Raw genomic sequence first — 56,706 nt, 5'->3', positions numbered from 1 at the left:
TCGTGTTTGGCGGCGGATAATCTTGTGGATCGAAATATTTAATTGGTTTTCTGCTGTGGCGCCGTCGACGACACTTGGTAAGCTGTTGTCTAGTGGCGAAGGCGTAACATCGATTCCGGCATACTTTTGTATATCTTCGACCGCTCTGTGTGGCCCTCGTTCAATGCGGTGCACGAGTGGTTGATCGGACTGAAGAAATTTCCTGCATTTAATTCGCGCGATGCGAATGTGTCTAGGGTAGCTCAGGAAATTACCTTGGGTGAGCCGTCGTGTCGTCGCAAAAAAGCCTCCACCCGCCGGGAAGACGCACCCCAACGGCGCTGCGCCAGCAGAGTCGCACTTGGGGTCGCGTCGCTTGGGGAAACAATTGGGCGCGTGCCAGGGGCAAACCAGATTGAAATTAACAGGAGAAAACTAGATGGCATCCATTCCTCTGACATGGAATGATCCGATGTTTAGCGACCAGACCAATTCGGGGACGGTCTGGCTTGGAAATGGAGAGACGATTTCGGGTGTGAGCATTTCCGACCAGAGCGACACTGTCGCCGTCGGAGGGAGCGGCTCGTTCACCATCGACGACGTCCGTATTTCTTCAAGGGAAGGCGTGCGCATTGGGGGCAGCGGTGATGTCACCATCAACAATACGTACATCGAGACAACGGGACTGTCGGGCGATCACGCCGACGGAATTCAGGCCTATGCTCCCGGCGCCACCGGGAATCTGACCATTACAAACTCGACGATTGTATCGCACGACCAGAATGCCACTGCTGGGCTGTTCATCGCAGATGGTTATAGCGGAACGTTCACTTTCAATAACGTGGTGTTCGACGGTGGCCCATTTGGTCTGCGCATTGCCGCGGACGCAGGAGCCGGTCACGATGACTACCTCGCCCTCAAGGACGTGTATTTTGTGGGGCCATTTGCGTATGGCGCGCTTTGGTTGGAGGAGGTCAATGCGAACATACACATCACGCAATGGGAGAATGTTCGCTACGCAACGATCGTGGACGGTCAACTCATCCCGGGCGACCTTATCCCGCCTCCGCTTCCGGTTGAAGGACCGACCGCACCCAGCACGCCGACCGTGCCGGATGCTCCGACTATCGCGTCGTTCTCGACCGACAGCGGCACCGCTGGCGACAAGATTACCAACGACAATACCATCGAGCTCAAGGGCACCGCGGCTGCCGGCAGCACGGTCAAGATCTACGACGGTACGACCCAAATTGGTTCGACGACTACGGACTCGAGCGGCAGTTGGGACTACATCACCAAGATCCTGACCGACGCCAAACATACGCTGACCGCAACGGCGACCAGCTCGTCGGGTCAGACCAGCGCGGCGTCGTCTGCGTTGGCAATCACTATCGATACCAAGGCTCCGACTGCGCCGACCATTGCCAGCCATACCGTGAACACCGCCAATCAGGTGGTGATGTCGGGCAGTGCCGAAGCGAGCAGCGTCGTGAAGGTGTTCGACGGCACGACCCAGATCGGGACCGCGACTGCCAACAGCACCGGCGGGTGGAGCTATACAACCAGCGCCCTTGCGGCCGGTTCGCACAGCCTTACCGCGACGGCAACGGATGCAGCAGGCAATACCGGCCCGGCGTCCACTGCGTTCACCGCCAGCATCACCGGCACCTCGGCGCCAGCCACACCGACCTCGCCGACGTCACCGACGTCGCCGACTGCCGGCACGGTGGTCGAGTCAGCTGGCGCGACAACTCTCGTTGAGAGCGGCGGCAAATATTACCTCAATGGCAGCACCGGATCGGGCCCCACGCTGAAGGACAACGGTGTGCAGTTTGTGAAGGGGTCGGATGGCACCTGGACTCCCATCGGTGCGGAGAAGACGGCGACGGGCTATGTGGTTGCGTGGAAGGAGACGAGCACGGGTCAGTACACGGCGTGGAACACCGACAACAACGGCAACTACGTGTCCCATGTCAGCTCCCTGACCGGCTCCACAGACGGTGGCTCGGTGTCGGGTACTGACTCTGGCCTTAAGTCGCTCGAGACGAGCTTCCATCAGGATCTGAACGGTGACGGGCAGGTAGGTACTTCCACTGCGACCATCCCGACGTCGCCAACCCCGACGACTGGCAAGGTCGTCGAATCGGCTGGTGTGACAAGTCTCGTTGAGAGTGGCGGCAAATACTACCTCAACGGCAGCACCGGCACTGGCCCGACGCTAAAGGATGACGGCGTGGATTTCGTGGGCGGGTCCGATGGCACCTGGACTCCCATTGGAGCGGAGAAGACGGCGACGGGCTATCAAGTTGCCTGGAAGGAGACGAGCACCGGTCAGTACACGGCGTGGAATACCGACAATAACGGCAACTACGTGTCTCATGTCAGCTCCCTGACCGGCTCCACGGACGGTGGCTCGGTGTCGGGTACGGACTCTGGCCTCAAGACGCTGGAGACCAGCTTCCATCAGGACCTGAACAGTGACGGGCAGATCGGTACGTCCAGCGTAGCTACGTCATCCACTGCAACCGGTAGCAACGCGGCTATTGCGGGCAGTACGTTCATCGCTTCGCCGGGCAACACGACCCTGACCAGCACTTCCGGCGATGACACCTTCGTTGGCAGCAGCCAGGCCGATACTTTCGTGTTTGGCGCGAACTTCGGCAACGACGTCATCAAGGGCTTCGTTGCCCGCGGACCTGCTCACGACACGATCGAGTTCAGCAAGAGTGTGTTCGACAGTTTTGCCAGCGTTCTTTCCCACGCGACCCAGTCCGGCACCGATGTCGTGATCGCGACGGGGAGCGATACGCTCACGCTGAAGAACGCCAAGCTCGGCTCGTTGACCAGCAACGACTTCCACTTCGCGTAGGGGACGGCATCCACAGAAAGCAATCTTCAACAACTGCCTTGGGGGATCTCTTGAGGGATCTTCCAACAAAGGCGCGTTTCAGGGGCAGAAGCCATGATTGACTTTGGACGGCGGGGGGTATTCCCCCCGCCCGCAAATCTCTATCGAATTCCATTTCTTCACATATCAGGACTCTGGTCAGCCGGACGGCAGTGGGCGGAAAACGCTCAACTGCAGACGCCGCAACTGATCGGCTGGGCAAAGGGCCTGATCGAAGTGCTGCGGTCACGGATATTCGCTGGTCGACCCCGGCCAGTGGATCACTATGACGAGTCGCAGTCAGAGTTGTCGGCGTTCCTGCGGTCTTGCCGCCGGATCTTCTGGGCGCTAGCGGCATTCAGCGGCATGAGCAACCTTCTCATGCTCACCGGCTCGTTCTTCATGCTGCAAGTCTATGATCGGGTGCTGCCCGGACGCAGTATACCGACCCTTGTCGCTCTGTTGGCTCTGGCAACGGTGCTCTACCTGTTTCAGGGCGGGCTCGACTTCGTCAGGAGCAGGATCAGCGCCCGGGTGGGCCGGTATTTCGATGAAAGTCTCGGGATTCGCATCTTCGACGCTCTTGTTCGCCTGCCTTTGAAGACCAGAGCGGATGGCGACGGCCTGCAGCCGGTGCGGGACCTCGATCAGGTCCGCAGCTTCCTGTCGAGCGGAGGGCCGACGGCGCTCTTCGATCTGCCCTGGATGCCGATCTATCTCGGCGTCTGCTTCCTCTTTCACTTCTGGATTGGCATCACTGCGCTGGCTGGTGCGTTGGTGCTGGTCGGCATTACGATGCTCACGGAAACGCGTACCCGAGGTCCGGCAAAGGCGAGCTCGCGTCTTGCCATTTCGCGAACTGCCCTCGCGCTCGAGGGACGGCGCAATGCCGAAGTTCTGCAGGCCATGGGTATGCGGCAACAAGCGGCTTTGCGTTGGCAGGATGCCAACGCAAAGTACCTCGCAGCCCATGAACGGGCCAGCGATGTCGCAAACGGACTCGGTGGTGCCTCGAAGATTTTCCGCGCGATCTTGCAATCGCTGGTTCTTGCCGTTGGCGCCGTCCTCGTCATCAACCAGGAATCGACGGCCGGCATCATCATTGCCGGATCGATCCTCACCGCGAGGGCCCTTGCGCCTGTCGAAATGGCAATTGCGAACTGGAAGGGGTTCGTCGCGGCGCGCCAATCGGGACAACGACTCGATTATTTGCTGAAGCTTCTTCCTCAGGAGGAGGAGCGGTTGGCATTGCCTGCGCCTGTGGAAACCCTTAGCGCCGAGAACCTCTATATCAGTGCTCCGAACTCCGAGAGACCCACTCTCAGCGAAGTGTCATTCCAGCTGCGGAGTGGGCAGGCGGTCGGAATCATCGGTCCGAGCGGATCCGGCAAGTCGACGCTGGCGCGTGCGCTGGTTGGCGTGTGGCCGTGCATTCGAGGCAGGATCCGGCTCGACAACGCCGCCCTCGATCACTGGTCTTCGGACGACCTCGGCAAGCACATCGGTTATCTGCCCCAAGACGTAGAATTGTTCGACGGCAGCATTGCGATGAACATTGCACGCTTCGACCCGAACGCAACCGCCGCCGCTGTTCTGGAAGCCGCCCGCGCCGCGGGCGCGCATGACCTCGTCCTCTCACTGCCGGACGGGTACAGCACGAAGATCGGCGAGGGAGGGCTGGCGCTGTCGGCGGGGCAGCGGCAGCGTATCGCGCTTGCGCGCGCTTTTTACGGGAAACCCTTCCTGGTCGTGCTTGACGAACCCTCTTCCAATCTCGATGCGGAGGGCGAGGAGGCTCTGACAGAGGCGATCCTGAACGTGCGACGCCGCGGAGGGATTGTAGCCGTTGTCGCTCATCGGCCGAAGGCGCTGGAAGGTGTGGACCATGTATTGTGCCTCGGCGAAGGCAGAGTTCAGTCCTTCGGCAAGCGAGAGGAGGTACTCAAGAGAGTGCTGCGGACTCCGGTGCCGCTGAAGGTCGTCGCAGAAGCTCAAGGAGGCGGCCGATGAACGATCAGATAGCGCCGGCGTTGCAGTCCATCCAACGTTACATGATCGTCGGAATGATCATGTTCGCTTTGGTGACTTTTGGGGTCGGCGGCTGGGCGACGACTTCCCAGTTGTCGGGCGCGGTGATCGCGCAGGGCGTGGTCGTGGTGGATTCGAGCGTCAAGAAGGTCCAGCACGCCACGGGTGGAATCGTCGGAGAGTTGCGCGTGCGCCAGGGCGATCGGGTCAATGCAGGCGACATTCTGATCCGCCTCGACGAGACGCAGACGCTCGCGAATGCGACGATCGTCACCAATAGCATCGACGAATTGCTGGCGCGGCAGGCCCGTCTCGAGGCCGAGCGCGACAGTGCCGAGCAGGTCGTGTTTCCAAAGGTACTGCTCGACCGAGCCAAAGAGAGCAACTCCGAGGCGAGCCGTGCAATCGCCGCGGAGCGGAAGCTGTTCGACCTGCGTCGTCAGGCGAGGAGCGGCCAAAAAGCGCAGTTGCAGGAGAAGAGCGCGCAGTTGGAGAACGAAATCAAGGGCTATATGGGGCAGACGGAGGCCAAGCAGAAGGAGGTGGAGTTCATCCGACAGGAGCTGGAGGGCGTGCGCAGCCTCTGGCAGAAGAACCTGGTGCCGATCACCCGGCTCAATTCCCTGGAGCGCGACTCCGCCCGCATCGAGGGCGAGCGCAGCCAGCTCGCAGGAATGATCGCTCAGTCGAAGGGCAAGATCTCCGAAATCGGACTCCAGATCATTCAGATCGACCAGGACCTCCGTACCGAGGTCGGCAAGGACCTGATCGAAACCCGCTCGAAACTCTCCGAGCTGGGCGAACGCAAGACTGCGGCGGTGGATCAGTTGAATCGGGTCGATATCCGGGCGCCACAATCCGGTCGCGTCCACGAGCTCAGCGTCCACACGGTCGGGGGGGTGATCTCTCCGGGCGAGCAAATCATGCTGATCGTTCCTGACGCGGACTCGCTCGCGGTCGAAGTCAAGATCGCACCGAAGGATATCGATCAGGTCTACGTGGGGCAGACCGCTACAATGCGCTTCGCAGCGTTCAACCAGAAGACCACGCCCGAAATCGACGGCGAGGTCAGCATGGTCTCGGCAGACATCACGCAGGATCAGCGTGCCGGCACGAGTTACTACACAGGCCGCGTCTTGCTGAAGACGGAAGAGCTGGCGAAGCTCGGCTCGGCCAAGTTGCTGCCCGGCATGCCTGTCGAGGTCTTCATCAAGACGGCAGCGCGGACCGCGTTGTCCTACCTGCTCAAGCCGCTACACGATCAGGCGCAGCGCGCATTCAAAGAGCGCTGAGCCCTTTGGATTTGAAATGACACAGCCCCGAGTGGACCCGCACTCGGGGCTGAGAGGAATCTCAAGAGTTTGTCCATTGCTGCGAATAACATTGATGTTCAAGACGAAAAAAGAAGCCCAAATGAAAAGATAACGACGGGCTTGCAGGCGTGCCGTGAGCTGGGTGAACACCGAGGAGAGCTGCTCGCTGCGGATAGCTCGCCGCTCGTCGCATTGCATCCGAAGCCTATCGTTTGGCTTCGACCGCCCGGAGCTCAAGATTGCGCCGCGAGATCGATCGAGTCGATGCGGGGCAGACCGCAACGTTGGCCGCATCAACGAGCACCGAGCTAACGACGAGCCCCTGCAATGAGGCTGGAGGTGGACGGCGTGGCTTGAGGGGGCTCTGGCCGCCAGGAACGAGCCACAAGGGTGGACAGCTTTCGCACCTTCGTCAGGCTTGATTGGGCGTGTCTGAGCAGCCGCCAGAGATTGGCTGGGGTGAGCCTGGCAGTACCGATCCCCGTCGTCAGTGCCGAGAGCAAAGCTCCTGCGCGCGCACGGACCGAGTATGGCGCAGGCTTGCTGTGTTGGCCGGCGGACCAGCTAGCCGCCCGGCGGTGCAGCCCGCTCAGCACATCCATTCGCTTGTTGTGCAGAGTCATCGCTGTGACGAAGACAAGCAGGATGGCTTCAGCCCCCAAAATGACGAGCAGTTCTTCCGGCATGTGCAATCTCGATTGTGAGGCGGAGAGGTCGTTCGGAATACGATCTGCCGGGGGGCACATTAAATCAACGATTAATTCGTCGGAACCGTTAAATTGTCGCCTTATTTGCCGGCGATGCGCCGGGGCCGGGACGCGTCTGCGGGGGCGATCTGCTTGTGGCTGTACTGGGTAATGTGCAAACGGATTATTTCTTCCTGTTGCTTATATTTAATTGACAATTAAATTAAATAAATTAAAGATGAAATATGGTTGCCGCGGGACTGTCGGTGTCAGCCTGCCAGCGGATCCGAACCTCAGTTTTGCGTTTGCGAGGGGATCGGCAGATGTATCGAACCTTCGGCTCCGTCGTGGCGGTCGCTATCATGCTCGGCGGAGTTCAATGGGCGGGGGCGGGGCGCATGTCCTTGCCGGCGACGCCGCGGTCAGGGCAGCACATTGAACTGGGAAACCCGACGCTGCCGCCCCTTGCGTACACGGTGTTCTGCCTGCGCTACGAGGCGGAATGTCTTCCGCCGCGCTCGTTTCGCGGTGGGCCGATCCGGCTGACCGAGGACCGCTGGGCGGCTCTGCAGGAGGTCAATCGCGCGGTCAATCTCGCCATCGTGCCGGCGCGCAACGAGCTCGGCCTTGCCGGCGAGGAATGGGTCCTCAACCCGAAGCACGGCGATTGCAATGACTACGCCGTGAGCAAGCGCCACGAATTGCTTCGGCGCGGCTGGCCTGCGCGAGTCCTGCTACTGAGCGAAGTCGTCGTCAGTTCCGGAGAGCACCACCTCGTGCTTCTCGTGCGCACGCGAAATGGCGATTTCGTTCTCGACAATCTATCACCCGAAATCAAACCATGGTCGCGCGTTCACTATCGCTGGGTTCGGGTACAAATGCCACGCCACATTCTGTGGGCGAGAATCGAAGGGAAGGGAGCATGAACCCGACAACCATTCAATGAAATATCTCTGGCGAAGATCGCCTGCGGTGTGAACGCGCAATCCGCATGGTCGCAATCATTTGAAGGGGAAATCTGTGAAGAAATTATCGCGTTGGCGAGGCTTTGGCTGGGCGCAAATAGCCGCCGGCTTGTGTTACGCGGGTTCCGCACTGGCGGATCAAACACTTTCCTCCAGCCAAGCGCCAGGTCCTGCCTCCTCGCGTTTGCCTTCTCCTGCGTCGGCTCCTCCACTCTCATTTGATGACCCCCGCTTTGCTGGAAATTCCTCCGAGCCATACACCCGTTACGGGAAGTTCTTCAGCAACGGTGAAGTCGTCGAGCATCGTTCCTGGGATCACAACAACGATGGAAGCTCGGTCGTTTGCGGGGATTGCACTCTGAAAAATTCCCGCATTCGATCCAACGAGGGATTCCGGTGTATTGGCTCCGACGGTATTGGCGGCATCAACATTGATGGCGTCTACATCGAAACCAAAGGTTTGCCGGGCGATCACGCAGACGGGCTTCAGTGTTATGATCCTGGCAAAACCAACGCCATCACGGTTCGCAATACAACATTCAAGACCTACAACAACACCAATGCAACGGCCGGATTCTTCTACGCTGATGGATTAGGGGGCTCAGTTAGCTTTGAGAAAGTCCTGTTCTGGGGCGGACCTTACGGGTTGCGAATGCATCCCGATGGCATGAACGTCACTGTTTCCCTTAAGGATGTGTATTTCGTTGGCCCGTTCCTATACGGCGCATTTCTGATCAACAATGCGGGCGGCGGAACAATGACGATCACCAAATGGGAAAACGTCAGGAGTGCAACCATCGTCAATGGCCAGCTCGTCCCGGGGAGTTTGCTTCCTCAGCCTCGGATCCGCTGATCCATTTTCCTGCCCCAGCCCCGCGGCTTGCATTCTCGGATTAAGGTCGCTCGTCCGGAAATAATAACTTGCAAATTAAACCAATTTAATAATATAAATGTTTAATAGTGGGTTCCGGTCGGTTATGCCATACCGAAGACGAGGAAGACTGAGCGCGCACTTAGCATGGCCGACCTGGGTCGCCAGGCACTCACCACATTGATGAGCCAATTCCGGATGGTTTGGCGACCATCAGGAAGGACGGGCCTGACAAATCGCGTTCGAGCGAGATGGTTGTCGAAGATGGGTTCGGTCGAACATTGAAGGGGGGCCTGACGTATCGCATGAGGCTGAATCCCATGTCGGATGCAATCTATCGGGCCGCTGAGCCCGACATTTCGATCATCATCGTGAGCTACAACACGCGCACCATGACGCTCGAATGTATTCGATCTGTCTTTGCACAAACAACGACAGTACTCTACGAAGTCATCGTTTTCGATAACGCTTCAACAGACGGATCTCCGGAAGCCATTCGCGCAAACTTCCCTCAACTCGAGCTCATCGCGTCGCAAGAAAATCTTGGGTTTGCCGGCGCCAACAACATCGCCGCGATGCGGGCGCGGGGGCGCCGGTTTCTGCTGCTCAACCCGGACACCCTGATCTTGAATCATGCAATCGATCATCTGCACGAGTTCGCAGATGCGAATCCGCGCTTTGGGATCTGGGGCGGGCGCACCGTGCTGTCTGACGGCCGCTTGAATCCTGGCTCCTGTTGGGGAGATGCCACCTTATGGAGCATCTTCTGTTTTGCTACTGGTCTGACCAGCTTGAAGCGCAGCAGCTCGGTTTTCAATCCCGAAGGATACGGTGGTTGGAAGCGTGACAGCATTCGTGCAGTCGACATTGTCACGGGCTGCTTTCTTCTCATAGACCGCGAACTTTGGAAGCAACTTGACGGCTTTGATCCCGAGTTTTTCATGTACGGTGAAGAAGCGGACTTGTGCCGCCGGGCGCGCAAGCTTGGTGCATCCCCAACCATCACGCCTGCAGCTACCATCATTCATTACGGCCAGTCTTCCGAGCCCGATCAAGCAGAGCAACGCATCAAGGTCCTTGCCGGCCGGATCACGCTGCTGCGGCGCCACAATTCTGTTGCGACGATTCTCGTAGGCAAGACACTTTACATGCTTCTCCCCCTCCTTCGCTTGCTTGCGTACGGAACGGCCGGCCTGATCTCCGGCAGAAGTGATTTGCGTGAAAAGGCGCGAAACTGGCGCTATGTCTGGCAGCATCGTCAACGTTGGGTGAATGGCTGGAGCAATGTCGGCGTGAGGAGAGCGCGCGGCAATCCGCGCAACAACCTGCCAGAGGAGGTAGCTGCTGTGGAACGTCCGTTAGGGGACGCGTTATCCCGCTCGCGCCAGGGATAGCCACTGATGCGGCGCGACGTTACCATTGTGGTCTATCATCATATCGCGGACCATGAAGACCCGTTAACCGGCAAGCTTGGAGTTGTTACAAGGCCAGAGGTTTTTGAGAAGCACGTCAAGTATTTCGCGCGTCATTTTGACGTGGTGAGCGGATCGGACCTTGTAAGTGGCACTCTGCCGCGTAAACCTTTGCTGATCACCTTCGATGACGCATATCGCTCAGTTCTCGATACCGCGAGTACTGTCCTTAAAACGGCAAATGCACCTTCGCTGTTCTTCGTCAATCCGACAACGTTGCTCGGAAGCAGATTGCCAGTGGATAATATCCTGTCGTTGGCAGCGGTGGTGCTCGGTAAACAGCAACTGATAGCTCTCCTGAACATCAGCGAAACCGGACCAACATCAGTCCCTAGGCTCATCGCCAACGTGATTTCAAAATGGACTCAGGCGCAAATTGCGGAGGCGAAGCAGCAGCTGTGTACCGCAATGGGCACCAATGAATTGGAGCTCCGGCGTTCATCGAAGCTTTTTCTTAATATCACCGATATCAAGCGGTTTGCGAGCTTAGGGATTGAAGTAGGAAACCACTCGATGAGCCACACGTTCTTTCGTTCGCTTTCATCGAGCGAGTTGGAGACCGAGATCGTGCAAAGCCGAGAGCTTCTGGAGAAGTTATCGGGACAAACGGTTCAATGCCTGAGTATTCCTTATGGGAATGCATTGGACGCGACCGAAGGTGCGCTGCGCGCCGCACGGCGTAATCACAAGGCGATCTTTCTAGTGCATGCGAAAAGCAACCGCTTTAAACCAGCGGCTGACATTTTCTATCGGATTAGCCTGGGGAACGCCGCGCCAGAAGAGATTCCGTTCAAGCTCCGGATTATGCCTGTACTACGGTGTGCGAGAGATTGGCTATGGTAGCTGGGCAGCCCGAACAAAAGAGAATAGTGATTCTGACGCGGGATGGCCCAGAACATCGTTATGTCGCAAACATGCTTTGCGCTGGACTCTCCATTGACCGCATCATTGTGGACCGGTCAGCACGGAGAACAAGACTGCGGCGCGCCGTACGGAAGGGGTTGGTGCGTTTCTTAGGAAAGGCAACCCGTGCTGTCTTTCTCAAGATGATTCGAGACGATGAGGCCCGGACTCGGTCACTTGAAAGTCTGTTGGGGCAAAAGGCTCAAACATTCTATGCATCTGATCGAATCGACTATGTCGAGGGCATAAACGGCACCGCAAGCTTGGAAGTCCTGCGGCAGAGACGCCCCGATGCGATTCTTATTTACGGCACGTCGGTCGTGAAGAATGCGGTCCTCGACTCTGCAACCGATATCTGCATCAATCTGCATACAGGTATTAGCCCGCAGTATCGCGGAACCGCGTGCAGCTTTTGGCCCGTAGTCAACGACGAGTTGGACATGCTCGGTGCGACCATTCACGAATGCACGTCCGGCGTCGACAGCGGGCCGATCTTTGAGACAGTGCATTCGAGATACGAACCAGGGGACGATTTGCATAGGATTTTTGGCCGAGCCGTGATGGTCGGTGCCGAAGCGTATGTACGAGTGGTTCAACGCTATGTGGCGGGCACCTTGAGCGGAGTTTCGCAAGATCTCAGCCTTGGGCGCGAGTACCGTGGAGCCGATTTGACCATTGGTCCGGAATTGGTGGCGCGACGCCGGCTCGCCCGTCTGAGGTCCATCGCCGAAATCTCGATCATTGGTCAAAACGACAGGGTAGTTCGCTGACGCGCAATCGTGCAAAAGCTCGCCTTATCGGCCGAAATCGTAAGCCGCCCCAGCAGATCGTCATCGATGGGGAAAGCCGTGACCGGCGCCTGCTAGGACGACGCTGCGAGCCCCAGCGCCGTAACCGCTGAGGGGTCGACCCAACGTCGGATAGTGCCGTCAATCAAATTGGCCCCATACATCCAGCCATCAGGGCCCTTCTGCATGTCGACGATGCCTTGTACGTTGTCCACCAACTGGACGCTGGTGACCTGCCGGCTTGCGTTCAGGGTCGCAGCGAAGATCGTTCCGTTTTGGACATCGTCGAAAAAAATGGTGTTCTGATTGTAGAAATCTCCCGCGGTAATCACGTGGGCATTGTCGGGGGCCCCGTGGCTTAGAGACAGGATCGGAAATACGGCGGGCGGGTCTGACGTATTGTTCCGATTGCCATTGTTATAGAAGGTGATTGCCTGCGCGAGATTTTGGTAGCTGCCGGTCCTGTCGGGGCCTTCGAGATAGGGCCATCCAAAGTTCGAGCCGGCTGGCCCCGTATTCAGCTCTTCCCAGCTGTTCCAGCCCACATCTCCGAGCACAGGAAGATTAGTAACTGGATCGAAGCTGAAGCGGTACGCGTTGCGAACACCGTAGTAGAACACCTTCGACGCATTACTGTTTGGATCGCTTGCCTGATAGAACGGATTGCCGGGCACTCCCTCACCTGTAACGGGATCGATCCGCAACAACTTGCCCGATAGATTGTGGATGTCTTGGACGCGCACTCCCCGGGGGTCGACGAAGTTGTACGACACGCCATCGCCGACGGTGAGGTAGAGATAGCCGTCCGGGCCGAAATGAACAGCGCCTACGCCGTGCGAATCGCTATCAGTCGCCAGATAGTCACGAATGTTTTGGTTCTGGATGCCGGTCCGGTCCGGATCGTTGTCCTGCGATCCACTCTCGATCTGGCTCGCCGGAGCTGTGATCGTGGTGCCGTTGACGATGCCGGAAGGAGCGATGCTCGGATCGCCTGTGCTGTTTACGTCGGGACGGCTCGTATAGGCCCAGATGCTGTTCTTTCCGACCAGCACTACCTCGCTCGCCGGATCGGCAATCATTGTGGTTGGGTCAACGGTGACCCTCACCAGGCGAGCAGGTCGGTTGCCGGCCTGATCGGGGCCGGCAAGGCCGGGCTGGCCCGCCGTTTCGGGTGGATCGTAGGTATAGAGCAGGTAGACATAATGGTCCGTTGCGAAATTCGGGTTCACCGCGATACCCAGCAATCCGCGATCGTTGACGTCATTTACCTCGCTCGAAATGTCGATCAGCGGAGTTGATCGAAGTTCTCCGTTATCCACCACACGCACCACGCCGTCCTTTTGGGCAACCAGCATGTAGCGGCCGTCTGGAGTCCAATCGATCGCCGTTGGCCCGCCGGCATACCCCTGGCCCAGTCCCGTCACGTACGTCTCGCCCGCCAGATTGCCGAGATTGGGGTTGTCATTATCCAGGATTTTCACAGTCGTCGTTGTCTCAGCGCCGAGAGTGGCACCGGTCGGGTTGCTCAACGTGACCGTGAAGGTCTCATCATTCTCCGGTGTCGCATCGTTGAGGATCGGTACCGTGATCGTCTGGGTCACCTGGCCAGCAGCGAAAGTCACCGTGCCTGACGAGGCGGTGTAGTCGGAACCCGCGAGGGCGCTGCCGTTGCTTGTCGTGAAGCCGACAGTAGCTGTTTGACTGGTGTTGCCGCTGCGCAGCAGCGTAATCGTTGCCGTCTGTGTATTCTCGGTAACGCTTATCGCCGCGTCCGCCATTGAGATCGCGACGGGCGAGTCGTTGTCGATGATGGTCACGAGCACTGTGCGCGGGGTCCCGAGGGAGCCGGAACCGGGATTCTGAAGCCCGACCGCGAACGTCTCGTTACCCTCGGTGAGCTGATCGTTCACAATTGAGATGGTGAAGCTCTTGGTGCTCTCTCCCGGGTTGAAGACGACCTGACCGGTGTTCGACCGGCCATTAAACGTGGGCTGGATGAAGTCCTGGCCTGCCGTAGCTGTGCCGCCGGTGCCGATTTCGTTCGTCGTGTACTCCACGGTTGCTTGAGATTGGAGGTCGCCGGAGCGTACGACGGTGATGGTAGCCATCCCTCCCGTCTCACTGACATAGACTGTGGAACTGCTAAGTAGTGAGATGACGTTGCCCGCAGCGAACACGACGTCGCGGAAATAGTTTGCATTCTGATAGACATTGGTGGGGAAGGCGCCCTTGGACAGGTCGAAGACGCCGGCACCCACTGGAGCGTTCAGGCCACCATTGCTGATGGCTGAGGCGAAGCCCTGCGTGGTGGAGACGTAGTTGCTGTTGATGTTGACGGAGACGATGTAGGTCGTGCCGGCCTGGATGGTCAGCGGCGTGGCGAGCGCCTGCTGCTGCCAGCCCGATGCGCCTTCGTTGGTAAACGTGACCGTCGCCAGCTCCTGGCCGGTAGCCGACCAGATGTGGCCGATATGCGTGCCCGTCTCGCCCGGAGCCTTGTAGTACCGGATTGCCTGGATCGAGCCGGAGGTGTCGCTGGTGAAGCGCATCCCCAACTCATAACCTACTCCGTCGCTGGCATTGGTGATGACAGGCGTCTGGGTGGTGAACAGCGTAGTGGTGGCACTCGCAGCGGCAACCGTCGCCGTGGCCGCGCTGGTCACATTCTCGCTGGCGCCGAACAGGTCGGTGTAGGTGGCATTCACGCGGATCCGCTTGCCGACCAGGCTGCTATCGAGGGTGAGGCTCGAGGTCGTGGCGGTCAGGTTCGTCCAAGTGGTGCCGTCGGGGCTGCTCTGCCAGAGATAGGTGATGCTGGCGGGCGCGCCGTCGGGGTCCGCGACGCTGGCCGTCAGGGTCTGGTTCTGGGTCGCGGTGCCGTTGATCGTGACAGCGCCGGGGTCGTTGACGTTGGCCACTGTCGTGGCGGTCGCGGTGCTCACCGGGGCTTCGGTGCTGCCCGAGAGGTCCGTGTAGCTGGCGGTGGCCCGTATGAAGCTGCCGACCTGAGCCTGGCCGAGGACCAGCGTGCTCGCGGTCGCGCCACTGATGTTGCTCCACGAGTTGCCGTTCGCACTCTGCTGCCACTGATAGGAGACGGTGCCCGGCACTCCGTCCGCATCGCTCACGGTCGCGGTCAAGGTCTGGTTCTGCGTCGGCGTCCCGCTGACGCTTACCACACCGGGGCGGTTATTGGGCTGTGACGAGCCCGCAGCGAACACGACGTCGCGGAAATAGTTTGCATTCTGATAGACATTGGTGGGGAAGGCGCCCTTGGACAGGTCGAAGACGCCGGCACCCACCGGGGCGTTCAGGCCACCATTGCTGATGGCTGAGGCGAAGCCCTGCGTGGTGGAGACGTAGTTGCTGTTGATGTTGACAGAGACGATGTAGGTCGTGCCGGCCTGGATGGTCAGGGGCGTGGCGAGCGCCTGCTGCTGCCAGCCCGATGCGCCTTCGTTGGTAAACGTGACCGTCGCCAGCTCCTGGCCGGTGGCCGACCAGATGTGGCCGATATGCGTGCCCGTCTCGCCCGGAGCCTTGTAGTACCGGATTGCCTGGATCGAGCCGGAGGTGTCGCTGGTGAAGCGCATCCCCAACTCATAACCTACTCCGTCGCTGGCATTGGTGATGACAGGCGTCTGGGTGGTGAACAGCGTAGTGGTGGCACTCGCAGCGGCAACCGTCGCCGTGGCCGCGCTGGTCACATTCTCGCTGGCGCCGAACAGGTCGGTGTAGGTGGCATTCACGCGGATCCGCTTGCCGACCAGGCTGCTATCGAGGGTGAGGCTCGAGGTCGTGGCGGTCAGGTTCGTCCAAGTGGTGCCGTCGGGGCTGCTCTGCCAGAGATAGGTGATGCTGGCGGGCGCGCCGTCGGGGTCCGCGACGCTAGCCGTCAGGGTCTGGTTCTGGGTCGCGGTGCCGTTGATCGTGACAGCGCCGGGGTCGTTGACGTTGGCCACTGTCGTGGCGGTCGCGGTGCTCACCGGGGCCTCGGTGCTGCCCGAGAGGTCCGTGTAGCTGGCGGTGACCCGTATGAAGCTGCCGACCTGAGCCTGCCCGAGGACCAGCGTGCTCGCGGTCGCGCCACTGATGTTGCTCCACGAGTTGCCGTTCGCACTCTGCTGCCACTGATAGGAGACGGTGCCCGGCACTCCGTCCGCATCGCTCACGGTCGCGGTCAAGGTCTGGTTCTGCGTCGGCGTCCCGCTGACGCTTACCATACCGGGGCGGTTATTGGACTTCACCGGCACGTCAGTTGTACTCCCCCAGCTAGTCAGCGTGACTACATGCTATCTAAAATAGCAACACCAGCTGTACGGGTTGTAGTTTCGGTCGCGGCAGTCACGTTGGTTCGTATTTAACAATATAAATAACATTAAAAATATTAAATCGGAAGCGGTTTTTGACTTTGGAGTAGCGCCGTCCGTCAACTTCCTCTTGAGCTTGAAGAAGCGGGCGTGCGTCACGGATCTCGTGCACTCAGCGGGATGTGCCGTTTGCCCAGCTTCGAACGCACTCGCGATGTGCAACTCTTATGGTTCCATCCGCTTCGCGATTAGGTCGGCGAACTCACCCAGATTCCGCGCCGCCTCGACCTCGCCAACGCGAAATCGAACGCGAAACTTCTGCTCGACGGCGATCACGAGCGAGATCTGCATGAGCGAATCCCACTCATCGACGTCCGCCGCCGAGAGCTCGGGGGTGGCCGCGATCTTCTCGAGGAAGATTCCGTCGAATACTTCCTGCAACTTCGCTAATACTTCAGCCTGCTTCATAAGCTCTCCGGGCAACATCTATCTTTGTCGAACGCACCTGATACTTCCTCACCTCCAGCTCGAACTCTTTTCGGGTTGCGGAGTCTTCCGTACGCGCGAAACCAAACTCCTCGTAGAATTCGGCGACGATCCCGTTTTTGGCCGTGGGGAGATAGATGCCGCGCACTTTCGTGCAGCCGGCAGCCGCTGCGAGCCGGAAAATCTCATTCATGATCTCGTCCTCGACCTGGCGCTTCAGCACGCGGCAACTCATGAGCCAGGTATCGAGAACGAAGACGCCACCATCGATCTTTGCAATGACTACGGAGATGAGCCCGGAATCACCGAATCTATCCTCGAGCCGCATCGTGAAGCACCGGTACTCCGGCCTTCCTAGGAGCGCCTTAATCTCAGTCTCGGACCGACGGGCCGTCGTCAGGTTGAACTGGTTGCTGCGCGCGATCAGCTGGGCGATGCGAGGAACATCGAGCGAGTCGAATTCTTTGATCGTGCCTCGCATCTCAAGTGAGGCGAGGTAGGCAGGCATGTCGGTGACGCTCGCTGCGAGCTCCGTACGTCGCCGTTCTTGCCTGTACTGCGCCGTCCGCTCGAGATCCTCCTCGGTGATGGTCCGTGGCTCGAAATGACGTCCGGCCTGGATGCGAACGATGAATTCGGCGGGGTCCGGCCCGAGGAGTACACCTGTAACCAACGGCTGAAACTGGCGCACGATCTCGATTTCCGCCGGGTTGTCGTCGGCAAACACGAAGCTGTCCAGGCCAAGGCGGAGTTCCTCCGCGATCCTCTGCAGGTTGTCCGACTTCGGGTCCCAATTGGCTTTGAAGGCCGCGAAGTGCTCCAGCCGGACAACCATCTCAGGATGTTTCTCGAATACCTCGATTGCGCGTGCATGGTCGTTCTTGCTGCATACCGCAAGCAGGACGCCGCGTTGGGAAAGTCCAAGCAGGTACCTCTGGAAATCCTTGAACGCTTCACCACGGGGGGACGAGTCGCCAAGTTCGATTCCCTCGATACCGTCCTCCGCGATCACGCCGCCCCATAGCGTTTGATCGAGGTCGATCGCCAGGACCTTCTTGGGGCTCTGCTTCCGGAAGGCGATCAGATGGCTTAGCTCTTGCGCGATGTCGACGAGAAAGTCAGGTGAGCCGAGCTGCTTCGATTCATACCACGCTCGCGCATCCGCCGCGGCTGAGATCCCTCGCTGCGCCGAGAGGAACTCGACGTCGCAGATTTGCACCTCAGCTGGGGCCCGAAGCCCGAGCTCGAGATTGACCGCCTTTCGGAAACTCCAGTCGGTGCCAAGCGTACGTGAACGAAACGAGCCGAGATCGAGGCCGTCGGGCAGCGCAAGATTGGCGAGGATCGCCGCCGCACCGGAGCGCACGGTGAAAGTCTGCGCGAGGTTGAGGAGGTGCTCAGCGGCGCGGACTGCGGCTTCGCGCTGATGTTCGACGTCATCGAGGAGCGAGCCTGAAAACCGGCAGTGGCTCGCGTTCGGCAGTATGAAGGCGAGATCCGGCTTGAAGGCGTACAGTGAGCTCGAGCCGTCAAGGATCTCCGAGACGAAATTATCGTACTCGCCGAGGAAACGTTCGCACTCGATCCCACGAATGGCCAGCAGATGTTCAACCAGTTCGTGCAACGGATAAAGGTTGTAGCCGCCTATGAGGGCGAGGCGGAGTCTTGGCTGGACGCTTCCGGGTGCATAAAGCTCCGCCTTTTTTCGAAGCGTCGACAGAAAGAACAGCTCGGAGAAGCTCGTCGCTTGCCGCGAGCGGGCGACAAGATGCCCCCAGGACGTGGCATCGCCTGACAACGCCAGGGACTTGAGTTCGGCATCATTGATACGCCGGTCCGGCTGGGGTGCTGCAGCGAGAATGGCGAGCCTCCGTCAGGACAGCGACTTGATGTGATTGTCCCCTACGCTAAATGATGATATGGCTCGGGTCAATTAAATGTATTTAAATAACTGATTAAGGTATAATAAATAGATGATGGTGCATATCAGGCCGGAGCCGGTGAGCCCAAGCGCGCTTTCCACGAAAGCCGAAAATCTCAAACTGCTTCCCGGAGGAAATAACCTGCTTCTCCGAGAGCTCCGGCTGGAGGACTCCGCGCAAGTCATCGCTTGGCGGAATGATCCCGTTCTCGGTAAGTTCCTGACCCGCGAGAAGCTGACCTTGGCTCAGCAGGAAGAGTTTTTCCGGAACTATCAAGCGAGGGTCGACGATTACTATTTCATTGCCGAATTCAAGCGCTCGAAGAAGCCGGCTGGCAGCATCGCGCTGGCGAACCTGGATTTCGCGGCGGGACAGGGCGAAGTTGCGCGGTTGATCGTCGATCCTGCCGCGCGCCTTTTCCTGGCAGAGATGTTCGACCTTTTACTCGAATTCGCATTCGAGCAGCTGGGGCTTTCGGCCGTCGTGGCCAACGTTCAAAGCCGGAACAAAGCCGCGAAGAACTTTCATATTCGCCTCGGCTTCCAAATTGAAAAGGTTGCGCCGAAAGCTTGGTGGAACGGCGACGACGTGATTACGTTTCGGATGTCGCGCGCAGACTATCCACGGCTAAAACAGGCCTGGTCGGCGCTGCTCCTCGATGCACGAGAGGGTTAAACTGTTTGAGCAACCAGCCAGATTCCGCTCGACGCCGCCCGTCTCCTTAGGCTGCCAGGGAAGGGAGGAGCAGCGCATGGATTTGCAGTTTCATCACGTGGGAATGGCGTGTCGAAAGATCGCGGCGGAGCTGTCCGAGCTCGCGGTCGTTGGCTACAGTCCTGAAGGCCCCATGTTCGAGGACCCCATCCAGCAGGTTCGGATTCAGTTTGTATCAGGCGGCGGTCCGCGCCTGGAGCTCATTGAGCCGATCGGCGCACAATCGCCTGTGGCAGGTATCTTGAAGCGCGGCAGCAAGTTCTATCATCTTGCTTACGAAGCAGCTCGCTTCGACGACGCGATCGCTTGCTTTAGGTCGGAGCAATATCTTCCTGTATCGTCACCCGCGCCGGCGGTCGCGTTCGACATGCGCCGCATAGTGTTTCTTGCCTCCGCGACGCTCACGCTCGTTGAGCTCATCGAGGCGAGGGCCTAGCGCGAGTTGACGATTGATCCGGATGCCAGGTAACGATTTGCGCGAGCCCGTCAGACGACACAGCTCCGCTGCGCCGAACCCATTCAGCAGCGCGCAGGCCGCCGGCCTGCAGTCTCACGACCGGCTCGGGGCCAAGCTCGGACAGCAGAATGCCCATGTGCCCTGATCCCGGAGGCGTTGTTGGCCAAACGCCCAACCCATTTTCTGACAATACGGTTCGATCGATGTCGCCCCAAAACTGCACGACAATGGCGCCAGGGGGCGCGCACGCAACGAGGTGAGCTGTTTCCGGCGCGCCGATGCGAGGCTTAGCCGCCGGTCGCAGCGCAACGATGATTGCGTCCCATTGGTCGTGATACAAGCTCTGGACGTCCTCGAAGACGTCCACGCTCGCTCCGGAGCTCACGAGACCGGAGCGAAGCGAGCCAATGAAGTCGTTGTCGCACAGCAGGGCAATGCGATTCTTGTAAGCGGATAAGCCGCTATCGTGCAGTTGCTTCACGCACAGTGGACCGAGAAACGAGAAGACATCGACTGACGGGTGACGTTCGTTCACGCCGACGATTGGAATTCCGCGCCGCAAGCATGCGTCCATGTCGAGGTCCTCGGAGCGAAATTCCCAGGCCTCGTACATCAAGGCGATGACGGCTTCCTTTGGTAGCTCATCAATAAGCGCAGCGGTCAGAGGCCGAAGATGGCCGCTGTTGGTTACGATATCCGTCTGATGGATGATATCGGGAGTGATCTGCTCCAGGATGTCTATGCGATCGGCCACGCCGACCGAATCTGCGAGCTTGAGGGTCTGGTCCATGGCTTCAGCCGAGGTGCCGTGCCGCGTAGTTTTCGTAAAGGCATAAACGTGCCTGGCTCCGGCCATCGCTGCGAGAACGGCCGTCACGGCATAGGCCCCGGTCGCAGCCTCGGTGAGAACCGTTAGTTCCGAAAGGTCTAAGAGAGTTTCGGTGAGGGCGCGGCTCATCAGGGTGCCCAGACGTGGCAATGAGAAGCCTGGTCGTAAGGTGGTGTCGAAGCGAGACCGCAATTGCCCGAACGCTACACCGGACTCGGTCCCGATCATGAAATCGCCTCTCGGTTTCGTCAGGTGGGAAAGCAGTCGCTTGGGCGCATGTGCGGCGACTGCTCTAGCCCCGTTTCGCGCCGAAGCGGCGCTGAAGAGCGATGTGCCGCCTCATTTAATGCAATTAAAATATAATAGTAACGCGCCCTGTGCATATAAGTCGTTTGGTATAATCTGCCTCTGGACCTCGCTTTGCGCAGGAGTTCACCGATGCGCCGCGACGGGAGCGTCGGCATGCGATAGTACTCAAGGTGTTGTTTGCGCGGAGTAATTTAAAAGGCGAGATTAACATATTTAACTTGCGACGCATCCAAATCCGCTTATTTTATATGGCCATCGCAGGGAGAGCGCCGATGAACCCGACCGACTCCAATAGTGAAGACCGCCGTGAGTTCTTGAGAAGCTGTGGAAAATTTGCCGCCGTCACTCCTCCCGTGATGACACTGCTGCTTTCGACCTCTCTGACCTCATCCGCCATCGCTAGTTCTGGTGGAAACGTTGTGCAGGGCAATAATGGCAAGGGCAACGGTGGTGGGGACGGCAGTCCTAACGGGAAAGAAGATAGCACTCGCTAAAGTGGCGCCTGGCGGCCCAGCCCTGACACCACCGTCCCAGGGACCGGTCGGAGGTTCAGCCGGCCCGGCGGCGCCGTTGTGCGGACGAACGGTCGATCAGGAGATCGTTTAGCTTCTTGCCGGCGCGAAGCTGCGCCTTCAGCCATCGAGGCTGCTTACCACGGCCGGACCAGGTTTCGGACGGGTTCTTAGGGTTCTGATACTTCGGCAGCACGGGAGGGTAGGGGCGGCGTGCACGTCCCTCGGTCTGCCCCCCGGTCTTACCTTCGATCTTGCGAAGCCGCTCTTCGAGCTTGGCTTTTTCCGCGGTCATCCTGCGACTAAGAACAGCAGTGACCTCATCGTAGAGTCGCCACAGCTCAGCTGTGGTCATAGATGCCCAATCATCGTTCTCCATGGAAGCCGTCCCCACTACCTCCGAACCGAAACAGGAGGGGGGCTTATCAGGTCAAACCGGGGTCCGGCAAGCACGATCACCCGTGCCGCTGCGCCAGTGTGCGTGGTGGTCGGAGTTACCGGCTGGGCCCGTGCCTCCGAACCAGCGGTCGCTTCGCCCTCCGCCCCCGGGCTCGTCGCCTCGGCGCAAGCAATCGCTGCTCGGCCTTCGACACGCGGCTACGCAAGTTCTGCAATTCAGTGAATTGAATGATGAGAGCCTGATGAGTTTGACGCAAAACTGCTGAAGAATACATGTGACCACCTACTCATTGCCAACGATGCCCTCCCTGACCGCTCATTGAAGTTGCTGAATTGACGAATATGCAGCTCCAATATGGGTGACCGGATTTCGTCGTTGCTACACTGGCTGCGCGACGCAGCCGTTTTCGTGCTTTACTAACCAGCTTCGCCTTGATGAATAGTATTACTTTTCCTCCCTTCAATAACGTGGCTTTTTGAACGATCTCGTGTTCGTCGAAACTTCGTCGAATGTTAGATTTGAATCGTGAATGACCCAATATATCGTTGGTAATAACGGTGCCAGCGAAGTTAATTAGATGTTGACCATCATGACACAGCAGCCGATCCGTGCGCCTAGACATTCTATGGGAGAATTTTCTGATCGAATCTATCATGCGTTGTCGAAATTTGGCTTTCGTCTACAAGCTTGCGGCCTCGAATGTTGAGCACCGCATTCTTACGGTGCTGCGCATACTTGCCGGTCAAGTTACCGTGGCGCAGTCGTCGAACGTTCGGCTGTCTAGGATTTGAGACTGTGTGACATTGTCGCCGAGCGGACCCGTCATCCTCGCGTTTCGAAGAAATTGTTGGATTAAACGGCTGCACGGGGGGTTCTTAGCGATAGGCAGGGGAAGCATGCACCGCACCAGAATTGTCATCGCGGATCGACATCCGATCGTTTTGCAAGGGATCAGGAGCGTTCTTGCAGCGCAGCGTGATTTTACGATCGTTGCGTCCTGCAGCGATGGCGCAAGCTGCAATGAGGCAATCCGATTTCTTGTGCCGGACGTCGCGCTCGTCGATGCTGCACTGCCTGATGTCAGCCGGCAGCAGATCCTCGCTCCCGCAAGCGCTTCAGGCCCAAGTCCCGCGGTAGTCTTTTTCGCCGGTGTCGCGGCGGATTGTGAGTTGCAAAGGCTGGCCTTGGAGGGCGCCTGCATCGTCCTCTCAAAGGATTCGGATGCCGAGATGCTGGTCTCAACCCTGCGGAAAGCCGCCCAGGGCCAAGCAGCGGCCTCGCCGAGCGCATGGCTAGCCAATGATGAGGCCCGCCCCGATGAGAAGCCCCTGGCACAACTGACGGACCGGGAGCGGCAAATCATGCGGCTTGTGTCGGAGGGTCTATCGAACAAGGAGATTGGACGTCGGTTGAACCTTGCCGACGGTACGATCAAGGTCCACCTTCATCATATCTTCCAAAAGCTGGACATCAGCAATCGCACGATTCTCGCGGCATTGGCGATTTCGCGAAACGAGCTGCATGCCGCGTCACGTAAGATGGATCCCCCTGATCTGTTGCATCAGGATCCGGCGAGCGTGAAATAATGGGAGTGTCTGGCTCTTCCGAACGTGCGCGGGGGTTATCGTGGCGCCAGAAGCCCAGCCATGTCGCTGCAGGCCCCTTCGGCCTCGGCTAACGTTCGAAAGGGCGAACCGCCAATCTTGATTGCGGCCTGGTTTTTGTGGAGCGGACGCCAACTCGCCAAATAGCCGGCGCGGCCATGAAAGCCGGGGCCTCTCGGGCTTCCGAAGCTGATCACGAACGAGAAGCCCTCGCTGGTTGCGCTCCAGATCTCCATGTCGCGGACAGACCGGTGGAATTGCAGTGGCATCGTCATCATCCGTTGCAATCGAGCCCTGCGCTCGACGTCCGTTAAAACGCAAATTAATCGTATTAAATGGCGAGCGCAACTCCGAAGCTGCGCCCGAAGGCCAGGAAGTACAGGAACGAGTACGGAAATTGCCCACGATGAATTGACGGCGCACGTCAAGAAACACCACTCACATAAAGAAAATTATCGGTTGAAAATACATTTAATGTATAATACCGTAATTAATATTTTAAACCGAGGAGAGCGTGTTGTGACCCGGGACGGCAACGAAGATGACGACCGGCGGGCGTTCTTGAAAACCTGCGGAAGATTTGCGGCCGTAACACCCCCAGTGATGACTCTGCTTCTATCCACTTCCCTGACCTCAGGAGCCATTGCAAGCTCGGGGGGCCTGCGTGGAGTGACGCAGAAGGATGGGAGGCAATCGTCGTTCTTCGATAACGACCGGTCGTCCGTATCGGGACCGGGGAGCTCCAGCGGCGGGTCCACAGGGGGCGGGGGAGCCCCTGGCGGGGGCTCTGCTAAATCATCTCGCGCCGGAGGAGGGGCAGCCGGTGGCGGATCCGGCGGTAGCGGCGGGTCTGGCGGTGGCGGAGGCAGTGCGAAAGGGCCTTTCGCAACCGGCGGCAGCTCTGGAATTCCAAACGCAAGTGGTGGGCTCGATTGCGCAGAAGAAGACGAGGAAAAGCGCAAGGCCGAGTGTCCGGGAGCTAACACCAGGATTTCGAGTGCAGCCGAATCCAGCCGATAGCAGTCTTCTCAGCCCATGCGTGAGCCTGCGGCGCCGTACGGTTTGGCAGGGCTGGACCTTTCTTAAACTCCGGCCGAGTCGTCCCTTGTTGCACCGCCGCAGCGCGATTTGCGGTGTAAACACTGCGAAATGTTCATGCGATTGTGGTGAATTACATACTTTTCCTGACCTTATGCGACTTCTTCTCAAGACCTCGATCAGGAGCGTGTCATGAATATCCGCGTTCGAGCGGAGAGTCCTGCGGCGCTGCTTCGAGAACGTCTCGAGGCGCTGGTGGCAGAGCTTGCGGAACTTGAAAAGCTCAGAGAGCGGGTAGGTCGAGAGGAGAATCTTCAGCGCAAGCTGCGCAAGGCAGGCAGCGCCAACAACCCCGCTCGGACCGCGGGTGGGCCTTCCGGCTTCGCACAGGCAAAGCTCATGGCCATACCGCTCATTCGCAAGAAGTCGGGCTGTTGTGACGAGCGTCCCAAGGCGAGTGGATGACAGGAATTTTCGTCCATTGTTCGCTTCGGCCGGGAGCCGGCCGCAAAGTCGAAAAAAATGCCGCGCAGGATCGGACGTTTGCAGCGACCGAGCCTCGCGCGGTTTGCCGAATGGCGCGGGCACATGCGGGGTGGTTCGCGAAAACGAACTGGTTCTAAGAGCCTGTCCCGGCTATTCGGCCGCCAGGCGAGCGGGAGGCGCTCCGCGCTGGAGGCCTATGAACGAGCCCGACCGTGCTCTGCGAGACGATCCGATCGATTCTGCGGCTCATGACCTTGTAGCATTCGCATGCCATGGCTTCGAGCCGCGGCCGATCGATTTCAAGCTGGCCACGTCGATTGGATCTTAGTGCTCTTGATGTCCGCATTGTGCTCACGACATGTGTGACGGTGGTGCGGCGGACGCCCAGCAATTCCGACAACGTTTCTTGGGTCAGCGGGAGGAGATCGCTGCCATTTGCCCGATCGTGAATGTGAAGCAGCCAGCGCGCCAAGCGGGCTTCGACAGAATGTAATGCGTTGCAGGCAGCCACGTGCTGGAGTTGCGTCAGCAACGATCTCGTGAACACTTGCACCATCGCAGCGACGGCGGGGCTGCAATGTTGCGCTGTCAGGAATTGCGCAGGCGAGATCTGCAGCGCGGTCCCGGCGATGCGAGCAACGGCCGTCACGGGCGAGTGGGATGCGCCAAGCGCTGACGTCAGACCCACAGCCCCTTCATGACCCACTATCGTCGTGGCGACCGTCTGCCCGTTCGGCAGCTCCATGATAGTGGCTATCGCGCCGCTCAGGGGGAAGAGAAGATGTTCGATCCGATCGCCTGATCGGACGAGCACCGTATCGCGCTCGATGACGATCTTCCGCAGATGAGGTGCAAGCAAAGCAAAATCCGCCGGCGGCAACGCTGCTAACAACCGATTACCAACCCTGGTCGCGTGGTCCATCATGGGATCAACCCCCGACGGATGTTCGGCGCGAGAACTCATGCCGGCTCGTCGAGCTGCTGTCCGGCGTGCAGCTCAACAGCAGTCAACTGGCAACCACAGATATGGTTCCTGCGATGAAGGCTAGCATGCGCTGGTCTGCCAATCGCAGGAACGGCTTGCGCCCGCGACTCCAGCTTGCGCTTATACAGACCTGTCGCTGACCTGCAATTGATGTCGTCGACTCGCCGACGGCAGCCTGCGCTGCGGCTGAACAGCATCCCAGCCAACGATCATTCTCCGAACAGCTGATCGGCCTTGAGTTGTGAAGCGCGCCAGGCGCGGATCGCGAGCGCGCTCTGAAAGTCTCGTCTCAGGGGCGGACAATTTCCAAGATGGCGTTCTGGCCGCCGGGACCAATAGCGTTGGAATGACGGCCGTGAGCCGTTTGTGTGCCCCACTCGAAGCCCACCCAACGGCTTGGCGTCGCCGTACTGTTCGGCAAAAGGATAGGACTTACGGCAAATGGGCACATTTGCACGTCAAATTCGCGATTTTAGATATGGTTAAACCGGATTAAATCTCTTTCTTTATTCTATTCGTTGTATTTTAATGACCTCACTCGGTCTCGGCTATATGCCGAAGGACATAGACGGCCGGGTCGAGGCAGGGTCCATGTTAGACACGTCTGCGAAAGAGCGGATATTCAAGCCCATCCGGCTTGTGATCGTCGATCGACAGCCGATCGTTCTACGGGGGCTTGAGTCGGTACTCGGGGCACAGCCGGACTTCGACGTCATCGCGTCGTGCAGCGACGGGACAAGCTGCATCCAAGCGATGCGGAGTTTGAGACCCGACGTTGCACTTCTTGCTGACACCCTGCCAGATCTGACGGCATCCGAGATCCTCGCCATTGCGAAAGCTGATCGGCTGCCCACGCGCCTGGTGTTCTTTACAGATTCCGACACGGACCACGATCTAGCCTTGGCCATCGCTGCTGGCGCGTGTGATGCAATCGCGAAGTATGTCGCACCGGACGCTGTGCTGCGATCGCTGCGACTGATGACGAAGCGTAGCTTTTTGGAGCAGTCCGATCTCTCGCCAACCGTCGAGAAAACCGACAGCAGCAAAATCGACAACCTGCTGGAGCTATTGACGCCGCGCGAACGTCAAATTGTACGACTGGTGTCACAAGGAATGTCGAACAAGGAGATCGCGCACCAGCTAAACGTTTCCGATGGAACCGTTAAAGTACACCTGCACAACATATTTCAGAAGCTTGAAATAACCAACAGGACGGTGCTCGCCACCCTCGCATTGCTACAACGCCCGTCCGGGTTCGGAATGCTCTCGCTGGCTCTCCTGGCGGTCGCCATTGCGGACGAACTCAAGGCGTCGGAGGCAAACGACATGCTTCCGCATGACGACAGCACCGGCCCCGCGGTGGAGTATGCCGAATATGAGCTCTGGAACCGAGCTATCCTCCGTCACGCCATCGTCGCGGACTCCGACGAAAAGCCGTCGCTCACTCAGAGAGGCGTCGGGGCGAGCCAAATCTCGACCGCGGCTTCGGCAATGGAAGCGCCTCGCACCGCTGAGCAATCCGCAGGCTCGAAATCGTGGAAGGACTACAGTTCTGTTGGTTCAAGCACGCCCGGCTTGGCCACACCTTTCCTGCGAGGAATGAACGACGCGAAGATTGGAGGTGACTCCACCGCGGAACATCTATTCTCGCGGCTGACATCCAATCCGACGTTGATTCACGGAGGGTATGGTACTTTCGCCACCCTCACCGGTGCGTTGATCTACACACTCAGCGATCCCCATTTGGCATTGCCGTCGCATGACCCGGCCAAAGCGCCGCTCGACAGCTTCGTGGACGTTACCGGATACAATGCTGCCACCAAACTTGCTGCGAGCACCAATGCCGACGATCATCATGTAGACGATTCAGTCCCGGGTTTCCTTGCGCAGGCTTCTCGCCTGCCTTCCGCGTTTGTGGTCGTTGAAAATGAAAGCGCCGCCGGAGAAGGCACTCGGGGCCACTCGAGTGATGGTACCGTAGGGGAGACTCTCCAAAAACTTGCCGGCCTCGTGCACTTCAGTCACGATGCCGGCAGTAGCGGATATAGCCACGATCAGCTGATGGGCGGCAACGTCGCTGAAAACGTTGTTCATCGCGACCCGACCGATTCCAGTTCTACCTCTTCCGACTCTGTCTTCAACTTCGCGTCTGGGCCGAGCAGGATCAATCTTGCGGCTTTCGGAGCCCTTGCCAGGCTTCATATGACAGCAGCAAGCAAGTCCATACCGCCACACACCGTCGCTTGGATCTTCAACTCCACAACCAATGAAACGATCGTCTATGTGAATGCGACCGATCATGTTCTGGAGATCGGAGACCGCGACCTGTTGGAAATCCATCTGCCGGGAATGGTATCCATCGCAGAATCGGATTTTGTCGGCCAGCCGACAGCCGCGGCGGCCGCTCTCACGTTGGAGCAGCTCGAAGAAGCGCTGACATCCGTGATTGCAATCGAAGCTATTCTGAGTACCGACAGTGCCCATGCAAGTATCGGGACGAGAGAGAGCACATTCGGGACCGCTGGAGTTTGGGACAGTCTGGCTGATGCCGGCTTGAGGACTGAATTCGCGCCGGCCCGCACAACGGAAGAGAGCGTCGATGGGACCGAGGGGTCGGCTCGCATATCACCGATCGTGCTTGCTCATGCTGCAGTGGTAACGGAAGTTGAAAGTCTTACATTGAAGAGTCAGCGGAACGATGCAGGCACCGGCCCCAGCATCGCAGCGGCCGGTAGCGCGGGCGGCAGTAACTCACAGCATGTTCTGGAGCCATGGCCTGCAAAGGAAACAGGTGCGGAGCAGACGGACGGTGGCTTCAAACCTGGGAGTGATGTCGGTGATGAGAACGAGCATCAATCCCCGGCTTCGGATCCTTCGGGAAGGTCAGGGAAGACGGCAGAAACAGGCAGCGCGGAACATGGCAAGCCGGTGCATTCAACCTCTAAAAACGCATCGGAAGCAGCCGATTTTGGTGAATCGAGCCTCGCGACAGCGCACAGGGACGACCGCGAAGGGCCGCAGCACGCTCCCGAGCAAATGTCTGCAATGGCCGGCGCCAGAGATACGGCCGACGTGAAGTCCATACCGGGCAATCGCGCTGGCAAGGACAACGCGCATGATTCATTGGCTTCGGACGATTGGTCAGGGCCAGCAAAAGCGGCCGAACCAGGCGGCCGGGACCACAGCAACTCGCACGCGTCGGAGCGAGGGTCGGCAAAGGCAGCCACGGAGACGGCCGAAGCGAAGTCCATGCCGGACAATCGCGCCGGGAAGGACAACGCGCATGATCCACCGGCTTCGGACCGTTCGTCAGGGTCAGCGAGAACGGCCGAACCAGGCGGCCTGGACCACAGCAACTCGCACGCGTCGGAGCAAGGGTCGGCAAAGGCACCCACGGAGACGGCCGAAGCGAAGTCCATGCCGGACAATCGCGCCGGCAAGGACAACGCGCATGATTCACTCGCTTCGGACGATTCGTCCGGGCCAGCGAAAACGGTCGAACCAGGCGGCCTGGGCGCCAGCAACTCGCACGCGTCGGAGCGAGGGTCGGCAAAGGCGGCCACGGAGACGGCCGACGCGAAGTCCGTATCGGGCAATCGCGCCGGCAAGGACAACGCTCATGATTCACTGGCATCGGACGATTGGTCAGGGCCAGCAGCAGCGGCCGAACCAGGCGGTCTGGACGACAGCAACTCGCACGCGTCGGAGCGAGGGTCGGCAAAGGCGGCCACCGAGACGGCCGAAGCAAAGGCGACACCCGGCAATGGCCTCGGCAATGACAATGAGCATCATTCCTGGACTCCAGCCTATACGCGCGAGTCAGCGAAGATGGCACAGCCCAGCGGCGTGGAGCAGAGTAACAAATGGGGGCACTCGACCTCTGCTCACGGCCCAAAGGCTGACGAAAGTGTTGCAACGGCCGCTAGCGCGGATCGCGGTAGCACGCAAAACGTCGCGGAGCCGGAGCCTGTAAAGGCGACAACCACGGAGTTGGCTGAAACTGTCTTCATGTCCGAGATGAGTGTCGGCGATGGCGACAATCATCGTGCATCGAACGCAAGCGCGTCGGCAGCAGTGGCCACGGCAAAATTGGCTGACCTGCAGCACAGTAATTCAGGATACAATTCACACTCGTCACACTCGACCTCCGCAAAGGCATCAGCAGCAGCTGAAATTGCCGAATCGAGCGCCACAAAAGGCGATAGTGCAGGGAACGGAAACTCGCAGCACGCTACGCAACCTGCCGCAATCGCGTCGGTGGCCGCACAGCCGGCTAAAGCTGCGTTCGAAACCGGCGGCGCCGATCAAGATCGGGTGTTCCGCTTCGACAGCGACGCAACTCCTTTCACTCCCATCGTCAGGATTGAACCTAGAGAGGTCCACATTCCGCTCGATCCACGCGCCAAGCCCGATCAGGCGGCCACCCTCGATATCCTCGTCAAAATCCTACCCAACGCACTGGACGATCCCGCGGCCAACCATGGCAATAACGGACCCCATCACGCCCCTGTAGCTGCGCATCATGACCTGCTGATTTGAAATGTTGCATTGTCTCGCGAGCAGGAGGCAGGGCCGATGTTGAACAGCCTGCTCCGTATACTGGTCGGTTGATATGCGCCCCTTATGCATTGATAGTCCTCGATAACTCATTGAAATCGCAGTAAATGCGACCGTCCTCCGAGCGCACCACCTCGCGCTGCACGCCGCGATTCGGAACCAAAGCCCTCGCCCCGCATTCGCAACTGGTCGCCGAATGCGCTTGAAGGTGGAGGACGATGAGGGACGCTATGTCCGATGTTGCCGAGATCCGCGGCGCCGTTCACCTGTGCATCGACATGCAGAACATTTTCGCCCCCGATGGCCTTTGGGCGACGCCTTGGATGGAACGGGTGCTGCCGACGGTCGTCTCGGTCGTTGCGCGCCACGCGGAGAGAACGATCTTCACGCGCTTCATCACCCCGCAGGATCCGGAGGACCGCCCGGGGCAATGGCAGAGTTATTTCCGCCGCTGGCGCCAGGCGACGCGCAGGCATCTGCCGTCATCGGCTCTGGAGCTCGTGCCGGCCTTGGCACGTTTCGTTCCGCCGGCGGCAATGATCGACAAGCCGGCCTATTCCGCGTTCAGCAATCCCGGTCTTGCGAGCCTGCTGGTCGAGAAGAACGTCGGCACCGTCGTGATATCGGGCGCGGAGACGGACGTCTGCGTGCTCTCGACGGTCCTGAGCGCCGTCGATCTCGGCTTCAGGATCGTCCTTGTCGAGGACGCGCTGTGCAGCTCGTCCGACGTCGGCCACGACGCGCTCATGACGATGTACCGCACCCGCTTCCACGGCCAGGTCGACCTGGTGACAGCGGAAGAGCTGGCCGAGGTCTGGCGGGAGTAGGGTCCGACGTCATTGAGCCGCGCAAGGTCCTCGCGCCCACGAGGCGGATCAAGCGACCGCGACGTCGGCCGCCACCGGTCTCGCATGCGGCGGCCGAGCATCGTCCGCGCCGGACCGCATGCTCAGGTAGGTTGGGTCGAAGCCGGCGAGCCGGACCAGGCCCGGCCAGTCCGTGATGGTCAAGGTCTTGCCCTGCCATTGCAGCAAATGGCAGCGGCGCAGCTCCTGGATGGTGCGGTTGGCATGGACCGGGGAGATGCTGCAGGCTGCGGCGAGGTCGGACTGGGTGAAGGGCGAGGACAACCTGAAATCCCGGGCAAGCCCGACGGTTTGCAGCCGCACCGTGATCTCGCAGAGCAGGTGCGCCACGCGTGTCAACGCGTCCCGGCTGCCGAGGTTCACCGTCCAGTTGCGCTGGATGGCGTGATCGGCAAGCAGCATCAACAGCAAGGCGTGCGACATTGCCGGAGATCGCACCGCGAGCTCGCGAAAGAAGCGGTGCGGCACGAGCGCGACGATTGCGGAACCGAGCGCGGTCAGGTTGCCCTCGATGCGCGGGCGATACAGGCTTTGCAGGTTGGCGACGTCGCCGGGCACGCAGATCGCGGTGATCTGGCCATCTGCGCTTTCGTCATTCTGCCAGGACAGATATCCCTGGAGCACCAGGCAGCATTGCGTTGCCTCATCACCGTGCCGCAGGATGGTCTGATGCGCGCCGAAATGCGCGATGCTGCTCGGCATGTCCGCAAGCAGATCGAGATGTTCCGGGGTCAGTTCGACGAGGCTCGTCAGGCGGTCGGCCAGCCTCGAGAAAGCAAATCCTGCCTGCATTTGATCTCCGACGGCCCCCGTCGGCCCAAGTGTGGCCGATAATGACGGCGGAAAGCATTAACGTTTGATAGGTTCGTCCGGAGTATCGGCGAGGCAGCAGGCCGCTTGCCGATACAAGATCCTCACGTTCAATTGACGTTGTCGCCGAGCATGTTGCGGACGCCTGTGGTCACGGCGGCGAGGCCGCGCGTGCCGTGCATCAGCGCGATCTCGCCCTGCTGCTCGTGGCGGATGGCATGCGCCATGATGCGCAGACGAGGGTCGCCGCGGCTGTGCCACATCTGGTCGGCCATCCTGACCGCACCGCGGTGATGCCGGCTCATCGCCTCGATGAACAGCATGTCGAACTGGTCCGGCGGCGCGGTCTTGACCTGGCGCATCTCGGCCGGCGTCAGGAAGCCCGGCATCGCCGCCCGCTCCTCGGTGCTGCAATCGGGCATCTCCGTGTCGAACCAGCTCAGCCACCAATTCTCGAATATGCGGTTCTCTCCGGTCTGGCTCGCGACCATCAGCATCGCGAGCTTGCGCAGATGCGGATCCTGCGCGCGCTCGGCAGCCGTCCGCGCCAGCTCGATGCCCTGGGCATGATGCGTTGTCATGTGACGGATGTAGGCCTGGTCTTGATCCCTGTCGCGGCCCATCCACGGCAGCTCGTAGCCATGACCGCCGAACAATGCGACCGCCCCGAGCACCGCAATCAAGGCCAGCGCGCCCGTCATCCACATGTTGGTGAACCGCACGTCGCTGTCAGGCGCAGTCCCGCGCCTCCAGCGCAGGCGCGCGAACAGGGGATACATCACGGCGGAGGAGCCATGCACCAGCAGCCCGATCCAGTAGGGTTGTTGCAGCGTGAACAGCGGCTGCCAGAATGGAAACAGCGGCACCAGCACGAACCATTCCATGCCTGAAGAGAACGCGGCCCAGGGCAGCGCCAGCAGCAGGATCGTCATCGGCCGCAAGTCGGCCGTCCAGCGTCCGAGCACGCCGAAGAAAACCAATGCCCAGGAAAAATCGGCCCATTGGTGAAAGGCGATCCCGGCCAGGATCGCGCTCCAGGATGGCTCGGAGCTGATCGCCCAGTCGCGCGCAGGAATCGCGGCAACCGTCATCCAATCGACCGCCGCATCGCGGCCGATTCGGGCAGCGAAGAGCTGGCTGACGATTGTCGAAAACGTGCTGCTGATCAGGCCGAGTGCGGCCGCGGCAATCCAGCGCGAACGCCGCCGCTCGCCGGTGGTGCGCCGCGCCCCACTCGTGAGTGCTGGTCGCGGCTCCGCGTTCACGTCAGCTGCTTGAGCTTCTTCAGCGGATTGAGTTCGCTCGGCTTGTCCTGTTCGTCGCGCCCGCGCTCGGCCTGCGCCTTGCCGTCATCGTGCAGATCCTGGTCGCCGATGATCTCGCCGACGGCCTGCTTGGTCTTGCCGGCGATCCGCTGCTGCAGACCTTTGGTCTTGCCCATGAGCTGCCTCCGATATGTCCTGCCGTGGCTCACGCCGCTACCCCGGCGCCTAAAGGGGGCGTGGGCGCCGGGGCTGCGGTCTTGCAAATCGCCTCCGGCGGCGGGGGGAGACGCCGGAAGCGTTGATCAGACTCTTCGCGACGCGGATGGTTCCTCCTGATATCACCGAGGCTCGAGTGCGATGATCACGCCTTCGTTGCCCCGGAGCAGGATGGACGCATCCGGCACCGGCTCGGGCGGCCGATCCAGATGCGTCGACATCAAGAGACGGCCGCGACCTTGCCAGTGGAATTTCCGCGGTTCGGCCGCGAGATTGAGCGCGACCAGAATTTCGTTGCGGCCTTCCGTCCGTTTGAAGGCCAGGACATCGTTCTGCGAGCGCAGCGGCTCGTAGCCGCCCCGTTGCAGGCCGGCATGCTCGCGCCGCAGCGCCATCAGCGCGCGAAACAGAGCGAGGATCGAGCGCTCGTCGCGCTGCTGTGCGGCGACATTGGCTGCACCATCGGGCGGCTCGAGCGGTAGCCATGGGCGGCCCGTCGTGAAGCCGCCATCGGGGCTGTCATCCCACCGCATCGGTGCGCGTTCGGGATCGCGGCACAGGCCATAGCCGGGCACGAGCTTCTCGAAGGGATCGCGGACGCGGCCCTGCGGAATCGGCACGCGCTTGCGGCCGATCTCGTCGCCCATGAAGAAGAACGGCGTTCCCCGCAGCGTCATCAGCAGCATCGCCAGCACGCGCATCTGCGCCTCGCCGATCTTGCTCGCGATCCGCTGCTTGTCGTGGCCGCCGATGACCCAGACCGGCCAGGCACCGTCAGGGATGGCGTTGAGATAGGCGTCGACCGTGGCCTGCAGCGAGAGGGCGTCCCATTTTGAATCGAGCAGGGCGAAATTGAGCGGCAGATGCAGGCGCGGCCGGTCGTTGCCGTAGAAGTGGCCGATGCGGTCGGTCTTGCCCTGGACCTCGCCGCACAACATCCGTCCGGGATAGGCGTCGATCACCTCGCGGATGAACTCGATGCAATCCATCGTCTCGGGCCGATCGTCGGTGAACACCGTCGTGTGCCGCTGCGGCGGCGGCTTGCCCTCGGCTTGCGGATTCGCCGGATTGTCGCGCAACAGCCGGTCCTTGATCAGGACCGCACTGGCGTCGACGCGAAAGCCGTCGACGCCGCGGTCGAGCCAGAACCGCATGGCATCGGCGATGGCGGCCCTCACGTCCGGGTTGCGCCAGTTGAGGTCGGGCTGCTCCACCAGAAAGGAATGATAGTAATATTGCCGGCGCGCCTCGCACCATTCCCAGCCGCTGCCGCCGAACCGGCTCAGCCAGTTGTTGGGCGGCCCGCCGTTCTCGGCAGGATCGGCCCAGATGTACCAGTCGGCTTTCGCGCTGTTGCGCGAGCTTGCGCTCTCGACGAACCAAGCGTGATCGTTCGCGGTGTGATTGGGAACGAGGTCGAGGACGAGCCGAATGCCCGCACCGTGCAGCGCCTCGAGCAGGCGATCGAATTCCTCGAGGCTGCCGAAGGAGGGATCGATCGAACAATAGTCGGAGATGTCGTAGCCGAGGTCGCGGAAGGGGCTTTTGTAGATCGGCGTCAGCCACACCGCATCGACGCCGAGCCATTTCAAATAGTCGATGCGCGACATCAATCCGGCAAGGTCGCCCTTGCCGTCGCCGTTCGAGTCCTGAAAGGAGATCAGCGCGATCTCGTAGACGACGGCGGATTCCCACCACGCAGCTTCGTCACGGGACTCGTCGCTCATCACCTTGCTTCACCTCGTTTTGCCCAGCGTGCGTTGCGATCTGTCTCGCGGCAGTGCGGACGCTCTCGATGCCCTTGGGAAATCCGCTGCGGTTCGGATAGAGCTTGCGCCGTGCATCGCGCGGCGGGCGGCGTGGCCTGGTGTCCTGCGCGGCGCGGTAGTCGAGCACGGCGATGCCGCCGACCATCAGCAATGCGAGCGCGACATTGCCCTTCTTGGGATTGTCCGCCGTCAGCCCGGACAGCAGCGCGGCGGCATCGAGGCCGTCGCCGCCGACGCGAGCCCACAGGCCGGCGTTTTTCTCGACCGACAGCGTCATGATCCCGGCCATGATTTCGCGCACGCCGAAGGCGCGGACGAGGGTCTCATGGCCTTCCATGCCCAGCGTGTGCGTGACGCGCCTCGGCGCGAACAATTCGACGACGCCGAGGCCGATGCTGAACCAGCCGAGTGCGCGCGCGAGCTGGTCCGCCGGCTGCTTCAGGCTCGGTCCGCCCTCGACGATCTTGGGGTCGCCCTTGGTGCGAACGATGTTGGAGAAGTGAAACATGGCTGGCTCCTTCAGGGCTTCAGTACGACCTTGACGCAGGAATCGCGCTTGTCGCGAAACACCTGGTACATCTCCGGCCCCTGGGCGAGCGGGACGGTGTGGGTGATGACGAAGGACGGGTCGATCTCGCCCTCTTCGATGCGGCGGAGCAGGTCGTCGGTCCAGCGGTTGACGTGGGTTTGGCCGGTCCGCATCGTCAGGCCCTTGTTCATGAAGGCGCCCATCGGGAGCATGTCGGACAGGCCGCTGTACACGCCCGGCACCGAGATGATGCCGCCGGGACGGCAGACATAGATCATCTCGCGCAGCACGTGGGGCCGGTCACTCTCGGCCATCACCATCTGCTTGGCGCGGTCGAGCAGGGTGTCGGGCAGCGATGGCATCACATGAGATTCCATGCCGACGCAATCGATGCATTTTTCCGGGCCCTTGCCGTCGGTCAGCTCCTGGAGCCGCTCCACCACGCTCTCGGTCTCGAAGTTGATCGTGGTGGCGCCGCCGGCCTCGGCCATGCTGAGCCGCTCGGGCAGGCAGTCGATCGCGATCACCTGGTTGGCGCCGAGCAGGATGGCGCTGCGGATCGCCATCTGCCCGACCGGGCCACAGCCCCAGATCGCGACCGTATCGGTCGGCTCGATGTCGCATTGCGCGGCGGCCTGCCAGCCGGTCGGGAAGATGTCGCTGAGGAACAGCAATTGCTCATCCGGGATGCCGGCCGGAACCTTGATGTGGGTGGCGTCGGCAAAGGGCACGCGGAGATATTCGGCCTGGCCGCCGGGATAGCCGCCGGTCAGATGCGTGTAGCCGAACAGGCCCGCCGTCGTGTGTCCGAACACCTTGTCGGCCAGATGACGCTTGCGGTTCGTGGTCTCGCACACCGAGAAATTGCCGCGCTTGCACTGGTCGCATTCGCCGCAAATGATCGTGAACGGCACGACGATGCGGTCGCCCTTCTTCAGCTTGCCGTCGACGCCCGAGCCGACCTCGACCACTTCGCCCATGGTCTCGTGGCCCATGATGTCGCCGGGCAGCATGCCCGGGATGAAATTGTGAAAGAGGTGCAGGTCGGAGCCGCAGATGGCGCAGCTCGTCACCTTGATGATGGCATCGCGCGGATCCTGGATCTCCGGGTCGGTGACGGTGTCGCACCGGATGTCCTCCTTGCCGTGCCAGACCAGCGCCTTCATCGTCCGTCCTCCCGGTTGAGCCACGTGCCATCTAAGTCCAGGCACGAACGATGGTTGCTATCGCCGCGCGCAAATTCTTCGCACTGCGCAAATAGGAACGAGGGAGCAGGGCGGCGATTGAGCGTGATCACCTCAATTCCAAGGATGTGCGCATGCCCGCCAATCAACTCGCCGTCGTCACAGGAGCCTCCACCGGTATCGGCCTGGAACTCGCTAGGTGCTGTGCGCAGGCAGGCTTCAACCTCGTAATCGCGGCCGACGAGTCCCAGATCGAGCAGGTGGCCGTCGATCTCCGGCGGCTCGGCGGCAGCGTCGAGCCGGTCGAGGCCGATCTCGCTACCGACGAGGGCGTCGACAAGCTCTGCGCCGCGGTCGGTGATCGGCCGATCGATGCGCTGCTGGCCAATGCCGGAATCGGCCTGGGCAAGGCGTTCCTGGACCAGGACTTTGCCAGGGTGAAACACCTCATCGACACCAACATCACCGGCACGCTGTATCTGATCCACCGCGTCGGCAATGAGATGCTTCGCCGCAATGCCGGCCGCATCCTCATCACCGGCTCGATCGCCGGCTTCATGCCGGGCAGTTTCCAGGCCGCCTACAACGCCAGCAAGGCGTTCCTCGATTCATTCTCATTTGCGCTGCGCGAGGAGCTGCGCGACAGCGGCGTCACCGTGACCTGCCTGATGCCGGGGGCGACCGAGACCGAGTTCTTCCGCCGCGCCGACATGATGGACACCAAGGTCGGCACCGACAAGAAGGACGGCGCCTACGATGTTGCCAAGGCCGGCTTCGATGCGATGCTGCGCGGTGAGGCCGATATCGTCACCGGGCTGAAGAACAAGATCCAGACCACGGTCGCGAACGTCACGCCGAACGAGATGCTGGCCAAGCAGCACCGCAAGATGGCGGAGCCCGGTACTGCAAGGTCTTAGAGCGACGCGCGTGCAATGTGGCGGCGCGCACGAACCGTTTTGCGAAGAGAAAAGAGAAAGAAGACCCCGATTCACATAGCCTAATGCGCCGCGGCCCTCAAACCGTCAAATTGTACGGGCTGAACCAAGAGGGGGGCTGCTCTGGCGATGGATCGCATCGAACAGGCCTTTATCGCGACTGCCGTTACGGGTTTTCTCGTGATGATGGTTGCGATCGTCTGGATGATGATGAGCTGAAGGTGGGGAGCTTGCCGTCTTGCGCATCGCGCTACCTTACGCCGCAGTTATCCTGTGCCTGGCGGTGACCGCGTGGCTTGCTTTCGCGCATCTATTTTGATCGTCGCCCGGCTGCGAGCTTTCAACCGCTTTTGCTAGACCGGCTGTTCGGCGATGAGTCCGGTGAGCTTCCGTGCCATCGCCGCAAGATCGATCGGCTTTTCCAGGAGCGGCACGTCCTGAAATTCCGGACTGAGCGTGATCTTGTCGTATCCGGTGGTGAAAAGGAAGGGCACGTTACGCGCTCTCAGCTCGCGGGCGATCGGAAAGATCATCTCGCTGCGGATGTTCACGTCGAGCACGGCGGCGTCCAGGACGCTGCCGTCGTGCAGGATCTTGAGCGCGTCTTCGAGATCGCCGACAGGACCGGCGATCTCGGCGCCCAGCGCGCGGAATGTCTCGCCGATGTCATCGGCGAGAAAATACTCGTCCTCGACCACGAAGATGCGGCGCCCCTTGAGCTCTGCGCGCTGATGCGACGATGTCGCCATGCTGTCTCGGCCTCCCAACGCATAGGAACATAAGCCGGCGATCCGCCTTGGTGCAAACTGCAAACGATGCAATTGGAGGCGGGTTCCATGGGCAACCGCGACATCATTGTCATCGGGGGCTCGGCCGGGGCAACCGCTCCATTGAAGCAGATCCTGAGCCGTCTGCCGGCGGATCTGCCGGCCGCCGTCTTCATCGTGCTGCACATCCCGGCCCAGGGCATCGGCATCCTTTCCACGGTCGCCAGCAGTGCCGGCCCGCTCCCCGTCCGGCAGGCCGAAGACGGTATGAAGATCGAGCCCGGTCAGATCTACCTGGGTGCTCCGGACCATCATCTTCTCGTCACGGAGGACCGCATCTTCCTCGGCCGCGGCCCGCGGGAGAACATGGTGCGGCCGGCGATCGATGCGTTGTTCCGCTCGGCCGCGCTCTATCACGGGCCGCGCGTCATCGGCGTGCTCCTGAGCGGCCTGTTGTCGGACGGCGCGGCCGGCCTCAACGCCATCAAACGCTGCGGCGGGATGGCCGTGGTGCAAGACCCCGCGGACGCGATCTCGGACGAGATGCCGCAGCGCGCCATGGAGGCGACCACGGTCGATCTCTGCGTTCCCGGCGCCACCATGGGCGACGTGCTCTCCGAGCTCGTCAGGGAGCAGGCCGGCGCCGCGCTGCCGATTCCGCCCGAGATCAGGCTCGAGGTCGAGATCGCGGCTGGTGAGCGGATCGGAAGCGACAATCTCGCCTCTATGGCTGACCCTGTCGCCCTGACCTGTCCAACCTGCGGCGGGGTGCTCTCGGAGGTCAAGAGCGCCCGCCCGATGCGCTTCCGCTGCCAGGTCGGCCACGGCTTCACCGCCGATGCGCTCGCCAAGGAGCAGGAGGGGCGCGTCGACGAAGCCTTGCGCGTGGCATTGCGGATTATCGAGGAGCGGGCGGAGCTGGTGCAGCGCATGGCCGCCGACGGCCGGCGCAGCGGCAGGGCTGCCGTCGCCGAGATGTACGAGGCTCGGGCGCTCGAATACCGCGAATATGCCGACATGATCCGGCGCGTCGTGCTAAAGTCGCTCGATCCTTCCGTAGGCAAACGGGAGGCGTGAAGGCGTCGCCATGGCCATCTCCCTTGCCGAACGCACCGCACAGCTCGACGCCGAGCAACGCCTGCTGGTGAAGGCGGAACAGGACATCGAGGAGGGCTGGAAGCGCATCCGCAATCAAGAAGATTGCGTGCGTGAACTCATGGCGAGCGGACACGACACGCGTCAGGCGGAGCGGCTGGTCAGCCTGCTCAAGCAGACCCTGGTCGAATGGGAGCGCCACCGCGTCCTGATCGAGCAGCGGGTCGAGTATCTCCGGCAAGAGGTCGCGGCTGGGTAGTTGGCGGGGGGGGTCGCACGGCAGCTCTCCTGAACTCCGCGCTGAGCTCAAACATGACATCGAGCTGCCGCTCCGCGTACCGGCGCCAACGCTCGTTCTCGGCCAGCAGGCGGTGAGCGTCCGCCGTTGCGCGCTCGGCGCGCCTGATCAGAACGGCGAGTTCCTCGGAGATCGGCATCGCTGGTTCCTCCGCCGCCGGCCAAGTATGGACCTGGTGGCCGAGGCTGACAACGCTGAAGGCCTCGGGGACATTTTTGCGTTTGATCTGTTGGGATAATATTGATTTCTGCTATTTGCAGGAGCCGGGCGCCTGTTGGTCCCGGCGAGCAAACGAGAGCCACCAGAGCCATGCACGACGTCGGCGACCAGCCGGTCCAAGGAGAGCGCCAGATCAAAACTCCGCTGGTCATAGGGGTGGGCGCCTCGCCTGGTGCACTGGACAGCATCGAACGCTTCTTTGCCAAGCTGACCGTAGGCGCCGATCAGGCCATCGTGCTGGCGCTTCAGCATCATGAGACTTACGACGAGCAGCGGCTGCGCGGAATCGTGCAGGCGTCCAATGGCGGCAAGGTCGCCGATATCGGTGATGACCACGCGATCGAAGGCGGCATGATCTATCTGTGCCCGCCGGCGATGATCACCACGATCCAGAACAATCGGTTCGCGATCCGCAAGGCCGAGCAGGCGCCCGGCGAGCGCGCCACGATCGACAGCTTCCTGGTCTCGTTGGCCGAGGAGCGCGCCGAGCAATCCATCGGCGTCATTCTTGCCGGCACCGGCGGTGACGGCACGCTCGGCACGGCGACACTGAAGGATCACGGCGGCCTCGCCATTGCCGAAAAGCTAGCGAGCGAGGATGAGGCCGAGCAACTGCGCAACGGCAACACGCCCGCCGCCATCGCCGACTATGTGCTGCCGCCCGAGGACATCCCCGAGCACATCCAAGTCTATGCCCGTCATCTCAGGCGTCTGGAGGAGAAGCAGGGCTTCGACGAGGTCCTCGCCGCGGCCGCCAGTTCGCTGTCGCGCATCGCCGACATCCTGCGCAACAAGACCGGCAACGATTTCCACGGCTACAAGCAGAACACGTTCCTGCGCCGTGTGCAGCGGCGCATGCAGGTGGTCCGGATCGACGACATTGCCGCCTATGTGGATTTCCTTCGCAACGACAAGGACGAGGCCCAGTATCTCTTCAACGACCTCCTGATCGGCGTCACCGAATTCTTCCGCGACAAGCGCGAGTTCGAGGTGCTGGAGATGCAGATCATCCCGAAGATTTTCGAGGGCAAGGGCGCAGGCCAGCAGATCCGGGTTTGGGTGCTCGGCTGCGCCACGGGCGAGGAGGCCTACTCGATCGGCATTCTCCTGCGCGAGCACATGGCACGGATGGATTCCGTGCCGCAGGTCCAGATCTTCGCCACCGACATCGATGGTCGGGCGCTGGCGACCGCCCGCGTCGGCCGCTATCGCACCAATATCGAGACGGACATGACCAGCGAGCGGCTGGCGCGCTGGTTCGTGCGCGAGGGCGATACCTATTGCGTGGTGAAGGAGCTGCGCGAGATGTGCATCTTCTCGCAGCACAACGTCATCAAGGATGCGCCGTTCTCGAAGCTCGACCTCGTCTCCTGCCGCAATCTGCTGATCTATCTCAACGCCGAGCTGCAGAACCGGGTGATTCCGCTGTTCCATTTCGCGCTGCTGCCGGAGCGGTATCTGTTCCTCGGCAATTCCGAGAACGTGACCCGGCATCCGAAGCTGTTCGCGCCGGTCGACCGCCGCGCCCGGATCTTCAAGAAGCTCGAGACGGGAACGCGGCTGCCGCCGGAATTTCCGATCACGACCGCGGCGGGCAGGGTGCCGGTCGAGGTGCCGGCGATGCGCTCGTTCGGCCCCGACGTCGGCCTGGAGCGGCGCGCGCAGCGCATCGCGGAGCGCTATGCCCCGGCCTATGTCATCACCGACGAGAATTTCCAGGTTCTACATTTCTCCGGGCGCACCGGCCGCTACATCGAGCCGACGGCGGGCGCCGCCACGCTCGACCTGCTGCAGCTCGTGCACCGCGATCTGCGGCTGGAATTGCGCACCGCGCTCAGCCGCGCCTCCGATAGCAACGAGCCGGTTCATGCCGATCAGGTGCAGCTTGGCGCCAACGGTCACCGCGTCCTCGTCGACATCACGGTCGAGCCGATCCAGGAGGGCGCCGGCGGCCACCGCAATTTCGTCGTCCTGTTCAAGGACGGCCCTGCGCGAACCATCGAATCCGACCAGGCCAATCCCAACGTGCTGGTGCGCACCGAGCACGTCGAGCGCCTCGAGAATGATCTGCGCGCCACGCGCGAGCGCCTCCAGGCGACCATCGAGGAGCTCGAGAGCACCAACGAGGAGCTGAAATCGTCGAACGAGGAATATCAATCGCTGAACGAGGAGCTGCAGTCGGCCAACGAGGAGCTCGAGACCTCGCGCGAGGAGCTGCAGTCGGTCAACGAGGAGCTGACCACCGTCAACGGTGAGCTGGCACACCGCGTTCAGGAGCTGACGCGTGCCACCAGCGACCTCAAGAATTTCCTCGAAAGCACGCAGATCGCCACGGTCTTCCTCGACAACGATCTGCGCGTGATGAACTTCACGCCCGCCATCACCCAGCTGCTGCATCTGGTCGAGACCGATACGGGCCGGCCGATCAGCCATATCAAGGCGCGCATTCCGATCGAGGAGCTTTACGACGACATCCGCCGCGTTCTGCGCACGCTCGCCAGCGTCGAGCGCGAGCTGAGCGCGCCGGACAGCGGCACGCGTTACATCGTGCGCATCCTGCCATATCGCAGCGTCGACAATTTCATCGCCGGTGTCGTCATCACCTTCATCGACGTGACCGCCATCACCCGTGCCGAGGAGCGGCAGCGCCTGCTGCTCGCCGAGCTCCAGCACCGGGTTCGCAACACCCTCGGCGTGGTGCGCTCGATTGCCCGCCGCTCGGCGGAAACGAGCTCGACCGTGGAGGAATACGCCTCCCATCTCGACGGGCGTTTGAATGCCTTCGCCCGCACCCAGGCGCTGGTGACGCGCGATCCCGAAGGCGGCGTCGATCTCGAATATCTCGTGGTCGAGGAGCTGCTCGCCTATAATGCCAGGGAAGGCGAGCAGATGCGGGTCTCGGGCCCCAACATCCGCTTCCAGCCCAAGGCTGCCGAAACCTTCGCACTCGCCATTCACGAGCTCGCGACCAATGCGCTCAAATACGGCGCCTTGAGTCAGCCGAGCGGGCGCATCGAGGTGACCTGGCGCGTCGATGAGAGCACCGATCCGGCGGAGCTGGTGTTCGAGTGGCGCGAGCGCGGCGGGCCGCGCGTGACGGCAAGGCCGCGAAAGGGATTCGGAACCGAGCTTCTGGAGCGCACGCTGGCGTTCGAGCTGAAGGGGCAGACCACGATGACATTCAACCCGGCCGGGTTGCAATGCACCATCACCATCCCCCTGACCAAGCGTGCCTTCCACACACCGGTGGTGGCCGCCTGATGCCGTTGTCGACAGCCGATCGCAGCGTCCTGGAGCCGGTCGTTCGCCGGCTGAATGCGTTGCGGCGGTTGTCGAACGAGGCTCGCGCGTCGCTGGAATACGCCATGCTCGAGGGTCTTCAACGTGCCGGATCCGGCGAGGATCTGATCACCGAGGGTGATCGCGTCGATGGCGTCCGAATCCTGTTGTCGGGCTGGCTCGGCCGCTACAAGACGCTGGAGGACGGCAGGCGCCAGATCGTCAATTTCATCTTCCCGGGCGAAAGCTGCGATGCGCACGCTTACCTGCTTTCGGAGATGGACCATTCGATCGTGGCGCTGACGCCCGTGGTCTATGCCGAGATCAAGCGCGCGCGATTCGAAGGTCTCCTCGCCAACAACCCCACGCTGTCGGAAGCCTTCTGGTGCGAGACGTTGCTCAACAGCGCGATCCAGCGAGAATGGGCGATCAATCTCGGCCGCCGGGTCGCGCTGGAGCGCGTGGCGCATCTGTTCTGCGAAATCGTCGAGCGGCTGCGCCCGGTGGGAATGGTCGACGGCAATTCCTGCCTCATGCCCGTGACGCAAACGGATCTCGCCGATGCCACCGGACTTTCCGTCGTTCACCTCAATCGGACGCTCCAGGAGCTGCGCGCGGCGGGGCTGATCGTGCTGCGCGAGCGGACGCTGACCATCCCGGACCTCGATGCGCTCAAGAACGCGGCGCTGTATTCGCCGAGCTATCTGCGGCTCTACCGCGAGACTGAAGCTATCAGGTGACGCCGTTCCGCCGCGGCGCGGGCTGGTTTTGCCCGTGACGCGCGGTCGCGATCATGCGGGTGTATGCCGCTGCCGGTCCTGCTCATCATCATCGTTCTCACTTGGAAACGGCTCGTGAGTTTGCCGGCCGAGAAACGTATCCGGGAGGGGTAGCTCCAGCGCTGCTCGTGCCTCGCGGATCGTCTTGCGAACCTCCTCGACGTGCTTCTCGTCCGACTGCAACGGATGGTGAATCTGCTTGGTCATCAAGCGCTCCCTAATCAGCAGGCGGGAGCACCATCGGTCTCTCAGCCACCAGCGCCTACGGGCAGAGCCTCAGCCGGTGATAATGTCACCGTACACCCGCTGTGTCGTTTCAGCTAAGGAATTCGGCGATCTGCTCGTTAAAACCCCTCCCGGGCCACGGGTGGCGGTTGAGAGCGTTCCGGCGGGGTTGTGACGGCTTGATCCAGGTTAATCGGCGACGCTTTTTGAGCCGTTGGCGCCATTTGAGTAACCTATGCAAGTGCGCGCTCGCGACTCTCCGTCGCATGATGCCTGATGCCAGAGACCCTGTTTGCCCGCGCAACACGCGTTATCGAAGAGAGCCGCGCCCTCCGGGAGCAGCACAGACAAGTCGCGGGACGCTACGGCGACGCGGTGAACGATTTGCGCCTCGCCATCATGGACAGCGCCATGCTTCGCTCCGAGATCAGGGCTCGCCGCGACAACGAAGAATCCTAACTCCGGTCTTTTCGCCGAAACAGGCAACCGTTCCCTTTCTGGAACGTTAGATCGTTGGCCAGGCTGTGTAGCCTGGCATCAACACCCGTCGGAACGCAACGGCGCGCTCGACCTCATGCACCAGGAGGACGCCTCATGAGGACGCGACATCGGTTCAAGCAAGTCGAAACTCTGGAAGCGCGGCTCGCCGCCGAGGCGGAGCGGCTACGCGAACAGGCCAGCTTGCTTCCGCCCGGCGCGGCGCGCGACGAAGTCCTGCGCAAGGCGCGTCAGGCGGAAACTGGGTCTCAGATGAGCGAGTGGCTGCGGTCGCCGGGCCTGCAGCCGCCAAGCTAGCCCGGCGCGATGCGCGTCGTCAGCGCCGCTTCGCGGCCTTGCTTCGCCGATTGTACGGGGAGCGGTTGACCGGCCGCAGCGAAATTCCTTCGCGTTGCGCCTTGCTGCGAATGGCCGTGACGGGGCGCTGCAGCTTGATGCTCATCACGCCGGTCGGCGTGTTGCCTTTCGCAAGCTGCTTCAGCTTGTTCACATCCGCCGCTGTCCACGGCTCGCGCGCGCGGCGCTTGTAGGCGGGATTTGCCTTGCGCGGTCCTTTGCGGCCGATCGGCGACCCCGGGCGTTTCAATGCTGCTTTTGCCATGATGATCCTCCTTCAGGTCGTCCTTGAACATACGAATCAGCATTTCGGTTCCGGCGCAGTCCGGATCGATCGGTCCTGCGGTTGTGATTTGCGCAAAATCGCGCAGCGTTAACTTATTGAAATGCCGGAACCGGCCGTTGCGACGGAAGCTACAATCGTTGCCGGGCCGAGCCGCCTCGACCGGCAAGCGACTTGAGTGACAAGAGAGCCTGGGCCCCGGCGCCCGATCCCCCGCCGGGGCCGATTTCCTTCCAACCAAATTCTTCACGAAAGTACAAAAGTAAAAATGACCGCCAAACGTAACCGCAGGAAACAGACCCAAACGCTTCAGGAGCGACTGGCCGCTTTTGCCGAAAGCGCGCGCGAGCGCGCCCGCAACTTGCCGCCCGGCAGGGAACGCGAGATGCTGCTGCGTCGCGCCAAGCAGAACGAAGTGACCTCGAACCTCACGGATTGGCTCAGCGCACCCGTCGCTTCAAGGCGAGGACACCCATAGTGGCAAGTATCAAGCACTACCGCGCGTTCCAGATCGATCCGGACGGGCACGTGTTCGGATGCATCAACCTCGTCTGCGACGACGACGAGCAGGCCAAGCGCGAAGCCGCCTCGCTCGTCCTGGTGCATCGCATCGAGCTGTGGCGGCTCGATCAACGGATCGCCAAATTCGATGCGCCGCAGGAGCTTGTTCGCCAGTAGGGCTTGGGAACTGCGCGCTGGGCGCCGGGTTGGGTCGGAGGGATTCGACTTCGCCAGGAGCCAGCATGACGGACGCCGACATTCGCAAGGGGATGCCGCCCGTCAAGCTGTCGCGCGAGGAGTTCGAGCGGCGCTACAAGCGTCAGTTCGTCGATCCCGCCTTTGCTCCGCTCGGGCGCGAGCTCGATGCCATCATCGCTGCGGCCTGGGACGCCTACAGCCATTCGCGCAAGGCACCGTTGACGCGGAAGGCCGGCGCAGGCTTTTCCGACCCGGACTACGATCTCGCCGTCGACTGGCTCGATGCGCGCTCAAAAATCCTGGAGGCGCAGCGTCGCCACGACGATGCCGACGAGACGCCGCGCATCCTGATCATCAACGGCTCGGCCCGCAGCGAGCACACCTGTCCCGGCGAGATGTCCAAGACCTGGCGGCTGGTCAAGCTGGCCGAGCCCGTCTTCATCGAGATGGGATTTGCCGTCGACATCCTCGATCTGTCGCGCCTCGCTTCGGAATTCGGCAAAACCATTCATCCCTGCAAGTCCTGCGTCGGCACCGCCATGCCGCTGTGCCACTGGCCGTGCAGCTGCTATCCGAACTACTCGCTGGGCCAGACCCACGACTGGATGAACGAGATCTATCCGCTCTGGGTTGCCGCCCACGGCATTCTGATCGTGGCGCCCGTGAACTGGTATCACGTGCCCGCCGGTCTCAAGGCGATGATGGACCGCATGGTCTGCGCCGATGGCGGCAATCCCGATCCGACCTCGACCCACGGCAAGAACGCCGCGGAAGCCAAGGCGATCGAGCTGAAGGGCTGGCCCTATCCGCGCCATCTCGCCGGCCGCCATTTCGGCCTCGTCGTTCACGGCGATGCTGTCGGCGCCGAGGGCGTGCGCCGGGCCTTGTCCGACTGGCTGACCGACATGCAGCTGATCTCGGCAGGGCGCTACGCCGAGCTCGACGGTTATGTCGGCTACGACGAGCCATACGCCACATCCCATCGTGAGCTCGACGAGGACCGCGAATTCCAGCAGGAAGTGCAGAATGCGGCGCGCGCGCTCGGCAATGCCGTCCGGCTCGCGCGAAGCGGGCGCCTCGATGAGCCCGGCGCCGGTCTTGCGGATCCGAACCCCAAATGACCGGCGCGCCACCCCTTGAATGCCTGATCGTCGGAGGCGGGCCGGCGGGACTGATGGCCGCGATCTATCTAGCGCGCTTCCGCCGCCGCGTCTGCGTCGTGGACGCCGGCGCGAGCCGGGCGGCCCTGATCCCGCGCAGCCACAATGTCCCCGGCTTCGTCCACGGCCTGTCCGGCGCGGAACTGATCGAGCGGATGTCGGCCCAGCTGAACGAGCTCGCCGTCACACGCGTGGAGGCCGAGGTCACGGCGTTGCAGCGTCACGAACACGGTTTTGAAGCGAGCTGGAATGGCCGCGGGCATGCGGCCGCTACAGTCATTCTCGCCTGCGGGATCGTCGATACTCATCCGCCATTCGCGGAGTGGCGCGCGGCGGTCGCGGACGGACTCCTGCGCTACTGCCCGATCTGCGACGCCTTCGAGGCCACCGGCCGCCGCATTGGCGTCGTCGGGCCGCTGGATCGTGCCGCCGCAAAGGCGCTCTTCCTGCGTGGCTATGCGCGCGACGTGACGCTGCTTGCGACCGGCGCGGACGACGCGAAGGCCGCAACGTCGGAGCTGTCCGAGGCGGGCGTCGGAATCGTGTTCGCGCCCGAGCTGCGCCTGGCGCGGCGAGGCGGCGGCGTTGAAGCGGATTTCGCCGACGGACGTACCGCGCAATTCGACATCGTCTATCCTGCGATGGGCGCGGAGGTCCGCTCCCAGCTCGCGATGGCGCTGGGCGCCGACCACACTGCGGACGGTCATTTGAAGGTCGACGATCACCAGCGCACGTCGATCGCCGGGCTTTACGGAATCGGCGACGTCGTCACCGACCTGCACCAGATCTCGGTCGCGTTCGGCCACGCGGCCATCGCGGCCTGCACGATCCACAACAGCCTGCCGCCGCGATTTGCGTGATGGGACGGCGGTGAGCCTCACAATCGACTGGAACCGGGAACGAAGCGCGTTGCCCCGCTTTGGTCGAGCGGAGCGGGGCGCGCAACTGGAGACAACCGATGGCTCAATCCGAAGACATGACCCGCTGCATCGCGCTTTGCATGAGCTGCTACCAGACATGTCTCGGCACGGCGATGAACCATTGCCTCGAGACCGGCGGCAAGCATGTTGAGCCGAAACATTTCCGCCTGATGATGGCCTGCGCCGAGATCTGCCGGACCGCCGCGCACTTCATGCTGATCAACACGCCGCATCATAAGCACACCTGCGGTGAGTGCGCCGAAATCTGCACCGAATGTGCCGAGGATTGCGCCCGGATCGGCGGCATGGACGAATGCGTCGCGACGTGCCGCTCCTGCGCCCAATCCTGCCGCGCGATGGCGGCTTGAGGAGGTGCCCATGCTGGAAGAGAAACTCAAGGAAGCGATCGTCGGCGAATTGCAGCGTCAGGCCGCCGACCGGCCGCAATCGCTGAAGGTGCAGGGCGCGGGAGACGGAGCGGCCTCGGAGGAGCTGACGGTCAACGGCAAGATCGACCTCGGCGCGCTTGTCATGGTGATCGCAGGATCGGTCGCCGGCGGGCCTTGAGCTCGATCGTCGACCGGCGGCCTCAGCCATACTCCTCGCCGATGCCGTATTCCCGGTAGATCTGCAGCGGGTCGAGCTCGGGAAACAGACGGCATTTGGCCTGCGCAAGATGCAGGCTCACCGCTGCCGGCTCCTTGCCGTTCGCGAGCAGCTTGCGGATGTCCTCCATATGCGCGTTCGGCTGGTGCTTCGGTTCGAGCTGCTCCAGCGCGACCAGGGCGGTCGCGAGTGCCTCGGTCAGAACCCAGTCGTCGTGGCCCGTGATTCCCTTCTTCGACATCGGAAGAACCCCACATCTGGTGGCGGTCACAGTTTACCGCGCCTTCGGCCAAATCGCCATTGAGCCGTTGCGGGCCGTTCGCGCGCGCGAGGCCAGGGGCCATGCTCCGGCTTGCCTTATGGCCGCGTCAGGCTAAAAGGCGGCTAGTTGCGGGGGCGGCAGTATCTTTGTTGAAACAAACTTGGCGTAGACGGGCCGTATCCAGGCTCGCCGTTCCGGTCTGGGTCCCGATCCCGCACTTCGCAGCACCATAGGGTTGCGACCCCCTCAAGGTTTCGAGCCAGCATGGTTTTTCTCAGTTTCGTCTACCGCTTCCTCACCAATTTCGCCTTCATGGCGGTGGTCTATTTCAGCTTGAACTTCATGGAAAAGTATCCGAACCGGGCGATCCTGGCGATCCTGGTGCTGGTCTATGCCGCCATGCGCGCGGCCTCGACGCTGCGGGCGTTCTACTTCTTCCAGAAGATCGAGAAGCTGGAGGCCGAGACCAAGCGCCTTCAGGCTCCGATCAACGACGGTTCGGGCAGCACCACCGCGCGCAAGCAGGTGATCACCGACGTCGCGCGGCTGCGGCGGGACGGCGAGCTCAAGTCCTACATGGACCTGTTCTTCCTGGCGCTGATCGTGCTGCTCTGCGTCGCCGCCATCATGCGGCAATAGCAGCTAAAGCATGATCCGGAAAAGTGCGAAGCGGTCTTCCGAAAAGATCATGCATAAACAACAACCTAAAGCGCGATGATGATTCATCCTAATCTCATCGCGCTTTAGGCGCGTTTTTTCAGGCTGGCGACGCGGGTCGGACGGGGCGGCACGCCCTTGGAGGCCGCGCCATTGGCCGCGGCGCTCTTCGCCGCGGTACTCTTGGGTACGATGTCGACGGGCTGCGCGGCGTGATCCGCTGCAGCCGGCGCCGCCTGGGCGGTACGCCGCCCATGCAGCTTGGCCGTCTTGCCCTTCGCGCCTCTGCCCTGTGCTGCCTTGTCCTTGGCCGGATGTGGCCTCTCGGCCGCCATGGCGAGCCGGGTCGCGGCGCGCCGCGATAAGGTCGTCGACATCAGCACCTCGACCGAGCCTTCCGGAATCGCGAACAGATCGCGACCCGGGACGGGCAGGGTGGATGCGAGGTCGATCTGGCCCTTGCTCCGGCGCGGCAGCAGCGACTGATGCTCGCCCTGCACATTGAGGTTCGCGAGCGCAGGCGCCGGCAGCGTCCTGGTCTGCGTGAACACGAAATGCGGCACGCGCGGCCAGCGCGCGATCGGCGTCGTCTCGGATGGCGGATGCATCAGCCATTCGACCGGCGTGGTCGGCGTCGCCGGCCGCTCGGGACTGGCGGGCACCACATGCACGATGCGATAGCCGCGCGCCTTGAGGTCGCGGATGATCTTGGGCAGTGCCGCCACCGTGCGGGCCTGAATGTCGTGCAGCAGCAGGATGCCCTTGCCCTTGGCCTCCAGCCGCTGGATCGCGAGCTGGTAGACGCGGTCGGACGACACGTGCCGCCAATCGTCGGCCGGGAAGTCGGCGCTCCAGACCTGGAGGCCGCGCGCAATCAGATGGTTCTCGATGCCCTCGGCGCGCATCAGTCCGGGAATGCGGAAGAACGGGGCGAGCTGCGACGGATCGGTCATCGCGGCCGCGGTCCATTCGATGCCGCCATTGATCTCCGCCTCGGCCTTCTCGATCGGCATCCGGTCGAAGGTCAGCGGATGGTCCATGCTGTGCGTGCCGACGGTATGGCCCGCCGCGACCAGCTTGCGCACGCCTTCCGGATTGGCCTTGGCCTGGTTGCCGACGATGAAGAAGGTCGCCTTGATGCATTCGTCGGCCAGGATCTTGAGCACCTGGTTGGAATATTTCGGGATCGGACCGTCGTCGAAGGTCAGGACGACCTCATGGTCCTTCAGCGGCAGCGTCTCGCGGTACTGCATGGTGCCGATCAGCGGATGTTCGCGCGGATCGACAACGAGGGTGCGGGAGGTGCCGAGGGCGTCGGGGTGGCCGGGACACTCGGCTGCGAGCGCGGCCGGCGAACCGGCGGTGAGCATTCCCAGACAGAGGACGATCCACGATCGCGTCCGCAAAACAACGCTACTTCCGATCATGAACCTCGTCTGCCCCCATGCAATTTGGCGCCCTAGATAGGTCGGAGATGGCTCAAAACGGTTCAGCCGCAGCCGCTCTCATCTTCACGGGGTAGCATGAACAGAGTGTTAATTGGCCCCAAATCACCCCATTTTGCCCGGGCGTGACATTCCGGCATCAGCGCGTATCGGCGCTCTTCTGTGATGTGCCCGCCGGGACGATGTGGACCACCCGATAGTCGTTCTCCCTCAGATACCGTAGAAACGCCGGCATCATTGCGGCCGTGCGCGCCTTGTTGTCGTGGAAGAGGATGATGCCCTTTCCGCTCGCGGCCAGACGCTCGGTGACGAGCTTCAATTGCTGCTCCGGCGTCAACTCCTCCCAGTCGCTGGCCCATAAATCGGCCCCGAACACAATGATGCCGCGCGACTGGAGCAGGTCGAGCTGCGCTTGGGTCGACTCGAAATAGGGAAAGCGGAAGAACGGCGTCGAGGGTGTCGTCGTCGAGACTCCGTGTAGCGCCATTTCGTCTGCGGCAATGCCCCGATCGATGTCGGCCATGGCCTTCTCGAACGGAATACGCCCCATGAACGGATGCGAGTAGGAGTGATGCCCGACGGTGTGGCCCTCGCGGGCGATGCGCTTGACCATGTCCGGGTGCTCGGAGGCGTGCTGGCCGATCAGGAAAAAGGTCGCGCGCACGCATTCCTGTGCCAGCGCCGCCAGCACTTTCGACGTCGTCGGCGGGTTCGGCCCGTCGTCGAAGGTCAGCACGACCTCGCGATCGGCCAGCGGCAGCGTCTGCGGAAAGCTCTTCAGGCCCACGCGCGGATAGGTCTTGGGATCGACGCTGAAGACGCGCGAGGTGCCGAGCGCGTCCTTGCGCGGGCACTCGGCGGCCTCCGTCTCGGCGGCGCCGATGACGGTCGCGGCATTGCCGATGACGGTTGCGACAAGCGCGCCCGCCATGGTCGAGGTCCACCTTAGTCGCAGCATCTTTGCCATTGCGCTCGGCTTTGCCTTGTGGGTATTGCCTGAAGCCTCAGCTCACACCACCGGTTCCAACCTGTCAAACGGCGAGGCGCGCCATGGATGAACATCTGGACGTTGCCCCATCGGCTGCGGATTCGGTACTCGACCACGTGCCGATGCGCAATGAAGACGGCGATATCAGGCACGAATTCGTCGAGGAGGTCGCCCGTGCGATCGAGGCCGGGGACAGCGCGGCGCTGCGTGCCTGCGTCGCGGAGCTGCACGAGGCCGATCTCGGCGATCTGATCGGCGCCCTCGATCCCGACGACCGCGTCCGCCTGGTCGAGCTCACCGGCCGCGATTTCGATTTCTCGGCGCTGAACGAGGTCGATGAGACCGTCCGCGAGGAGATCCTCGAGGAGCTGCCGCCGGAGACGGTCGCCGAGGGCGTCCGTGAGCTCGAATCCGACGATGCGGTCGAGCTCTTGGAAACCCTCGGTGCCGAGGAGCAGGAAGAGATCCTGGAGAAGCTGCCGCTCAAGGAGCGCGTCGCGCTCGAGCGCAGCCTGCTGTACCCGGAGAACTCCGCCGGCCGCCGCATGCAGACCGAGTTCATCGCCGTGCCCCAGGATTTCACGGTCGGCCAGGCGATCGACTACATGCGCGAGACGCCGGATCTGCCCGACCGCTTCTACGAGATCTACGTCGTCGACAAGGAACAGCACTGGCAGGGCGCGGTGCCGCTCGACGTGCTCCTGCGCACGCGCCGGCCGGTGGCGCTGACCGAGCTCACCGACGAGGACCGCCGCCGCGTCTCCGTCCTGGAGGACCAGGAAGAGGTGGCGCGCATGTTCGGCAAATACAATCTCGTCGCCGCGCCCGTGCTCGACACCCAGGACCGCCTCGTCGGCGTCATCACCGTCGACGACGTCGTCGACGTCATCGAGGAGGAGGCGGACGAGGACCTCAAGGCGCTCGGCGGTGTCACCAGCGACGAAGAGCTGTCGGACACGTTCCTCACCATCGCCCGCGGCCGCTTCAACTGGCTGCTGGTGAACCTCGCCACCGCGTTCCTGGCGTCCTCCGTGCTCGGCCTGTTCGAGGGCCAGCTGGAGAAGATGGTCGCGCTCGCGGTGCTGGCGCCGATCGTGGCGAGCCAGGGCGGCAATGCCGCGACCCAGACCATGACGGTGGCGGTGCGGGCGCTGGCGACGCGCGAGCTCGGTTCCTCCAACGCCTGGCGCGTGGTGATGCGCGAGGCCCTGGTGGGCCTCGTCAACGGCCTCGCCTTCGCCGTGATCACCGGCATCGCCGCGGTGGCCTGGTTCAAGATCCCGGGCCTCGGCATCGTCATCGGGCTCGCCATCGTCTGCAACCTCGTGGCCGGCGCGCTCGGCGGCATCCTGATCCCGATGGCGCTGGATCGCGTGCGGGCCGACCCGGCGGTGGCGTCGGGCACGTTCGTGACCACCGTGACCGACGTCGTCGGCTTCTTCTCCTTCCTCGGGATTGCGACGCTCTGGTTCGGGTTGAAGTAGGTCTCACCCCATCGTCATTCCGGGGCGCGCCACTTGGCGCGAACCCGGAATCCATTTGTCCGCGTCGACGCTGCACAATGGATTCCGGGCTCGCGCTTCGCGCGCCCCGGAATGACGACAACCGTCTTTAATCCGACTTTAAGCGACCTGCCGCATCATCGCCTTTGCTTGGGGGAATGGGCATGCGGTTGCGGCTGAAGGCGGACGGACGGATCGTCGAATTGCGGAATGGGCAGGAATTTCCGGTCCAGCCGCTTTCGGTTCAGCCGACGGCCAATGCGGCGCCGTCTGACACCGGCCCGCTCGCGGTGCGCGATCTGCGCCGGCGCGCCTGCCTGACCCAGATGGAGTTCGCCGCCAGGCTCGGCGTACCCGTCGAGACCATCCGCAACTGGGAGCAGGGCAAACGCGCCCCGCGCGGCCCGGCCCGCGCACTGCTCACGGTGATCGCGCATGCCCCCGACACGGTGTTCCAGGCGCTCGCCAAGACCTGACGCCAAGACCTGACGCCAAGGCCTGACGCCAAGGCCTGACGCCGAGGCCTGACGCCAAGGCCTGACGCACAACCTCCCGCAAGGCCTGCATCGAATATTCTGCCTGGCTGCCGCGGCTTCCGTTGGCAGCATCATCGACCGGGTCCATAATGACGTCTGGGGCTGTCGCAACGGAAGAGATTCCTCATGCTGTTCGTCGAGGCCAATGGCGCAAGGATTCCGGCGATCGGTCTCGGAACCTGGGAGCTGAGCGGAAGGCCGGCCGCGCGCGTGGTCGAGCAGGCGCTACGGTTCGGCTATCGCCATATCGACACCGCGCAGGTCTACGACAATGAGCGCGAGGTCGGCGACGGCTTGCGCGCCTCCGGCGTGCGCCGCGACGACGTATTCCTCACCACCAAGGTCTGGACCAACCATTTCGCACCCCATGATCTCGAACGCTCGGTGAAGGAGAGCCTCGCTCGTCTGCGGCTTCCCTCGGTCGATCTGTTGTTGCTGCACTGGCCCAATTCTCATGTGCCGCTCGCGGAGACGCTGGGCGCGCTGTCGCATGCGAAGAAGATGGGCCTGACCCGCCACATCGGCGTCTCCAATTTCACCGTGGCACTGATCGAGCAGGCGGTCGCGCTGTCGGCGGAGCCGCTGGTCTGCAACCAGGTCGAGTATCACCCCTATCTCGATCAGGCGAAGGTGAGGGCAGCCTGCGACCAGCATGGCCTTGCCCTCGTCGCCTACAGCCCGATCGCCAAGGGCCGCATCAAGTCCGACCAGACGCTGGCCGAGATCGGTCGCGTCCACCGCAAGACGGGGGCGCAGGTCTGCCTGCGCTGGCTGGTGCAGCAGAATGTCGCTGCGATCCCGCGCACCTCGCGCATCGAGCGCCTGTCGGAGAACATCGAGATCTTCGATTTCGAGCTGTCGGAAGACGAGATGGACCGGATCGCCGCGCTCGCCAATCCGAAGGGACGCCTGACCGACTTTGGCTTCGCCCCGAAATGGGATTGAGAGGGACCCGGGGTATGCTAGGACCGCGGCGGCAACCCAAGATCGGTCGATGGAACTGGGGAAGATCATACGGACGGACATTGCCGCCTCGGCAATCGCCCATCTGACGCTGGTGGCGCTGATCATCGTGATCAGCGAGGTCCGTCCGTTTCATAGCCAGCCGCCTGAAACCGTCGCGGTCGACATCGTCACGCCGGAGCAGGTGAAGCAGGAGGAAACCAAGGCCGAGGAGAAGAAGGAAGAGGCGAAGCCGCCAGAGCCGCTCCCCGATCTGAAGCTGCCGAAGCCGGATATCACCGACAAGGCGGAAGCATCGAAGCCTGCGGCCAGGCCGCAGGCGGCAGCACCATCGCCGTCACAGCAGGCCTCGCCTGAGCCGCAGCAGAAGCAGCCGCAGGCCTCGAAGGAGCGTGAGGCCAACGCGCAGCCGCCGCCGCAGGCCGCGCCGCCGCCGGCCTATCAGACGCCGCAACCGGACGTCACCATCAAGTACGGGGTCATGCTGGGCTTGCCGCCGGAATTGCCGGTCGAGCCGAAAGGCGCCAAGGACGACGGCGGGGATGCCAACGATTCAATCGCTGCGAAGCTTCCGCCCGAGGTCATCGCGGAGCTTCGCCGTCACTTGCGCGGCTGCGCCAAGCTGCCGCCCGGCGTCGCACCGACCGACAACGTCAATGTTAAGCTGCGCACATTGTTCGCCACCGACGGCACGCTGGCGCGCGAGCCCATCCTGATCGCGGCGCCGCCATCCGCCAAGGGCGTGGCCATCGTCAAGTCCGCAACGAGCGCGCTGCAGAACTGCCAGCCCTACAAGATGCTGCCGGCCAATCTGTACGAGGAATGGAAGGTGCTGGACCTGCCGTTCAGCCCGAAGGATTTTGGCGGATAGCGCGTCGTCGTGTAGTCGTGTAGCCCGGATGGAGCAAAGCGTAATCCGGGGCTGCTCGCCCGGCAGCTCGCATTGTCCCGGATTACGCTCGCGCTCCATCCGGGCTACGAGAGCAGGGTGTTTCGCTTCTCTGTCAATCTGCCCGCATAAAAATATTCCGCTTTACCGAAATTCGGAAATGACGTATGTGTCGCCCATCCCGGCTCAATCTCGAGGGGCGACCATGCGGTCGTCATTGTCGCG

General features: G+C 61.8%; 52 protein-coding genes and 1 pseudogene. 34 read left to right on the top strand and 19 right to left on the bottom strand.

The genetic code is table 11. The features are described 5' to 3' along the window. Nucleotides 1-418 precede the first annotated feature (418 nt). From I6F16_RS18515 to I6F16_RS18505, 3 genes are all read left to right on the top strand, one after another. Nucleotides 419-2,848, top strand: coding sequence for an Ig-like domain-containing protein (locus I6F16_RS18515; protein WP_225114267.1), 2,430 nt, complete (start codon nt 419-421; stop codon nt 2,846-2,848). Nucleotides 2,849-2,941: 93 nt separating this feature from the next. Further along, entirely contained in the window at nt 2,942-4,876 is a 1,935-nt protein-coding gene (locus I6F16_RS18510; RefSeq protein WP_225114266.1) for a type I secretion system permease/ATPase, read from the top strand. Further along, complete coding sequence (locus I6F16_RS18505) at nt 4,873-6,186, top strand: HlyD family type I secretion periplasmic adaptor subunit (RefSeq protein ID WP_225173927.1); 1,314 nt, start codon at nt 4,873-4,875, stop codon at nt 6,184-6,186. The genes I6F16_RS18510 and I6F16_RS18505 overlap by 4 nt, the downstream gene beginning before the upstream one ends. Nucleotides 6,187-6,515: 329 nt before the next feature. Here I6F16_RS18505 and I6F16_RS18500 read toward each other — a convergent pair whose 3' ends face one another. Then, on the bottom strand, nt 6,516-6,893 hold the full coding sequence (locus I6F16_RS18500; RefSeq protein WP_225173926.1) for a hypothetical protein: 378 nt from the start codon (nt 6,891-6,893) through the stop codon (nt 6,516-6,518). 323 nt (nt 6,894-7,216) lie between these two features. Here I6F16_RS18500 and I6F16_RS18495 point away from each other — a divergent pair, with 323 nt between their 5' ends. The 5 genes from I6F16_RS18495 to I6F16_RS18475 all read left to right on the top strand — a co-directional run bounded on the left by I6F16_RS18495 (nt 7,217) and on the right by I6F16_RS18475 (nt 11,874). Further along, nucleotides 7,217-7,819 carry a transglutaminase-like cysteine peptidase gene (locus tag I6F16_RS18495; RefSeq protein WP_225173925.1) on the top strand — a complete coding sequence of 201 codons (603 nt, stop codon included), beginning with the start codon at nt 7,217-7,219 and terminating at the stop codon, nt 7,817-7,819. 94 nt (nt 7,820-7,913) lie between these two features. Further along, complete coding sequence (locus I6F16_RS18490; RefSeq protein WP_225173924.1) at nt 7,914-8,711, top strand: hypothetical protein; 798 nt, start codon at nt 7,914-7,916, stop codon at nt 8,709-8,711. Nucleotides 8,712-9,049: 338 nt separating this feature from the next. Then, nucleotides 9,050-10,123, top strand: a complete 1,074-nt coding sequence (locus tag I6F16_RS18485; RefSeq protein ID WP_225173923.1) for a glycosyltransferase family 2 protein — start codon at nt 9,050-9,052, stop codon at nt 10,121-10,123. 6 nt (nt 10,124-10,129) lie between these two features. Further along, a complete protein-coding gene (locus tag I6F16_RS18480) occupies nt 10,130-11,044 on the top strand; it encodes a polysaccharide deacetylase family protein (RefSeq protein WP_225173922.1) in 915 nt (304 codons plus the stop codon). Between the two features lie 161 nt (nt 11,045-11,205). Continuing rightward, nucleotides 11,206-11,874, top strand: a complete 669-nt coding sequence (locus tag I6F16_RS18475; protein ID WP_225173921.1) for a formyl transferase — start codon at nt 11,206-11,208, stop codon at nt 11,872-11,874. Between the two features lie 92 nt (nt 11,875-11,966). Here I6F16_RS18475 and I6F16_RS18470 read toward each other — a convergent pair whose 3' ends face one another. The 3 genes from I6F16_RS18470 to I6F16_RS18460 form a co-directional block, all read right to left on the bottom strand. Next, a complete protein-coding gene (locus I6F16_RS18470; protein ID WP_225173920.1) occupies nt 11,967-16,145 on the bottom strand; it encodes a DUF4082 domain-containing protein in 4,179 nt (1,392 codons plus the stop codon). Between the two features lie 282 nt (nt 16,146-16,427). Next, complete coding sequence (locus I6F16_RS18465; protein ID WP_036025692.1) at nt 16,428-16,670, bottom strand: acyl carrier protein; 243 nt, start codon at nt 16,668-16,670, stop codon at nt 16,428-16,430. After that, nucleotides 16,657-18,486, bottom strand: a complete 1,830-nt coding sequence (locus tag I6F16_RS18460; protein ID WP_225173919.1) for an HAD-IIIC family phosphatase — start codon at nt 18,484-18,486, stop codon at nt 16,657-16,659. The genes I6F16_RS18465 and I6F16_RS18460 overlap by 14 nt, the downstream gene beginning before the upstream one ends. 175 nt (nt 18,487-18,661) lie before the next feature. On the opposite strand from I6F16_RS18460, the gene I6F16_RS18455 reads away from it, so the two are divergent. Both I6F16_RS18455 and I6F16_RS18450 read left to right on the top strand, forming a co-directional pair. Further along, complete coding sequence (locus I6F16_RS18455) at nt 18,662-19,285, top strand: GNAT family N-acetyltransferase (RefSeq protein WP_225173918.1); 624 nt, start codon at nt 18,662-18,664, stop codon at nt 19,283-19,285. A 76-nt stretch (nt 19,286-19,361) separates the two neighbouring features. After that, the gene (locus I6F16_RS18450; protein ID WP_225115159.1) at nt 19,362-19,760 is read left to right on the top strand and encodes a VOC family protein; all 399 of its coding nucleotides are present in this window, start codon (nt 19,362-19,364) and stop codon (nt 19,758-19,760) included. Here the strand turns inward: I6F16_RS18450 and I6F16_RS18445 are convergent. Beyond that, a complete protein-coding gene (locus I6F16_RS18445) occupies nt 19,741-20,838 on the bottom strand; it encodes a hypothetical protein (RefSeq protein ID WP_225115158.1) in 1,098 nt (365 codons plus the stop codon). The genes I6F16_RS18450 and I6F16_RS18445 overlap by 20 nt on opposite strands. Before the next feature lie 353 nt (nt 20,839-21,191). Between I6F16_RS18445 and I6F16_RS18440 the strand changes: the two genes are divergently transcribed. Continuing rightward, entirely contained in the window at nt 21,192-21,413 is a 222-nt protein-coding gene (locus tag I6F16_RS18440; RefSeq protein WP_081493985.1) for a hypothetical protein, read from the top strand. 55 nt (nt 21,414-21,468) lie between these two features. Here I6F16_RS18440 and I6F16_RS18435 read toward each other — a convergent pair whose 3' ends face one another. Then, nucleotides 21,469-21,810, bottom strand: coding sequence for an H-NS histone family protein (locus I6F16_RS18435; RefSeq protein WP_036013661.1), 342 nt, complete (start codon nt 21,808-21,810; stop codon nt 21,469-21,471). Between the two features lie 917 nt (nt 21,811-22,727). Here I6F16_RS18435 and I6F16_RS18430 point away from each other — a divergent pair. From I6F16_RS18430 to I6F16_RS18415, 3 genes and pseudogenes are all read left to right on the top strand, one after another. After that, entirely contained in the window at nt 22,728-23,417 is a 690-nt protein-coding gene (locus I6F16_RS18430; protein ID WP_225115157.1) for a response regulator transcription factor, read from the top strand. 492 nt (nt 23,418-23,909) lie between these two features. Continuing rightward, nucleotides 23,910-24,314, top strand: a pseudogene (locus tag I6F16_RS18420) (hypothetical protein); the annotation flags it as partial. 351 nt (nt 24,315-24,665) lie between these two features. Next, nucleotides 24,666-24,938 (top strand): hypothetical protein, encoded by a 273-nt coding sequence (locus tag I6F16_RS18415; RefSeq protein WP_036013665.1) that lies wholly within the window; start codon nt 24,666-24,668, stop codon nt 24,936-24,938. 154 nt (nt 24,939-25,092) lie between these two features. On the opposite strand, the gene I6F16_RS18410 is transcribed toward I6F16_RS18415, so the two are convergent. Continuing rightward, entirely contained in the window at nt 25,093-25,884 is a 792-nt protein-coding gene (locus I6F16_RS18410) for a Crp/Fnr family transcriptional regulator (RefSeq protein ID WP_036013668.1), read from the bottom strand. 651 nt (nt 25,885-26,535) lie between these two features. On the opposite strand from I6F16_RS18410, the gene I6F16_RS18405 reads away from it, so the two are divergent. Both I6F16_RS18405 and I6F16_RS18400 read left to right on the top strand, forming a co-directional pair. Next, the gene (locus I6F16_RS18405; RefSeq protein ID WP_225114957.1) at nt 26,536-30,483 is read left to right on the top strand and encodes a response regulator transcription factor; all 3,948 of its coding nucleotides are present in this window, start codon (nt 26,536-26,538) and stop codon (nt 30,481-30,483) included. Between the two features lie 236 nt (nt 30,484-30,719). Next, the gene (locus I6F16_RS18400; protein WP_036013669.1) at nt 30,720-31,328 is read left to right on the top strand and encodes a cysteine hydrolase; all 609 of its coding nucleotides are present in this window, start codon (nt 30,720-30,722) and stop codon (nt 31,326-31,328) included. 48 nt (nt 31,329-31,376) lie between these two features. Here the strand turns inward: I6F16_RS18400 and I6F16_RS18395 are convergent, their stop codons facing one another. The 6 genes from I6F16_RS18395 to I6F16_RS18370 all read right to left on the bottom strand — a co-directional run bounded on the left by I6F16_RS18395 (nt 31,377) and on the right by I6F16_RS18370 (nt 37,122). Then, the gene (locus tag I6F16_RS18395) at nt 31,377-32,159 is read right to left on the bottom strand and encodes a Crp/Fnr family transcriptional regulator (RefSeq protein ID WP_225150171.1); all 783 of its coding nucleotides are present in this window, start codon (nt 32,157-32,159) and stop codon (nt 31,377-31,379) included. Nucleotides 32,160-32,287: 128 nt separating this feature from the next. Then, nucleotides 32,288-33,442, bottom strand: coding sequence for a DUF305 domain-containing protein (locus tag I6F16_RS18390; RefSeq protein ID WP_225150169.1), 1,155 nt, complete (start codon nt 33,440-33,442; stop codon nt 32,288-32,290). Further along, nucleotides 33,439-33,618, bottom strand: a complete 180-nt coding sequence (locus tag I6F16_RS18385; RefSeq protein ID WP_027575113.1) for a hypothetical protein — start codon at nt 33,616-33,618, stop codon at nt 33,439-33,441. The genes I6F16_RS18390 and I6F16_RS18385 overlap by 4 nt, the downstream gene beginning before the upstream one ends. Before the next feature lie 162 nt (nt 33,619-33,780). Continuing rightward, nucleotides 33,781-35,385: an alpha-amylase family glycosyl hydrolase gene (locus tag I6F16_RS18380; protein ID WP_225130093.1), complete on the bottom strand. Its 1,605-nt coding sequence runs from the start codon at nt 35,383-35,385 to the stop codon at nt 33,781-33,783. Beyond that, nucleotides 35,366-35,935, bottom strand: coding sequence for a hypothetical protein (locus I6F16_RS18375; protein WP_225130091.1), 570 nt, complete (start codon nt 35,933-35,935; stop codon nt 35,366-35,368). Before I6F16_RS18375 ends, I6F16_RS18380 begins: the two co-directional genes overlap by 20 nt. Nucleotides 35,936-35,946: 11 nt before the next feature. Further along, nucleotides 35,947-37,122 carry a zinc-dependent alcohol dehydrogenase gene (locus tag I6F16_RS18370; RefSeq protein ID WP_225125034.1) on the bottom strand — a complete coding sequence of 392 codons (1,176 nt, stop codon included), beginning with the start codon at nt 37,120-37,122 and terminating at the stop codon, nt 35,947-35,949. Between the two features lie 152 nt (nt 37,123-37,274). Between I6F16_RS18370 and I6F16_RS18365 the strand changes: the two genes are divergently transcribed. Beyond that, nucleotides 37,275-38,057, top strand: a complete 783-nt coding sequence (locus tag I6F16_RS18365; protein ID WP_225173917.1) for an SDR family NAD(P)-dependent oxidoreductase — start codon at nt 37,275-37,277, stop codon at nt 38,055-38,057. A gap of 371 nt (nt 38,058-38,428) precedes the next feature. Here the strand turns inward: I6F16_RS18365 and I6F16_RS18360 are convergent, their stop codons facing one another. Beyond that, a complete protein-coding gene (locus tag I6F16_RS18360; RefSeq protein WP_225170999.1) occupies nt 38,429-38,824 on the bottom strand; it encodes a response regulator in 396 nt (131 codons plus the stop codon). 87 nt (nt 38,825-38,911) lie between these two features. On the opposite strand from I6F16_RS18360, the gene I6F16_RS18355 reads away from it, so the two are divergent. The 4 genes from I6F16_RS18355 (at nt 38,912) to I6F16_RS18340 (ending at nt 44,473) form a co-directional block, all read left to right on the top strand. Then, the gene (locus tag I6F16_RS18355; protein ID WP_225173916.1) at nt 38,912-39,919 is read left to right on the top strand and encodes a chemotaxis protein CheB; all 1,008 of its coding nucleotides are present in this window, start codon (nt 38,912-38,914) and stop codon (nt 39,917-39,919) included. A gap of 10 nt (nt 39,920-39,929) precedes the next feature. Beyond that, on the top strand, nt 39,930-40,196 hold the full coding sequence (locus tag I6F16_RS18350) for a hypothetical protein (RefSeq protein WP_225130082.1): 267 nt from the start codon (nt 39,930-39,932) through the stop codon (nt 40,194-40,196). 348 nt (nt 40,197-40,544) lie between these two features. Next, nucleotides 40,545-43,715, top strand: a complete 3,171-nt coding sequence (locus I6F16_RS18345; protein WP_225148385.1) for a CheR family methyltransferase — start codon at nt 40,545-40,547, stop codon at nt 43,713-43,715. Beyond that, nucleotides 43,715-44,473, top strand: a complete 759-nt coding sequence (locus tag I6F16_RS18340; protein WP_225173915.1) for a Crp/Fnr family transcriptional regulator — start codon at nt 43,715-43,717, stop codon at nt 44,471-44,473. The genes I6F16_RS18345 and I6F16_RS18340 overlap by 1 nt, the downstream gene beginning before the upstream one ends. Nucleotides 44,474-44,524: 51 nt before the next feature. Here the strand turns inward: I6F16_RS18340 and I6F16_RS18335 are convergent, their stop codons facing one another. Beyond that, nucleotides 44,525-44,719, bottom strand: a complete 195-nt coding sequence (locus tag I6F16_RS18335) for a hypothetical protein (protein ID WP_225173914.1) — start codon at nt 44,717-44,719, stop codon at nt 44,525-44,527. A 294-nt stretch (nt 44,720-45,013) separates the two neighbouring features. Between I6F16_RS18335 and I6F16_RS18330 the strand changes: the two genes are divergently transcribed. Both I6F16_RS18330 and I6F16_RS18325 read left to right on the top strand, forming a co-directional pair. Further along, complete coding sequence (locus I6F16_RS18330; protein ID WP_225135755.1) at nt 45,014-45,196, top strand: hypothetical protein; 183 nt, start codon at nt 45,014-45,016, stop codon at nt 45,194-45,196. Nucleotides 45,197-45,331: 135 nt separating this feature from the next. Beyond that, a complete protein-coding gene (locus I6F16_RS18325) occupies nt 45,332-45,532 on the top strand; it encodes a hypothetical protein (RefSeq protein WP_225148388.1) in 201 nt (66 codons plus the stop codon). Between the two features lie 19 nt (nt 45,533-45,551). Here I6F16_RS18325 and I6F16_RS18320 read toward each other — a convergent pair whose 3' ends face one another. Next, on the bottom strand, nt 45,552-45,836 hold the full coding sequence (locus I6F16_RS18320) for a hypothetical protein (RefSeq protein WP_225130075.1): 285 nt from the start codon (nt 45,834-45,836) through the stop codon (nt 45,552-45,554). A 286-nt stretch (nt 45,837-46,122) separates the two neighbouring features. Here I6F16_RS18320 and I6F16_RS18315 point away from each other — a divergent pair, with 286 nt between their 5' ends. The 6 genes from I6F16_RS18315 to I6F16_RS18290 all read left to right on the top strand — a co-directional run bounded on the left by I6F16_RS18315 (nt 46,123) and on the right by I6F16_RS18290 (nt 49,200). Next, the gene (locus I6F16_RS18315; RefSeq protein WP_036013729.1) at nt 46,123-46,332 is read left to right on the top strand and encodes a hypothetical protein; all 210 of its coding nucleotides are present in this window, start codon (nt 46,123-46,125) and stop codon (nt 46,330-46,332) included. After that, on the top strand, nt 46,332-46,532 hold the full coding sequence (locus I6F16_RS18310) for a hypothetical protein (RefSeq protein WP_036013732.1): 201 nt from the start codon (nt 46,332-46,334) through the stop codon (nt 46,530-46,532). The genes I6F16_RS18315 and I6F16_RS18310 overlap by 1 nt, the downstream gene beginning before the upstream one ends. A 65-nt stretch (nt 46,533-46,597) precedes the next feature. Beyond that, the gene (locus tag I6F16_RS18305; RefSeq protein WP_225114945.1) at nt 46,598-47,674 is read left to right on the top strand and encodes a flavodoxin family protein; all 1,077 of its coding nucleotides are present in this window, start codon (nt 46,598-46,600) and stop codon (nt 47,672-47,674) included. Then, complete coding sequence (locus tag I6F16_RS18300; protein WP_036025632.1) at nt 47,671-48,573, top strand: NAD(P)/FAD-dependent oxidoreductase; 903 nt, start codon at nt 47,671-47,673, stop codon at nt 48,571-48,573. Before I6F16_RS18305 ends, I6F16_RS18300 begins: the two co-directional genes overlap by 4 nt. A gap of 98 nt (nt 48,574-48,671) precedes the next feature. Beyond that, a complete protein-coding gene (locus tag I6F16_RS18295; protein ID WP_036013740.1) occupies nt 48,672-49,001 on the top strand; it encodes a four-helix bundle copper-binding protein in 330 nt (109 codons plus the stop codon). Between the two features lie 10 nt (nt 49,002-49,011). Continuing rightward, entirely contained in the window at nt 49,012-49,200 is a 189-nt protein-coding gene (locus I6F16_RS18290) for a hypothetical protein (RefSeq protein ID WP_225114944.1), read from the top strand. Between the two features lie 22 nt (nt 49,201-49,222). On the opposite strand, the gene I6F16_RS18285 is transcribed toward I6F16_RS18290, so the two are convergent. After that, nucleotides 49,223-49,480 (bottom strand): hypothetical protein, encoded by a 258-nt coding sequence (locus I6F16_RS18285; RefSeq protein WP_036013744.1) that lies wholly within the window; start codon nt 49,478-49,480, stop codon nt 49,223-49,225. 285 nt (nt 49,481-49,765) lie between these two features. On the opposite strand from I6F16_RS18285, the gene I6F16_RS18280 reads away from it, so the two are divergent. Further along, complete coding sequence (locus I6F16_RS18280; RefSeq protein WP_036013747.1) at nt 49,766-50,140, top strand: hypothetical protein; 375 nt, start codon at nt 49,766-49,768, stop codon at nt 50,138-50,140. Between the two features lie 104 nt (nt 50,141-50,244). On the opposite strand, the gene I6F16_RS18275 is transcribed toward I6F16_RS18280, so the two are convergent. Both I6F16_RS18275 and I6F16_RS18270 read right to left on the bottom strand, forming a co-directional pair. Further along, nucleotides 50,245-51,585, bottom strand: coding sequence for a polysaccharide deacetylase family protein (locus I6F16_RS18275; RefSeq protein ID WP_225114943.1), 1,341 nt, complete (start codon nt 51,583-51,585; stop codon nt 50,245-50,247). Between the two features lie 157 nt (nt 51,586-51,742). After that, nucleotides 51,743-52,570, bottom strand: coding sequence for a polysaccharide deacetylase family protein (locus I6F16_RS18270; RefSeq protein ID WP_081494628.1), 828 nt, complete (start codon nt 52,568-52,570; stop codon nt 51,743-51,745). An 83-nt stretch (nt 52,571-52,653) separates the two neighbouring features. Here I6F16_RS18270 and mgtE point away from each other — a divergent pair, with 83 nt between their 5' ends. From mgtE to I6F16_RS18250, 4 genes are all read left to right on the top strand, one after another. Next, nucleotides 52,654-54,075 carry a magnesium transporter gene (mgtE, locus tag I6F16_RS18265; RefSeq protein ID WP_225114942.1) on the top strand — a complete coding sequence of 474 codons (1,422 nt, stop codon included), beginning with the start codon at nt 52,654-52,656 and terminating at the stop codon, nt 54,073-54,075. A gap of 176 nt (nt 54,076-54,251) precedes the next feature. Beyond that, on the top strand, nt 54,252-54,569 hold the full coding sequence (locus tag I6F16_RS18260) for a helix-turn-helix domain-containing protein (RefSeq protein ID WP_036013755.1): 318 nt from the start codon (nt 54,252-54,254) through the stop codon (nt 54,567-54,569). Between the two features lie 186 nt (nt 54,570-54,755). Then, entirely contained in the window at nt 54,756-55,574 is an 819-nt protein-coding gene (locus I6F16_RS18255) for an aldo/keto reductase (protein ID WP_225114941.1), read from the top strand. A 49-nt stretch (nt 55,575-55,623) separates the two neighbouring features. Then, complete coding sequence (locus I6F16_RS18250; RefSeq protein WP_225114940.1) at nt 55,624-56,463, top strand: hypothetical protein; 840 nt, start codon at nt 55,624-55,626, stop codon at nt 56,461-56,463. The last annotated feature ends 243 nt before the right edge of the window (nt 56,464-56,706 follow it).

It is taken from the genome of Bradyrhizobium sp. IC4060 (assembly GCF_020193715.1).
GTDB lineage: Bacteria > Pseudomonadota > Alphaproteobacteria > Rhizobiales > Xanthobacteraceae > Bradyrhizobium > Bradyrhizobium yuanmingense.
This window is presented reverse-complemented; position numbering and strand designations above follow the sequence as displayed.

Excerpts from the sequence above, each read along its gene's own strand:
- I6F16_RS18440 (WP_081493985.1), top strand. The coding sequence starts at position 21,192 with ATGAACCCGACCGACTCCAATAGTGAAGACCGCCGTGAGTTCTTGAGA.
- I6F16_RS18285 (WP_036013744.1), bottom strand. The coding sequence starts at position 49,480 with ATGTCGAAGAAGGGAATCACGGGCCACGACGACTGGGTTCTGACCGAG.
- I6F16_RS18320 (WP_225130075.1), bottom strand. The coding sequence starts at position 45,836 with ATGGCAAAAGCAGCATTGAAACGCCCGGGGTCGCCGATCGGCCGCAAA.
- I6F16_RS18405 (WP_225114957.1), top strand. The coding sequence starts at position 26,536 with ATGTTAGACACGTCTGCGAAAGAGCGGATATTCAAGCCCATCCGGCTT.
- I6F16_RS18510 (WP_225114266.1), top strand. The coding sequence starts at position 2,942 with ATGATTGACTTTGGACGGCGGGGGGTATTCCCCCCGCCCGCAAATCTC.
- I6F16_RS18370 (WP_225125034.1), bottom strand. The coding sequence starts at position 37,122 with ATGAAGGCGCTGGTCTGGCACGGCAAGGAGGACATCCGGTGCGACACC.
- I6F16_RS18355 (WP_225173916.1), top strand. The coding sequence starts at position 38,912 with ATGGGCAACCGCGACATCATTGTCATCGGGGGCTCGGCCGGGGCAACC.
- I6F16_RS18340 (WP_225173915.1), top strand. The coding sequence starts at position 43,715 with ATGCCGTTGTCGACAGCCGATCGCAGCGTCCTGGAGCCGGTCGTTCGC.
- I6F16_RS18400 (WP_036013669.1), top strand. The coding sequence starts at position 30,720 with ATGAGGGACGCTATGTCCGATGTTGCCGAGATCCGCGGCGCCGTTCAC.
- I6F16_RS18465 (WP_036025692.1), bottom strand. The coding sequence starts at position 16,670 with ATGAAGCAGGCTGAAGTATTAGCGAAGTTGCAGGAAGTATTCGACGGA.
- I6F16_RS18385 (WP_027575113.1), bottom strand. The coding sequence starts at position 33,618 with ATGGGCAAGACCAAAGGTCTGCAGCAGCGGATCGCCGGCAAGACCAAG.
- I6F16_RS18395 (WP_225150171.1), bottom strand. The coding sequence starts at position 32,159 with ATGCAGGCAGGATTTGCTTTCTCGAGGCTGGCCGACCGCCTGACGAGC.
- I6F16_RS18430 (WP_225115157.1), top strand. The coding sequence starts at position 22,728 with ATGCACCGCACCAGAATTGTCATCGCGGATCGACATCCGATCGTTTTG.
- I6F16_RS18250 (WP_225114940.1), top strand. The coding sequence starts at position 55,624 with ATGGAACTGGGGAAGATCATACGGACGGACATTGCCGCCTCGGCAATC.
- I6F16_RS18410 (WP_036013668.1), bottom strand. The coding sequence starts at position 25,884 with ATGATGGACCACGCGACCAGGGTTGGTAATCGGTTGTTAGCAGCGTTG.
- I6F16_RS18350 (WP_225130082.1), top strand. The coding sequence starts at position 39,930 with ATGGCCATCTCCCTTGCCGAACGCACCGCACAGCTCGACGCCGAGCAA.
- I6F16_RS18485 (WP_225173923.1), top strand. The coding sequence starts at position 9,050 with ATGTCGGATGCAATCTATCGGGCCGCTGAGCCCGACATTTCGATCATC.
- I6F16_RS18360 (WP_225170999.1), bottom strand. The coding sequence starts at position 38,824 with ATGGCGACATCGTCGCATCAGCGCGCAGAGCTCAAGGGGCGCCGCATC.
- I6F16_RS18415 (WP_036013665.1), top strand. The coding sequence starts at position 24,666 with ATGAATATCCGCGTTCGAGCGGAGAGTCCTGCGGCGCTGCTTCGAGAA.
- I6F16_RS18315 (WP_036013729.1), top strand. The coding sequence starts at position 46,123 with ATGACCGCCAAACGTAACCGCAGGAAACAGACCCAAACGCTTCAGGAG.
- mgtE (WP_225114942.1), top strand. The coding sequence starts at position 52,654 with ATGGATGAACATCTGGACGTTGCCCCATCGGCTGCGGATTCGGTACTC.
- I6F16_RS18495 (WP_225173925.1), top strand. The coding sequence starts at position 7,217 with ATGTATCGAACCTTCGGCTCCGTCGTGGCGGTCGCTATCATGCTCGGC.
- I6F16_RS18270 (WP_081494628.1), bottom strand. The coding sequence starts at position 52,570 with ATGGCAAAGATGCTGCGACTAAGGTGGACCTCGACCATGGCGGGCGCG.
- I6F16_RS18300 (WP_036025632.1), top strand. The coding sequence starts at position 47,671 with ATGACCGGCGCGCCACCCCTTGAATGCCTGATCGTCGGAGGCGGGCCG.
- I6F16_RS18455 (WP_225173918.1), top strand. The coding sequence starts at position 18,662 with ATGATGGTGCATATCAGGCCGGAGCCGGTGAGCCCAAGCGCGCTTTCC.
- I6F16_RS18260 (WP_036013755.1), top strand. The coding sequence starts at position 54,252 with ATGGGCATGCGGTTGCGGCTGAAGGCGGACGGACGGATCGTCGAATTG.
- I6F16_RS18345 (WP_225148385.1), top strand. The coding sequence starts at position 40,545 with ATGCACGACGTCGGCGACCAGCCGGTCCAAGGAGAGCGCCAGATCAAA.
- I6F16_RS18500 (WP_225173926.1), bottom strand. The coding sequence starts at position 6,893 with ATGCCGGAAGAACTGCTCGTCATTTTGGGGGCTGAAGCCATCCTGCTT.
- I6F16_RS18305 (WP_225114945.1), top strand. The coding sequence starts at position 46,598 with ATGACGGACGCCGACATTCGCAAGGGGATGCCGCCCGTCAAGCTGTCG.
- I6F16_RS18335 (WP_225173914.1), bottom strand. The coding sequence starts at position 44,719 with ATGACCAAGCAGATTCACCATCCGTTGCAGTCGGACGAGAAGCACGTC.
- I6F16_RS18280 (WP_036013747.1), top strand. The coding sequence starts at position 49,766 with ATGGTTTTTCTCAGTTTCGTCTACCGCTTCCTCACCAATTTCGCCTTC.
- I6F16_RS18255 (WP_225114941.1), top strand. The coding sequence starts at position 54,756 with ATGCTGTTCGTCGAGGCCAATGGCGCAAGGATTCCGGCGATCGGTCTC.
- I6F16_RS18295 (WP_036013740.1), top strand. The coding sequence starts at position 48,672 with ATGGCTCAATCCGAAGACATGACCCGCTGCATCGCGCTTTGCATGAGC.
- I6F16_RS18290 (WP_225114944.1), top strand. The coding sequence starts at position 49,012 with ATGCTGGAAGAGAAACTCAAGGAAGCGATCGTCGGCGAATTGCAGCGT.
- I6F16_RS18450 (WP_225115159.1), top strand. The coding sequence starts at position 19,362 with ATGGATTTGCAGTTTCATCACGTGGGAATGGCGTGTCGAAAGATCGCG.
- I6F16_RS18480 (WP_225173922.1), top strand. The coding sequence starts at position 10,130 with ATGCGGCGCGACGTTACCATTGTGGTCTATCATCATATCGCGGACCAT.
- I6F16_RS18445 (WP_225115158.1), bottom strand. The coding sequence starts at position 20,838 with ATGATCGGGACCGAGTCCGGTGTAGCGTTCGGGCAATTGCGGTCTCGC.
- I6F16_RS18365 (WP_225173917.1), top strand. The coding sequence starts at position 37,275 with ATGCCCGCCAATCAACTCGCCGTCGTCACAGGAGCCTCCACCGGTATC.
- I6F16_RS18275 (WP_225114943.1), bottom strand. The coding sequence starts at position 51,585 with ATGATCGGAAGTAGCGTTGTTTTGCGGACGCGATCGTGGATCGTCCTC.
- I6F16_RS18380 (WP_225130093.1), bottom strand. The coding sequence starts at position 35,385 with ATGAGCGACGAGTCCCGTGACGAAGCTGCGTGGTGGGAATCCGCCGTC.
- I6F16_RS18325 (WP_225148388.1), top strand. The coding sequence starts at position 45,332 with ATGAGGACGCGACATCGGTTCAAGCAAGTCGAAACTCTGGAAGCGCGG.
- I6F16_RS18505 (WP_225173927.1), top strand. The coding sequence starts at position 4,873 with ATGAACGATCAGATAGCGCCGGCGTTGCAGTCCATCCAACGTTACATG.
- I6F16_RS18435 (WP_036013661.1), bottom strand. The coding sequence starts at position 21,810 with ATGGAGAACGATGATTGGGCATCTATGACCACAGCTGAGCTGTGGCGA.
- I6F16_RS18515 (WP_225114267.1), top strand. The coding sequence starts at position 419 with ATGGCATCCATTCCTCTGACATGGAATGATCCGATGTTTAGCGACCAG.
- I6F16_RS18375 (WP_225130091.1), bottom strand. The coding sequence starts at position 35,935 with ATGTTTCACTTCTCCAACATCGTTCGCACCAAGGGCGACCCCAAGATC.
- I6F16_RS18330 (WP_225135755.1), top strand. The coding sequence starts at position 45,014 with ATGCCAGAGACCCTGTTTGCCCGCGCAACACGCGTTATCGAAGAGAGC.